Genomic DNA, 57671 nt, shown 5'->3' on the forward strand with positions numbered 1-57671 from the left:
CAATTGACCGAAAATGATCTAAAATAGCTGGAGTTTTTCCAGTTAGCTGATTCATTCGGATTCATCCAAATAAAGGACAGCCCTCAGGTAGAAGAATCTACTCAAAGGACTGTCCTTAATTAATTATCCGAGTACGACTCGGTCATCCGCTAGCTTATTGCCGCTGATATGTTCAAACTCACCGAGCAGCTGCGCTACGGTGAGGTTCTTCTTCCGTTCCTCGTTCACATCAAGAATGATGCGACCTTTATCCATCATGATCAGGCGATTGCCGAGACGAATCGCTTGCTCCATATTGTGCGTGACCATGAGTGTGGTCAGCTTCATTTCGCGCACGATTTCCTCTGTCAATCGTGTGATCAGTTCAGCCCGCGCGGGATCGAGCGCGGCTGTATGCTCATCGAGCAGCAGAATCTGCGGCTCGGTGAACGTTGCCATGAGCAAGCTGAGGGCTTGTCGCTCGCCGCCGGAGAGCAGACCGACCTTCGCGCGCAGGCGGCTTTCCAAGCCGATACCGAGGCGCTGCAGCTGTTCCAGGAACAACGCGCGCTTTCGCGCGTTGGTGCCGAAGCTGAGCCCGCGCTTCTTGCCGCGGGCATACGCCATGGCGAGATTCTCCTCGATGGTCATACGAGGAGCGGTCCCCGCCATGGGGTCTTGAAAGACGCGGCCGATCCAGCGGCTGCGCTTGTACTCAGGCAGATGGTGAATGACTTCACCATCTATGCGCACTTCGCCGGCGTCTGGCGTCATGACGCCGGAGATGATGTTCATCAGCGTCGATTTACCGGCGCCGTTACTGCCGATGACCGTGACGAAGTCACCGGGCTTCAGGGTTAGGTTAATGCCGATGAGCGCAATTTTCTCATCGGCAGAACCAGGGTTAAAGAGCTTGGAAACATTCGAGAGCTGCAGCATTAACGCCCACCTCCTTTGTTCATTTGCAGCGCGAGCTCGAGGAGCTCAGCAGAGCGCTTCTTCGCATTCGCTTTTTGTTTGATCGATCGCTGCACGGATGGCAGAACGAGCGCGATAATCACGATAATCGCGGTAATTAACTTCAAGTCGGACGCTTTCAGCCACTCAACTCGAAGTGCTAACGCGACAACAATTCGGTACACGATGGAACCGAGTACAGCAGCAAGTGTCGCTTGGAAAACGGAGCGAGCCCCAAAAATCGCTTCCCCAATAATAACGGAAGCTAGTCCCACCACGATCATCCCGATCCCCATCGAGATGTCCGCAAAGCCGGATTGCTGAGCAATAAGTGCACCGGATAAAGCTACTAATCCATTTGACAAGCTCAAGCCTAGAATCGTTGTTCGGTCCGTGTTGGCACCGAAGCTGCGAATCATGCGAGCGTTGTCCCCAGTTGCACGGAGAGCAAGACCCAGATCGGTATGCAGGAACGCATCAAGCAACAATTTGAATACAATCACAATGATCAATACTACGGTAATTGGTGACATGGAAGTAAACAAAGTATCTACACCAAGAAGCGAAATGTTCGGTTTGCCCATGATGCGCATATTAATCGAGTACAAGGCAATCATCATAAGAATTCCGGACAGAAGCCCATTAATTTTACCCTTCGTATGAAGCAGTCCTGTGCAAGCGCCAGCCACAAGTCCACCTGCAAAAGCGGCCAAACAAGCAAGAAGTGGCGAGTAGCCGTTTGCGATTAGAATCGCAGCAATGGCACCGCCTGTTGTAAAGCTGCCATCCACCGTTAGATCAGGGAAATCAAGAATACGAAACGTAATATAAACACCTAGCGCCATCAATGCATAGAGAAGTCCTAGCTCGACGGCACCAGTCATTGAATCCATCATCATTATTCCTCCTAACTTTGAAAAAAAGGGATGAACGAAAGTGACGTTCACCCCTTTAGTGTCTTTCTACTCACTGAATAATATTTTTCTCTTTATCTTTTACTGCGGCTTTCATCGCATCCGTTACTTCGATGCCTTGTGCTTTAGCTGCTTTTAGGTTTAGGATGAGATCCATTTTGTCAGGTACAGTTACTTTCATGTCTGCTGGTTTTTTACCATTCTTGAGGATGTCGACAGCCATTTGGCCTACTTGGTAGCCGTGATCAAAGTATTTGAAGCCAACTGTTGCGAAAGCTCCTTTTTCAACGGTATCACGGTCACTGGAGAAGAATGGGATCTTCTTATCGTTCGCGATTTGAATGATACCATCCACACCACTAACAACTGTGTTATCAAGCGTAATCAAGAATGCATCTGCACGACCAACAAGGGACTGTGCAGCTTGTTTAACTTCTGATGTGTTTGTAACTGGTGCTTTAATTAGCTTGATGCCATGCTTGGTTAAAGATTGTTCAGCATTTTTGGCCATAATGACAGCGTTTGGTTCTCCTTCATTCAGGACAAGACCAACAGTCTTAATCTTCGGCATGTTAGCTGCAACGAAATCCATCAATTGGGCAATGGCCATTGGATTCGTATCGGAAGCTCCGGATACATTGCCGCCTGGCTTATCCACATTGGTTACGATTTTGGCTGCAAGTGGGTCTGTAACCGCTGCGAAAAGAATCGGTGCTTTCTTCACTTGCTGTACCACTGCTTGTGCGGATGGTGTTGCAATTCCCAGTACAAGATCGTTGTCAGCGGAAGCAATTTTTTGAGCGATGGATAAGTTATTCGGTTGATCGCCTTGTGCATTATTGAAGTCAACCTTCAGGTTCGTGCCTTCTACGATGCCTGCATCTTTAAGTGCTGCAAGGAATCCCTGGCGTGTTGCATCTAACGATGGATGTTCAACAATTTGTGAAATCGCAATCTTATAAGTTTTGGATGCGGCTGCTGTAGCTGCCGGAGTAGTTGAGGCTGCACCACCTGCTGCAGGCGTTGGCTCCGCTTTTTGACCACAACCTGCGACTAACATAATAGCTGCTGATAATACGATGGATGTGAGTGCTTTCTTTTTCAACAAAATTACCCCTCTCTAAGTTCCCAGATGTTGCTTGGACGCATTGCTCTCCCACCACTTTAACGCTTTCGTTCAGCAAAGCGTGAGAGGCGAGGTGTCCAAGTACTTTTATAATTAACCATAGTTTAATTGGCTCATGGGGTTTCCGTCAATTGTTTTATCCGAATTTGTGATTATTTTGTGAATATTTGTCGGGAGGAAACGTGACATACGGAGGTAGAGATGGGGTTTGTACGCAAAAAAGAGGACAGCCTTTAGAAGCCAGATGAGATGACTTGGACTAGGGCTGCCCTTGTATGGGGGGAGTGTTTTGGTTGAGAAAGGTTCTTTCAAATTCGGCTTGAAGTTTCTGGGTTGTTGGACCAGGTACTCCTGAACCGATAGATTGTCCATCTATTTGAAGGATTGGTGTAATTTCTACCGTCGTACCTGTGATAAAAGCTTCATCCGCCTGTAGAAGTTGTTCCGTCGTGAAAGATTCTTCTTTGACTGGTATTTGTAAGGCATGCGCTATTCGGAGTACGACAGCACGCGTAATCCCATGCAGAATCAAGTGATTGGCGGGGTGCGTGTAGAGAACCTGATCTTTCACCATCATCAGATTGGAGGCACTGCATTCGGTTACCGTGCCTTCACGATGAAGCACGACTTCTTGTACACCATGATCTAATGCAGCTTGCTTGGCAAGTACATTTGGCAGCAAATTTAGGGTCTTGAGATCGCATCGTAACCAGCGAATATCAGGTTGTGTAACGGCGTTGATGCCATTCTGAATGGTGGCTAAAGGACGCTTCACCTCAGAACAATAGGCGAGTACAATGGGCACAGCCTGTGTCGGGAATGGATGCGCGCGAGGCGCCTCTCCACGAGTAATTTGCAAATAAACCGTGCCCTCGATGAGGTTGTTGTGCCCAATGAGCTTATTCAATATAGTTAGAATTTCATCACTTGTATGAGGTAAGGAGAGGCGTACTTCACTTGCTGTTCGTTCGAGCCGCTGCATATGTGCAGCACCTTCATAAATCTGACCATTGTAGACGCGAAACACTTCATAAATTCCATCACCAAAGTAATAGCCACGATCATCGGGTGAGATTTGGATGTCTTGTTTATGTACGAATTCGTTTTTATAAAAATACATGATTCATCTCTCCTATTTATAAAAAAAATAATAGAACATATGTTCTGTTTTGCTGAAAAATGTGATATACTATATCTAGGTTATCAAACATGGATAAGAACGTCAAAACTAGCACTTTGTTGATTTTTTTGCAATGGGTATTTAGACTTTGTCTCCGCTAGATGTTGTGTAGTATAATCAGTAAGGTATACCATATATTGTGAATTGGTGGTTTCTGGCACTTGTATTTATTATCTTAAATCGCAGCAATATTTGCGGCTACTTGGGAGGGATTTGAACGATGGGGAATGGTTACACCAGTAAGAAGTTAACGGGTTTAAGTGAAAAAATATTTCTGGATCGTTATGCGCTGAAGGATGCGGATACGAGTCATGCGAAAGTCGGAGACACCGTTCTCGTACTGACGAAGGATGATCCGAAATTCCCAGCCAAAGAAGTTGGTGAGATTGTTAGTCGTGCTGGAAGCAAAGTGAAGGTTCTGACACGCAGCGGTGAAACGGTTGAATCTGAGGTTGAGAAGTTGACATTAAATAGAGAAAAGACACCGGAAGAAATGTGGGATCGCTTGGCAGGAGCGATGGCTTCGGTTGAGAAGACAGCGGAGAAGCGTCAGGAATGGACGGAGAAATTCAGATACATTCTGAACGATTGGAAGCTTGTACCTGGGGGCCGGATTGCAGCAGGCGCGGATGCGAGTGATGAATTGACTTTGTTCAATTGCTACGTCATTCCTTCACCGAAGGATAGTCGCGGCGGGATTATGAACACGTTGACTGAAATGACTGAAATTATGTCACGCGGTGGTGGCGTTGGCATTAATTTGTCTTCACTTCGACCGAGACGTTCAGTGGTGAAAGGCGTTAATGGATCGTCCAGCGGCGCTGTCTCTTGGGGTGGATTGTTTAGTTATACGACAGGTTTGATCGAGCAAGGCGGTAGCCGTCGCGGGGCGTTAATGCTGATGATTAATGATTGGCATCCAGATCTGGAGGATTTCATTACGGTGAAGTCCACCATGGGGCAGATTACGAACGCGAACTTATCTGTTTGCGTAAGTAATGGCTTCATGAAAGCGGTGAAGGAGGATCTAGAATGGGAACTGGTGTTCCCGGATACCACAGATCCAGAGTACAATGAACTGTGGGACGGTAATTTAGATGCGTGGAAGAAATTAGGCAAAGCTGTTAAGCCTTATCGCACGGTTCGCGCGCGTGATGTTTGGCACTCGATTATTGAATCGGCATGGAAATCCGCTGAACCTGGCGTAGTATTCTTGGAATATTACAATCAGATGTCCAATAGCTGGTATTTTAATCCTATTATTTGTACGAATCCGTGTGGTAAGGTAGCCTAGTTTGCCTCACGTTAATCATCGCGGAATAAAGCGGGAAGGCTGAGAAGCTAATCCGAACCGAAGGCTGGAAGTAAAGAATCAGTCAGGGGCAGAGCATAGATGGTGAAACTGCACGAAAGCAGAATATAACCCATCCACGAGGCCGCGACACTAAGAATTCAAGCGTCTTATCCCCTTAAATGATTTTGATAAGAAGGAGGTGATTAATTTGAATAGAGGTTATAGTGGATATTATCGAGAAACTTACTTAAGAAGTTCATACGAATACGCATATGCTAAGTATTTGGATTACCTCGGAATTACATGGACCTATGAAGAAAGAACATTTAATTTAGGATACAAAACATATAAACCCGACTTTTTTATCTATGATAAGCAAAATAGCTTATTAAAAATTGTTGAAATAAAACATAGGGATCCCATTGTTCTTGCTAGAACGAAAGTAGATCTTGAGCTTACGACATCGTTATATCGCATCTCTGCGGAGATTATATCTTACGAAGAATTACTAAATTTGTATAAAGAACTTCCTATGTCGCTTACATCAACTTTAAATCAATGGATAGAATCGGAAAAAACTACAATTAATAAGAATTGGGAAGGTTCGCTTAATCCGCATTATAATCAAAAGCATAACGAAAATACTAAAAAGTATATTTCTGATAGAACAAAAGAGCGGTGGCAAGATCCTATTCTTCGAACTAAGATGTTAGCTGGATTCTTAAAAGGAGCAGAAGCGGTCAAAGCAAAAAAAGGGACATGGATTAAAGTCCCAAGGGTGAGTCGAGACTGCGAGCATTGTAAGAAACAATTCTGGAAGTTGGCTACGAGCGTCCAAAGATTTTGTAGTGATATTTGTGGTGGTAAATTTGGTTTTAAGTTAGCTAATGAGGTTTATAAAAAAAAACAGGCAGCAAGTTCATTGGAAAATAAAAAGTTATGTACTTGATTGGACCAAGAAGAATAGCAAGTACGTTGAAAATATTCCGTACAACAAAATAAAATCGAGCTTGCAACCTTTGCTTGATGAAATTGTTGATAAATATGGTGTGAATGATATTAGAGTCGTTACTAATGCTGTTTTAGGGGAACAGCTAGGACGGAAAGAACTTCTAAAGTTCTTAAAGACGCTTTGAATGATAAGTGAAAATATATGCCGACCTAACGGGAATCAAACCGTTAGAACTATTGGATAAAAAACCGATAGGATAACAAAATTGGAACAAGGCTTACCTGCTTGGGGTGTCTGTAATTTATCAGCCATCAATTTGTCGAAGTTCTATGATGCGGAGAAGCATGATGTGGATTGGGAAGAGCTTGCTACCGTCGTACGCTATTCAACGCGTTTTCTGGATAATGTCATTGACAAAACGCCTTATCATTTCGAAGAAAATCGAGCAAATCAGCAAAATGAGCGTCGCGTAGGGCTAGGTACGATGGGTCTGGCAGAGCTTATGATTCTTTTGAAAATACGGTACGGCAGCCCGGAATCTCTCGTGTTCTTGGACAAGATTTATGGGTTCATGGCGAGAGAAGCGTATCTGGCTTCATCTGAGATTGCAGGCGAGAAGGGATCCTTCCAAGCCTTTATCGAAGATAAATTCATGGAAAGCGGCTTTATGCGCAAAATGACAGAGGTATTTCCTGAGGTTGGTGAGGCCATTCATCAGAATGGTATGCGTAACGTGACGGTCATTACCCAGGCGCCAACGGGAAGTACGGGGACAATGGTTGGTACATCAACGGGGATTGAGCCTTACTTCGCATTTGAGTACTATCGTCAAAGTCGCCTAGGCTTCGATAAGCAGTATGTGCCGATTGCGCAGAATTGGAAAGATGCGAATCCAGATCAAGATCTGCCTGATTACTTCGTCACCTCGATGAGCTTGTCCGCTGAAGACCATATTCGGGCACAAGCAGCCATTCAGACTTGGGTGGATAGCTCGATTTCGAAGACAGCTAACTGTCCAGCTGATTTCACAGTTGAGGAAACGAAACGACTCTATGAATTGGCGTATGATCTAGGCTGTAAAGGCGTGACCATCTACCGCGATGGCAGCCGTGATGTCCAAGTATTGAGTACGAGTTCGGATAAGAAGGAAGAAGTGAAAGTGGAGGCTCAGCCCGAAGTAGCTCCAGTAGCTGTCGCGGCAGAGGCTGTTGTGGATGAGGAGAGCTTATCGCGTTTGTCTGGCAAGCTTGCGGTCAATGTGGATGCGAAGACGGAACAAGTCTTCGATAAGCAATACAAGCGTCGTCCGCAAATTTTGCGTGGCGCTACCTATAAGGTGAATACCCCATTCGGTATGGCGTATATCACGATCAATGATATGAATGGCACACCGAGCGAGATTTTCCTTAATGTAGGAAAAGCAGGGTCTGACGTGTTCGCGATGTCCGAAGCACTTGGCCGTGTGTGCTCCTTGTTCTTGCGCTATGGCGATCACGGAGACAAAGTGAAGCTGCTCGTGAAGCACTTGAAAGGCATTGGCGGCTCCGGCGCCATTGGATTCGGCAACAACCGCGTCGAGTCGATCGCAGACGCGGTTGCCAAAGCGCTCGAGCAGCACGACGAAGTGATGAGCGAGCCTGACGACGCGCGGAACTACGTGACCGCGACGAGTGAAGTTGTTGAGGCAGCGCCGGCGGCTGGCGTTGCAGGGGGTGGCGGGCACGCGGCTCCGAGCGTGACGAGTGTCGCGGCGATGGACCTGTGCACGTCCTGTGGTTCCGCTTCGCTGGTGAACAGCGAAGGGTGTAAGAATTGTATCAACTGCGGATATAGCAGATGTAATTAGTAGAGAATCCATGGCGGAGGCCCTGGATGTGTCAAATTCCAGAAATAATTAGAATTGTTCCATAAATCCTTAGACGGTTTGTTCCAGAATTCATAAGAAAATAGGATTTATGCGCGGGAATGTATAAATATACAAGGCAATGCCAAGGCTGATTTCAAATAGTCTTGGCATATTTTTTTAAGGTGGAGTATATTGATGAATCGCCCATTTTGTTACGAAGATGAGTCTGTTGAAGGTTATTTCTATAGGGTCTCAAAAGCAAACTATATTTCGATTAATCACTTAAATGACTTTATTAATCCTTATTACAAAAAAGGGATTGGCGATTTAGAGAGAGTAATGTTATGGATGAATGATGATAATATGCATATCTATAATAGAAATTCTATTCATTTTATTAATAACAATGGATTACAACAACATAATTTTCGACCAAAGCTTTATTCCAAATTCTGCCCCTCGTGTATTAATGAACAACCATATCATAGAGTTCATTGGTTAATTGCCCCTGTAATAATTTGTAGAAAACATAACTTAGATTTACTGCATCAATGTGAATGTTCTAACCCTGTGACTTATAAAGATGTAATCGAAGATCAATGCCCAAACTGTAAAATGGAGCTCTCTGCTTGTTCAGCTAGGCAAACTTACCTGGATGATGATAGTAAGAACTCAATGATGCTATTTGATAAGATTAGAGATGAAGGAGAGGTTTGGAATAACTTAACAATAATTGAGTATTATCAAGTGCTGAAAAGAATAAGATGGTTTCTGACTTATCATATGAAAGATGCAATTTCGATAAATGATAGAAAGTATGATCTAAAAAAAGATCGCAACAATTGGCATGTTGGAAATAACTTGGTTTTTTATTGGATGATAAAGAAATCGGTTTTAATGACGAGTGACTGGCCGGAAAATTTTGTGAAATTTTACTATGAAGTTTCTTCATCACTTAAGGCGAAATTTTATAGTCTTAGATACTATGTTGAAGTTAAAACGAAACAAGACTACATTTTCGAGAGATTTTTCACTAGATTAAAAAATATTAGGGACTCAAGAATGTAGGAATTGAAAAAAATAAAAAACTAACAAACGAATTTTGTGAGATCAGAAAATAAATTATGAATAAAAGGCGACCAATTTGGTCGCCTTTTATTCATACATTTCCAGTAGAATGTTCTTTACTTTCTTTACTTCACTGGACTTTAAAGAAAATAGTAGATTTAAAATTTGCTCTAAATCATCTGATTTATCTTTTGTTCGACTATTTAGTCTCGCATATTCAAATAGGTCATACAGACCAACATTTAAGGCAGTCGCGATTTTAGCAAGATTTAGAACGGAAATATTTTTTTCTGCACGTTCTACTCCACCAATATATGTATAGTGAAAATCAGCTAATTCTCCTAATTGTTCTTGTGAGAACCCTCTTTGCTTACGTAATTCACGTATTCGTTCACCAATTAATTTTAAATTAGGATCTGACATTGGCTAACACCTCTAATTGAAGTGTAGTCAAGATATAAGAAGTCAAACATGCGTTTAATCGTATTAAAATTTATAAAATACTATCTATTTGTATTAAAAATCTAGTTTTTGGTGATATTAATAGTAATAGATTAATAGGAGGTGTTAATTGTGGAAACATTGTATGATTTATTTCCACTGGAGAGAGCAGAGATAACTAACAAAGGGTTGTTTTTCAATGGATATTGGTATTCGTGCAGCATCGCAATTAAAGAACAATGGTTCATATTTAAAGAGGCAATGTCTAAAGAGACTCCTATTTATGTAGACAGAAATGATAATGAGTATATTTTAGTTTTGTTAACCGATGGTAGTCTTACAATTGCTTATAGAATATCTGATGAAATAGGTATGAGTGAGCAAAATATACTAAGTTATCAAGAAAAGATAAGAGATTTAAAGCGGCAGTTGAAAAATCGGAAAAGAGTAAGAAAATGATGGGGAATTCTATTCAAGTTAAGTATTTAAAAAACCAACTCGATATTTACCCTGATGAGAGTATTTCAGGTTTTCTTTTCAGATTGTCTCAGTGTAATCATTATCACAATGTTAATTATTTATCTAAATACCTTTGTTTATCATTTTACGAAGTGCAAAATAATCAATTCACTCATGAATCTCTAAGAAAACTTAATGACTTGAATGGGGGGCTTGTAAGTTTTGGGTTAAACAATGGATATGAATTAGAAGAACGTATTGGGTTAGATTTATATACTAAAATATTGATGAGAAATAAAGTGAAGTACTGCCCGCTGTGCATTCGGGATAAATATTATCACCGAACAATGTGGATGGTGGTACCTTGTCATTTATGTATTGAACATAAAGTGAAATTGGTGGATCAATGCCCTAAATGTGACTACGTTATAAGTATGGCGGCATTTTTTGATCAAAAATGTACCAAATGCTCCTTTGAATTCATTTATACAGAATCAATAGTAATAGAGAATAGAATTTTCGTAGAGTCACAAATACAATTATCCAATGGGTTTTGGAATGATAATTTCATGATAATGAAGAGTTGCAATTTTGTTGATTTTCTTAAATTAGCTTTCCATAGCTTTCATTTGCTTAATGGTGCCCCTGATTATATCTCTCTAACATTAGAGGATCTGTCAATATTTCATAATCGTTCCAATGGTGAAAAGAGTGGACTTATACTAGCTACTGCTATAGCAAATGTGTATTGGATGTATAATGAATTCCCAAATCATTTCTTTCTTGTTTTAGATAATTTCTTAACACGCAATCGTGGACAAGTAAATTATGAAAAATTAAAAGCATTTGATGATCTATTTGACGTTAAGGGTTTTTTATGGGTCCAAGAAGCTTACAACGCATTTTTCATTAATCAAATAGATAAAGGAAAAATAAGAAGGGATTTTTCAATTTTTAAGAAGAACCCAGATTTACTATTAAATAGAACGAATGTGCGGAGAGAAGAGGTTAGACAACTCACGGGAATAGCTTATGAAAAGCTCGATGAACTGAGTGATTATCAGAAGTTGAAGCTCGAAAAAATTTTATCTAATGGGATTTCAAGGTATTTAGTCGAAAAAGCAACTCTGGATAACTATTTAAACGAAAAGGAGTCACTAATTTCAAGAAAGGAAGTTGGATTAGTATTTGGGATAAATTCGTACTCAGTTAATAATGTGGTTAGTGCTGGCTATTTAACACCAATTCAAATTGCAAAGTCGCCGAATAGACAGTTTCAATTGGATGAAGTGAAAAAATTAATGGAGAGGTGTAGTGGTCAAATTGTAATAGAACTGGACCCTAATTTTATTAAATTTCATGATGTACTAATCAAATTTTCTACATGCTCGCTAACAATAGTTGATATCATTTCGTTTACGCTATCGGGACAACTCAAGCCTGTAAGAATTCTACCTACGGGGACTCTTGCAGACAATTATTATGAGGAAAATGAAATAAAAATCTGTCTGGAAATAGTTAAAAGAAGTAAACAAGAAGAAAATGGTTTTTATTTTCAAGATGTTATGAAAAAATTAAAAATTGGAGAAAAGAGGCTATGGAGAATAATAAAAGAAAATGACATTGCTGCTGATTTCACTTTACATATGAAAGATGGTAGAAAAAGATATTACTTCAAAGAAGATACGATTTCAAAAATTAAGCTTTTTATAAGCAACCAGGATAATGAAATAAAATTAAAAAGAAAGATTGGTGATAAATGAGACTAGAAGGAATAATTAAATATATCCAGGACGGTTCATATTTAAAGCTGAAGCAAGAGAAAGAAAAGTTATGTCTGTTAAAAACTATGATTAGAAATGAACAGGATGCACTTGATATAAAACGTTTGGTTTGGAAAAAGTATGGTGTAGTTGGTGAATTTGAAATCTGTAAGCAATACAGTTATAACCACTTGGATTTAAATGTATTACTTCTTGATCTTGGAATTTTTCATCAAAATACATACATAAAGGGTGAAGAATTATCGGAAGAAGAGAAAGAGCAATTAAAGTATCAAAACATCCCTAAAAAGTATTTTTTGAAGTATACAGCTAATAAGGATATGAGAGAACAGATCTCACAATCGCATTTTGATTCTAGTTATCCTAGTATAGATGATATTGGGTTAACTAGAAAAGTTGGATTATGGAGAGAAACATATAATAAGTATGAGAAATTAAATAGTTCTTGGGAAAAGGAAAAAGTGAGAACATTAACATCGTATGATTGGATGTTAGAGGAAAAAATTACTATTAGGGGCGGAATGCTATCAGTTGTTGAATCACCTATCAGATATAGAACAGATATGGTAATTGATATCCTAGGTCTAGAGGCAACTTTAAAAATGGCTAGAATTGATCCCAATAAATTAGTCGAGTTCACAGCTAGAGGCTTTTTGACAAAAAAAGATTTAAAAAATTTCAGGAAAATTATCGCAGTTAATAGAAGGTATCTATTAATGACAATTCAAAAAGAAATGAAAAAGAAAGAGTATTGGATCACAAAGATGACCCAAATATCAAACCTGGGTAAGTGACAATAGATCATGGGAAATAAAGTGCGTTAGTGAATGTTTACTAATGTAAAAAATTCGGGCCAGTAGTTTTGCTGGTACCAAACCCGCGATCCGCTAAATTAACGGGCAGAAGAGCGTGGAAAATAGACCCATTAAAAGTTGCACAAAATATGTTAGTATTGATCTGGGATTTAAATGACGAGTATATCCGAGGTGTACTAATGGACAATTGGGTTCCTTTATCAAATGAACTATATCGGCTAGTATGGGATAAATTTTATGAACATTTCAATTTTAAACCAAGTGTTCATAGTAACGATTGGCCTTCCTTTAGTTTACCATCGCCATATATTACTTATAAATTGACTAGTTATACGAATGACGACATAGACGATTTAGAGAGAAATTGCGTTGCATGCCTTAAATTAGTAACTGAACCTGATGAATATCTGTATGCCTTAGACTGGCAACACGAATCGTTTCAATATAATCCCCATTTGGGTCCACCGAGTACTATTTCCTTTTACCCAGATGGTGATTATTATCTATTTATTAATAAAGATTTCAAATGGGGATATTTAGGGCATCCATGGGAACAAACAATTAGTATCTTTGGCGAAGTTTTAATTCAACAGTTTGAAATTAATAAACCAAAATTATTTGGAGAAGTAGTACGAAGTAGTGACTAGCGGATTAAGCTATGGGGATACGATAGCGTGGGAGTTTCAGATGCGACTCCTGTTTGTTTATTGAATTTACAGGTAGCATAGATGATTTAAAGGTGGGAATAAGATGATAAAGTTAGATTTAGATCAAATTAAGGAAATCATATCTAAAAGATTTCCTGAATGGAATATTTACATTGACCCCTACGGGAAATGTATCTGGGTAAGTATGAACGATAAGTATTTGAATTTTTTTGAGCTCCAAATTACTGAAGATGAAGTTGGAATTTCTCGACGAAGAGAAAGTGAAGGATTAGATTTTTCAGGTCATGATGAAGCTTTTAAAGATCTTGATGAAACTTTCGAATATATCGATAAGAATTTGCTAACTAACGGATAACGAATCCTCGATAGTTAAAATTCGCGTGTAGTATGGGAGAGCTAGAGAAGAAATAATTTACTTTGGCTGCAGCAGTGGTTTTATGAACAATGTGACGGTGACTGGGAAAATATGCAGCAAATAAAGATTGATACGGTGGATAATCCGGGTTGGTTCATTAAAATAGATTTGGTTGAAACGAGTCTCGAAAACAAAACTTTCAATCACATTCAAATAGAACGTACAGAAACTGACTGGTTAATATGCAGAGTAGAGAACTACTCATTTATGGGAAGTGGAGGAGTGTTTAATCTGGATAGTAGAAAATGGGCAATTTCAGTTAAATGATGCCTACGGCGAACGATAGATAGTGGATTACAAATGGGAGGACGATGTCTTGAATGACATAGAGGCATTATTAAACCAGATAAAGAGGTTTCCTAATTGTAGAGTGACTCCGACAAACGGATTGCCACAGACGAATCAGCATAGCCTTCCTTCAGATCTTAAACGTTTTTATGAGATATGCGGTGGAGTAATTCTTTTTGAAAACAAGGATTATAGTTGTGAAATAGTCCGGACTGAAGAGTTTGTCTTTTCTAATCCAGTCATAGTTGGGGAACAAGTAGACGAGGATATATCTTCACATTGGTACATCATTGGCCATGATGGAAATGGCGACTACATTTCTATAGATCTTCATCCAGACCGATTTGGGAAATGTTACGATAGCTTCTGGGATAGACATGCAGTTTCAGGTAACTGTCCAGTAATTGCTAAATCATTCACGGATTTGCTTAATTTATTGGTTCAGAATAACGGTGAACGATGGTACTGGTTAAAAGAAGATTTTGAAACACTTGGAGATGCCTACGATTGCAATGAATCGTTGAGCTAACGAAAGAACTTTAGTTGAATAGCATCAGACAGGGGAAGATGTGCAGATGGAATACAAATTAGTATTGCGAAATGTATTACTTAACGCGGCTACTTTTTCTTGGGCAGCTGTCAAACTCTCATTAATTTTCTTTCTTTCAGTAATTAATATATTTATTGAGAACAAGTGGATACGGGGTCTCGGATTCAAACCTTGGGCTAACATTACAATAATAATTTTTTGTCCATTTATTGTTTATATAATTCAACCCCAATTAATTGCCTTAACAGCAATTGTGCAATTAAGTTCTTTAATTGTCTTGTTTAGAACTAAAAATAACATAAACTATATAATAAATCATTCTCTGAAAGGGACGATTATTACATTCATGAAACTTCCAAATAACATACTTTGATTATCTTTTATGGCTAGATATTATGTTGTTGCAAAAATGAACAAAAGATATTCTTAAGTGGGATGCTCTTACTTAAAAATCGAAATAGTTACTCCTAATTTAAAACTGTATCTAAATGCGTGGGAAAGGTATGTAAAGCTCTAAGTATGGGACGCTAGTTCTCACTAACACGGGCGTGCCACCAAGGATACCGCCGTGAAAAAACGGGTGACAAGAATATTATCTCATTAATCAAAGCAACATGAGAACATTCATTTTGTTTAATTCAATCGATGAGTTGTAATAGAGAGTCAATTTCACAATTCAAATTGAAAAATTGACTAGAGTTCTTGCGTGCCTAGGAATTCACTTTTTAAAAATTAAGCAGCAGTTACAACTTGTTCAAGCTGTTGGTTCCATTTGTCTAAGGCAAATATGCATACGGTATACGCGAGCGTACTCAACTGGAAATCAACTTCGGCTCTTGTCCCCCGGTGACGTGTGCGATGAAGACCGAAATATTCTTTCAAGTAGGCAAATACGCGCTCAACGGCGGTCCGCTTTTTATACAGTTGTTTGAAGCTCTCACTTCCTCTTGCAGGTACAGTATTTTTACGAATATCTTGATCTACCTTTATTTTATACACTTTCTGGCAGCCGCTATCTGCGAGGGGACAGTTACTACACTCTTTTGGACGTGTGAATTTAAGTGTTTTATAGGTCGAATCGTAGCTATCGTAGACGTAGGCTTTTCCTTTTTCGCAAATCGGGTGAAAGTCCTTATTAAATCCTTCAGGCGGCTCTGTGTGATGAATGAAATCAATGATTGGAAAAGCGCCTAGTGTGTAAATTAATTTATAAAGCGGGTGCGCGTCGTACCCTTTATCGGCCATAATATACTTGATGCGAAGCATAGGAAATTTCTTCTCTATTCCTTTTAACAACACGACTCCGCCACGTTGATCATTGATATTAGCCGAGCTTAAAAAGCCAGTTAGCACATATTGACTGTCCGCATCGACGATAACATTTGCTTTGTAGCCATACCAAGACGTTAGGAAGCCTTTGGCATTTTTCTTTGAACACCGCTCTGGTGCCCGAGGCAGTCCCTCCATCAGTTCTTCATAGGTGTAAGGCAACATGTCAGCCACTGGTTTTTCAAAAGTAGTCAGCGTTGCTTCATATGCCTTACGCTCCTCAGCACGACGGATCGCTTCTTCCTTCTTCGGACGGCCACGTCCATACTTTTGAGGCTTAAGGGGAGGAGCTGGTTCTTCTTTCACATCCTCTTCAATGGGGACTGAAAGTTGCTCGAGCTGCGGCGAAAGTGGCTTTTTCTTTTGACGTGATGCTTTGCGTTTAGCGGCTGCGTCTGGAAATACCGCGTTCCAAGCCTCTACCGCCGAAGAGTCGAACGCCAAGTGAATCCCAGGTAAAAAGCCTTCTGAGATCGCATCTAGCACTAGGCCGTCCTGAACTATTTCAAGGAGTTGGTGTTCATTCAAAGCGTGTATGAGACGAGAGTACGAAGCCTCGCTTGGCGTAGCGTCAGAGCCGGTAAAGCGGCATTGCATGCGGAATTCAACGCTCGTTTTTAGACGGCGAACAATATCTTTTACGAAGTCCATTCGTTCTATTTTGGCAATGAGAAGAGAATAGAGCATAGCTGGAAAGTTTAATGTCTGCGGCGGACCCAACGCGACTGTTTTCCAAGTCGTTGTAAAATTGAATTGAAATTTAGATGTTCAAGTATGGGAGCATACCGGTCATCGGGCTTAATTTCCAGTAATTGTTGGAAGGAAAACAACTCTTGCTGTTGAATAGAATACATAGGGAATACCTCTTTCTTCAACTCGGGTTGTTGGTTTCGACGCCTTTTACTTCGAGATTTGGGGAGGTAGTCCCTTTTTTTGTGTGAAAAAAACTAGGCTTGGTGCGGGTTTGAGATTGTGAAATTGTCTCATAGATGCATTATTTTAGTTGAAAACGTTGGGATCTCCTTCCCTTTAGACGTTAGAATGCATGCAGTAATATTGTCTTTATAAATGTCGATTCCGCAGCCCTTTCAATAACAACTCCCACCTTTAATACGTTCTCTCAACAGCTAAATTGGGCAAAGGGCTGGTGCAACAATCAGAGTGGGATTAATCCCCCATGAGTGCTTCCCGAAAGGGAGCGACAATCTGTGATGCACCTTGATCGTTGGAGTCAGACTAAGGGATGGGCTCAAAGGCACCATAACTTATCGACCTTCTATTAATTTTAAAAAGTTTATATCAATACAACACTGATAAATAAAGAATTAACTTGGTGATTTTATAAAGGCATCAATTTAGATATTTAATATTACTCATATATCTACATGATGAAAGGGTGCGAATACTGATGGGTAATTTTAATTTTCTTGCCGTTAAATGGCCTGTTCTTGCAAACTTGGGAGAAATCGCGGAAAAAAACTTACATAATGATCCAAATACAACCTTATTCAAATTACGGTTATTCGGTGAGCATTTAGTCAAGGTGATATTTGCTTATGAAAGAGCACAAGAACCCGCTGATGGAAAGCAAGTTACAAAAGTAAAAAAACTTTTCGATAACAATATTATCCCAGAAAAGATATATAATTTTTTAACTAAGATTAGGAAAAAAGGAAATGATGCGGCTCATGAAGGTTATGACTCAATTCAAGATGCAAATGACTTATTGAGAACTACATTACTTCTTTCTATTTGGTTTTTTCGTACTTATGAGGATGATCAATTTCAACCACGCTCTTATATAGAACCTCAGAAAGTAGATTCATCTATTGAACTAAAAAAGGAATTAGACGAATTAACGGCTGATTATAATTACCAATTAAGCACTCTAAAAATTGAACTCGATAAGCTACGTCTAAAAGAGGATTCTACAGAAGAGACTATCATTCGACGGGCCCGTTCAATGGTGGCATTATCAGCTATCCGAATGACAGAAGAAGATTCACAGAAATTAGTTGGCGAGCAATTAAGCAGACTTGGATGGTACTGTCCAACAGAAAATTATCAAGAAGGAGCACGTCCAAGGGAGGGAATAAATACTGCCATTTCAAAATGGCCACTAAATAAAAAGTATACAGCAGACTATGCTCTTTTCTTAGGAAATAAGTTAGTTGCTTACATTGATACAAAAAGCCAGGGGAGAGACCTGTATTCACAGTTGGGGAGAATCATTAGGAATGCTAAAAATGTAACTTACACTGGCATTGAGAGTTTCGTCTCTCAAAGTAATGAAATAAATATTCCATTTGTTTTTGCAGTTAATGCATTATTAAAAATGAACTCAGGAATATGGTTTCACGATCTCAGAAAGAACACGAATATTCCTAAATTAATAAAATCATGGTATACTCCACTCGGACTTAGAGAGTTGTTGAGAAAGGATTACGATTCAGCAGTAATGTTGCTTGAAAATGAGCCAATAGAATATTTAGGAGACACATTAGGATTAAGAGCCTATCAACTTGAAGCAATTAAAGCAGTAGAAAATACAATTCAAGATGGAGAAAATAACGTTCTTGTTAATATGGCTACTGGCACAGGCAAGACAAAAATGGCGATTGGTTTAATTTATCGTTTAATTAAGAGCGGCATTTTTAATAGAGTTCTTTTTCTTGTTGATCGCAGATCAGTTGGGGAGCAGGTGGCTTCGGAATTCAGAGAAGCTAGACTAGAGGGGAATTATACCTTTACTGATATTTATGAAATACAATCTTTAGATACTAAGAAGCCTAAAGTAACAACTAAGGTACATATTTCTACAATTCAAAATATAGTACAACAATTAAAAAACGATCTAGCTCTATCAGTAGATACTTATGACTGCATTGTAATAGACGGATTAAATTGGATAGGTGATTTTGAAAATGGATTTTCCTTTATTGACTCTATGTTTTTTAACACGTTGTTTGAAGAGAGTGATTCTCCAAGAATATATATGAGTGCATTTGAATACTTTGATGCCTCAAAAATAGTACTGACTTCTAATATTGATAATAATTTAAAATATTTATTTGGAGATCCAGTATATTTATATACTTATCAAGATGCAGTTAGAGATGGCTATCTACTCGATTTTAATATAATAAAGTTAGTTCCAGCAGGTATTGAATTTAATACTTATAATTTTAATGCTGAAACTGAAAATAGTGATAATGATGAATATATTAGAGCTGTTTTATGCGATTTAATAAAACAAATCAACCCTTTCTCAAATAAAAAAACAATTGTATTTGCAAGTACAGAAAACCAGGCTGAATTAATTGTTAGAGCCCTTAATGAACTTTATAGTAATCAATATGAATGTTTTGAAAAAGATGTTATAAGCAAAATAACTGCTTCAACGAAGAATGTTTCACTACAAATAAAACTTTTTAAAAACGAAAGATTCCCAAATATAGCAGTTACCGTAGATGTATTAGCCACTGGTATTGATGTTCCAGCGGTAAGTAATTTAGTTTTCTTTAGAAAAGTAAAATCGAGATCACTTTTGAGTCAAATGCTCGGACGTGGAAATAGACCGTGTAAAGAGCTAGAGAAGAAATATTTTAATGTTTATGATGCTGTTGGAGTTTTTGATGGTAATGACACAAAAGGCTTAACCTAACGAGAAACGGTAATTCAACGATAAAACGCATAGTATGGAGGGACTTATAATGTGTCGATATGCGATGTATGGGCCATATAAAGACATTTTCGCATGTTTTAATTTTGTAGGAAAGTATTTAAACAAGTATCAATCGTATCTATCAATCGTATCATTCCTGTGGATTGTCGAGTGACAAGAATATGTTCCGATTGCCGATCTAGGCCAAGAATATCGTCCGATTGCCGATGAAGTCAAAAAAAAAAAATGAAGTTGCATTACGCAACTTCATTTTTTTGTGTACATTATGACTTTTATTTATGATTACTTTGTTAGCGTCTTTTATCGCTGTTGCCGAGATGGTATTTATTACCCGCGGCAGCTCTTTAGAAGTTTTGTGAATATTGGGGATTCATAATAATGACTAGCAGGGAAGTCGCTATATACACCTTAAGCGATATAATTTTAACACGAAAAGGCGAGAAAAAGTAGCTGTAAACTAAACAGAGTATAATTAAGTATGGAAGCAAAATATAGCTAAATAAGGCGGCGTTTTGCTTTGTTTCAATTGGATGGGGGATAGAATAAATTTAGTAAATGTTAAATTGAAACCTTAAAGTAAACGTAGTCCCTATATTACTTGTATCTATCAGTAAAACTCTTGTATATGGTATTATTTTACTATATAAATTATTAGTTTGTTTATTACAATCAAGCTGCTGAGGAGTTGGATGGACACTATGTTCGAAATTGATCAACTAAAGCTAGACGAACTCGAGAAGTTTTCAATGGCTCATCCAAAATGTGAGTTAGTACTCAGTGAAATCGCACATCGTATGTACAATACCAAGGCTCCAAAGATTCCTCCTCTGTCAGCTGAAATATATAGTGAAGAGGTTACTTTAGCCATCCAAGTGAAAATTCTTGTCCAGACTCAAGAGTGCTTGTCATTCAAGGATTCTCAACATTTTGCATTTTTTTTGGCTAAGGCATTAATCTCGTCACGATTTAAAAGCATATGGGAGCAAAGGGATAGGTTCTGGGTTGAGCTAGTACAGCTGCAATTAGAGTATTTAGAATTTGATATAATGCGTCATACAGAAGTAATGCTTGTAATTATAATGAGTCGTCAACACGGGATAGAACTTTTAGAATCGATTGTTCCCATTTTAAAAACAGTAACGCAACGAGAACAATGGATACTACTCCAAGTGGTAGCTTTTGTTCTTCCCTATCTTAATCTGGAAAATAAAATAATCGTGAACTTTTTGGAAGATCTACATGGTGCCGAGATTTCTAATTTCAATAATAACAATTTGGCAAAAGCGTTGGAATTGCTTTCAAATATACGCCCGAAGGTTGGGGAAGAGCTGCTAGAAACATGGACAACAACTCCTACACTTAAGTCTTTTTGGCTTATAGTATCAGTTGCTATTGGTCTTGCCAAAAATATCGGAACTCGGAACGTACATACTAAAGCAATAGATCTTATAGAATCTCAAAATGAATCGCTTATTAATGCTGGCATTACCATTTGCGGACTTCTTTATTACGATGATACAACTGATGTTGATTTATTAAATAAAACCTTTGAGAAGCTCGATTTGTTGCTTCAAAATGAGTACAGAATACCTTTACGTCAAGTATTGGCTCAAGCTTATGGAAGCCTTGTCACGATATCCGAACAAGCCAAATTTGCTGTACTTACTATGTCAGCAGAGCCTGTTCCAGAGATTCAGTCTCAAATTGCAAGCATTTTACTTATGCATAGTAATAATTATCTAGATGAGGAGTGGTTCCACGAATCATTATTTTTGCAGACTAAGGTTAGTGTAGAACACAAGGAAATAATTAATAGTTTAGATTATACGTTATATTACCTGGTCTCAAATCACGTGGAGCTCGTTGAGAAGTTTTTGGAAAGATGGGTAGAGGAGCATGATGCTCCTCAAGAGAAGCAATCCATTGCAGATCTCTTTGATATGCTAATACAATCTTTCTTGAACAAACAGAAGCCGCGATTTGAGAAATTGCTTACATCATGGTTTATACGAGATGATGTACGTTTTCATCTGCATATCCAAGAAATGATCCAAAATCTAGCCATTAACAATATAACTTTTTGCCTTGATCAAGACACCGTTAGTCAATGGTCTTCTATTGACACCAAGTATGTGATTATGAAGATTATGGGTTTCGTCTCGGACAATAAAAATTTATGCCAACTTACTTTTTCAATCTTACGGAGAGAACCTGAGGAGCAACTGGTCAATATGTTGGTAAGAAATGCTTTCAAGGAGTATGTCGGATATAATTACCCTGGGGTGACACGTGAGTTGCTTTCTGAAAAGTTGGGGAATGGTACATGTACTGAAAAAAAGGTTGCAAGAGAAATCCTTGTAGATTTAGATTGCTACCAACAGGCATTAAGAGGATTACCGAAAATCAAAGAGTTTTATCCGCCTGAAGGAAGAGCGAACAAATATGAGAAAATGAAGTCCAAGCAGTTGAATCGTCAGATTGAAAAAAATACCGAAGAGAATTCAATTTTTCTGCAGATTGTCAATCGTGTCGTTTTAAAAGGGGGCAGGTCATCCTTTTCTAGAATACAAGGCAAACTCACTGAAAAAACAGAACTCTCAAGGATGTCGTTGGAAATGGAATTCCCCAGAGGTGAAAATATTGATCCAATAGGTCAAGCTATTAAAAGATTTAATTGGAGGCAATGCAGAAAGGAGGACATTAAATGAGACTTATTGTTCGAGAATATTTATCAATGCTTAGGGAATCAGAAGAATTAGATGCTCTACTTCCCGACCTACTAATTTCTATGGACATTCAGCCAATATATAAACCTCAAAGAGGAGTAAGGCAATATGGGGTTGATCAATCCGCTGTGGGTATTGACCCAGATGATGGGCAAGAGAAATTATTCCTCTTTGTCATAAAACAAAAAGATATCGATAGAAACAATTGGGATACAGGTCCACAGGCGGTTAGACCTACATTAAACGAGATTCTTGATGTTTACATGCGAATTATGTTGGATGAACGTCATAAAACTCTACCAAAGAAAATAATCGTGTGTACAAACGGTGACATGAAACAGGACGTATCAATAAATTGGGTTAATTACATCAATGAATTCAGAATAAAGGGAAATATAGAATTTGACTTTTGGGGAGGCGATGTTTTGTCTTCCTTAGTTGTTCGATATTTGTTAAATGAGTATGTTATGCCAGAGTTGATACAAAAACGGATGCGTAAGACGTTATCATTTCTAGATTTGGTTGAGTATGATCTTTCGCATTTTTTTGAAATGATAGAGGAAATATTATTTAATGATGCGCTTCAAGCAAAAAACAAACCATTAAAAGTATTGCGTTGCGTTCATTTATGCTTGAACTTGGTATACCATTGGTCTGCAGAATCAAACAATTTAAAGCACGCTATTATAGCTGCCGAACGAGTGATTTTACGCATGTGGGAATGGATCCACCAAGACGATCTGAATGCTGATAAACACATTTGGGGAATTTTTTATGCAATTGATGAAACTCGGCGCAGAATCAACAACGAATACCTCGAAAAAATATCACCACATTGCTTTGTACCTGATGGTCTTAGTGGATACGGATCCGATAAAATCGAATATCCATTACTTGCATTTGAACAAATAGGAATTATTGCTTCCATAGGTTTAGATTATATTTATGCTGAAGACTCACTTGATCACGACAAATCCAACTCTCACCTTCATAAATTAGCACAAAAAGCAGCTCGAGCTCTGCAAGAACTAATAAATAATAATAACGTTATTCGGTTTCCTTTCTATGATTCACATATTAATGATATTACAGCTGCACTTATTCTGTTATATCGAACCAATCGATTGCAGGTGATGAGAGAATGGATTGAAGAAATATTTTGGCATATTGCTCAAGGATTTCAACTACGAGGGAGATTTCCGCTTCTGAGTGATTCTTATGACGATTTAATTGATACGGAATTGGGATTAATAAGTCCTGAACCACCTACATCTTCTACATTATTACCGATGTTGATGGAATGGACAGTATTGTTAAAATCTCCAGAACAATATGAGGAAATGCGCAATATGCTCCATCAGCTTTTTAAAAATGTAAATCTTCAAATTTGGTTTCCAGACGAGCTCACTGAGAATTACTTATACCGGACGAATGCTCTGTACGACTCTGGGGCGATGCTGACAACCATTCAATTACCAGAAAGTTTTGAGCATTATAGTTCTATGATAGACGAGGATATAAAAGAAGGGACCATCGAACGAGATATCTCATTTATAGCGGAGTCATTTCCAATAATAGGGATCTTATCTTTTCGTCATTTCCGAACTCCTATTTTTCCTTCTTATTGGAGAGAAATGATACGATCTAAATATTAAATATGAATGGAATGGCAGCTTCTCTTCCAACAACCTTCCAGTTTAGAGTAAAAGAAATTTAAAGAGGATATCGGCAAGTTTCACAAGAACTTATAATTGAAATATCGAATATTGGTTTCACAGGAAGATAATTCTCAACTTTTAATTCAAATAGAGAGCTGTACTAACTTCTTCAAAAATACGTACGGGAGTTGTGGGGATGACCGAATTACTGGATGGTTTTTTCAATAGCTATACTACAATCGAGAATGAAGAAATAAAAATCCTTTTGAAAAAATTTCTGATTGGTGAAATAGATGATGACTGTTTTAGATCAGAATTTTTAGCCATATGCGAAACAGTTGCTGAAAATAAGGAGAATATAGTGGATGAAGATTAATTCCATTACAGTAGAGGGTTTTAGAGGACTCCTCGGAGTACATAAGTATGAGTTGGATGGAAAGTCACTTTTGCTATACGCCCAAAATGGGATGGGTAAGTCTAGCCTTATAGATGCAATTGACTATTTTAGAAATACCAACGTTAACGGTCAACTGGAACAATTGAAAGCTAGAGAATATGGAGGAATAAAAACCCTTAAACATTTGAATAAAGTTGGTGACGGTGAAGTTTCAATTTCCTTTACAGAAAACAAAAGTGGCACTAGAAAAGTTACTGACAAAGGAGCACAAGCTCCTTCACTAGCGAAAATAATTGAGCAAAGCACAGAATATGATTGGATTTTTCGACTGTCAGATATTATGAAAGTTCTGGATGCTACTCCAGGTCAAAGGTATGAGAGTATAGCAAATGCAGTTGGTATTCTACCTCTAATGAATATTTCAAAAAAGATGGACTCGGTAAAAAGATGGAGTCAAGATAATCCATATGGATATCAAATGAAATCACTGTTTCAGGAAATAACTAGTCTGCTTGGAACAAGCGTATTTAGTAAGGATGAGCCATTATTTATAGAAAAACTCTGTGAAAAGTATAAGATTGAATATGATTTGAAATTTATTAATAATTTTAATGAATTGAAGTCAAAAGTTAAAGAACACAAAAACGATATCAAAGATCAAACTGGAGTAAAGAATGCTGAAATAGCAATTTTTAACTTAGATGAAGTACTTGAAGAGATTGCAAAATTGAATAATCAACATAAAGATTTGGAAGAAACCGATCAGAAGCTAAAAGAACTTCAAATACAATCAAATGCCGCCTCACTATTTAAATTACTAGAGGCTTCTACAGAATATTTACATGATCATCAACCTGAAAACTGTCCAGTATGCGAATCTATCAAAATTGACTGGCAGAAGCAAAAAGACAGAATTAGAACTGATCTAATAAATAATAAGTCTTATATTACCCTCTCAAAAAGAATTGAAGAGATTAAGAGTGAAATTAATTCAAGTGAGAAATCCATTGGTATAACGCTTACAAAGGTGCAGACTAATTTTAAGAGTATTCTCAAGGAATCGAAGGAAAGCAAATTCGCCGCTACTGCTTTAGAGTTGAAAACAATGTCTTTGCTAGAATTGGATACTGCTATTAGAGAACTCAAACAATTGCTGGGGACTTTTGTGAGTAGTACTATATCAACAACAAACCTTGAAAGTTTAATAAATCTTGAGCGGGATATAGAGGAAATTGAAAAACATATTGGTGCTTATGAAGTACTTGCCTTGAAAAACGAGATACATGCTACCTTTGCATCACAAATAGCGGATACTGCTAAATCATTTTCAAAGTTCTGTATTGATGAAATGGATTCAAGATTTGCAGATGTAGTTGAAAGAGCGCAAGAGATTTTCTCAGAGATTGTTGATAATCCTATGCTTGAAACAGGGATCTCGGTTGCTCACTCTTTTAAGGTAGTTCCTATTAAAGCCAGAGAGATAACATTACTAATGAATTACCTCGGCAGGGAGAATGTTGCTCCAACAGGATATCTTAATGAATCTTGGATGCGAGCCTATGGATTAGGGTTAATTTTTTCATTAATTGAAAGAGGAAATAAAACATTTCCTGTACTCGTCTTGGATGATGTCTTTTCATCATTTGACTTCCCGAACCAAAGGCGGATCGCAAACTTCCTGGCCGAGAATTTCAAACATTTCCAACTAATTATCACAACACATGATGCCTATTTCAATAAATGTATGAAGGATGCAATAAAACGTAATAACAGTAACACTTGGAAAACCATAGAAGCTTATAATTATGATAGGAGACTTGGACAAGTTAGTTATAAAAACTCATTAACGGAAATTGAAGAAATTGATGAATTACTTATGACAGCTGTAAAAGCAACTGGTGTTGCAAACCCAATTAGAATCTTCTTCGAGGACTGGTGTCGTATCCACTGCGATCTATTATCAGTTTCATTGCCATTTAAAGGAGAAATTTCAACCAGTGGTTATGATTTAGGGGAACTTTGGCCTCCTCTTCAGAAGGCAATAAAACCTCATTTTTCTGGTCAACTCGGATCAATTAAGTTATTAGATGAAATTGAAAAAAATAGGTCGGATTTAAGTTTCGGAAGCCACGGACAAATTAACTTTAATGAGCATAGTCCAGTAGAAGAATATAGGACTTTATGGGAGAACATAAAACGTCTTAATAACTTATTATCCTGTCCCATATGTAAAGGAAAAGGTAAACATGGTTATATGAGAATCGTAAGGGGCGGCATTCTAGTTTGTCATGGGGTTAATGGTAAAAATCCAAAAGATAATTGTAACGGGACAAGCTATAATTTTCCGCTGTTTTAAAGAAAAAGTACAGTTTAAGAAAACAAAAGCAAAGCCCAACCCTCCTATTTGAGGATTGGGCTTTTAAGTTTTCAAAGTCCAAGCTATATCACACTAACCATGACTGCCACATAGGTTACCACTGCAAGAATCAAACCCATGCAGATGACAGCCATTGAAGCTTTTTGTCTTTTGACAAAAACAAAGAACATTGTAAAAACAAGTAGAGCAGCCAGCAACAGGAGAACAACACTCCATAAATTAGCTCCAATTTTAACCATGAAATCAACGAGTAGTTGATTAAACATTGTGAATAAACTTGCCTGGGAACTATAGCGCTATCAGTTTATGATACAGAATCACGGTAGTGAAATTTGTAATACTATCGAGTTGTATAACTATAATTGAGCTTCATATAGACCACTTTACATAATTATGTGTATAATAGTTTCGTTAATATTTTCCATCTTCTATGAAGGGGTTAATGAAATGAAAGAACTTTCAAAAAAGAAAGATGTTTGGGATCAAGCTAACCTTAAAATAGAGAAGTTTCTGGGAGTAAATTTAAACTCAAGCAACGAATCTTTTAATGTATCAACGGGGGAGGACTCCAAACTACTGGGTTTTGTTAGAAATTCAAGTACAATTATTATGCAAAGAAAGTTTGATACATTCTTAAATGGATTTATAAAAGATGGTGTTACAGTTGAAGATCAATTAGAAGAACTAATTGATTTTATTGATAATGAAGCAAAAGCAGAGTTTATTGCAGAAACATTCTCCAAAATTATATTATCTAAATCTACTCAAGCATGTTTGATCCTAGGCTCAATGCTAGGTACTTTAATAAAAAGCAAAGCAGATATTGAGTATAAGTACTTGGTTTGTGTTAATGTGCTAATGAATCTATATGATATTGATATTATAAACTTCAAGTTTGTTTATTTGTATATTAATAACTCATCAAGTCGAAGAAAGACTGCAATATTGGAAGGTAAAAAGTTTAATGTTTATTGTGATGCTAACGATTTGGAATTATCTAGCGTATTTTTAACAATCGATAAATGCGTTTCAAATCAAATTCTTAATAAATATAATGAGGTTAGCCTTAACATGGACTCAAATGATATTGATTCAAGTGATGCTGATGTCGATGAGTACTTTAAAATTACTTCGCCAGGTGAGTTGTTGTATGAACAAATTTGTAAGTGCAATCTTTAATTATTTATGTCATGCGGAGGCTAATTGAAATGGAATTGAAGTTGTTATTTAGTGGTATTTCAAAAAAAATGTCTTTAGATTTTTCTGAGATAACAGAACAGATTTCCCATATGGGTGATAGAGGTACTAATAGAGAAGAGAAAGTAAAAGAATTTCTTATAAAACATTTGCCAAACAAATATGGAATTGGAAATGGACAAGCAATTTCCACAGAGGGAGGAATTAGCAAACAACTTGATTGTGTTATATATGATAGTAATAGTTGTCCTCTCTGGTTTAACGAGAAGACTCAGATCTTCCCTGCAGAAAGTCTTTGTGCGACTGTTGAGATTAAATCAGTTCTTACCAAACATAAGATTTCTGAAAGCATTGAAAACATTGCTTCGGTAAAAAGGTTAAAGAAAGAAAGCGGTACGCGAGCTATTTTAATAGGTATTAGAGACGAAGAACAAGTGAACCCCGAAACACTCGGATGTGTATTTGCTTTCGAAGCTCAACAATCGTTAGAGTCAATAGCGAAAAATATAAATGAGGCAAATAAGAAAATACCTGCGAATGAACGCGTAAATCTTGTCTGCATTTTGAATAAAGGGGTATTAGTAACCGTTAACAAAGAGGGCAAAGTCAGACTAAATCCTCCGAATACTGAACCAACAACAATGGGGATAATGGAAGCTAAAGAAGATTCTTTATTATTGTTTTTTTTATTTCTTAACGCATATTTAAATGTGATAGAAGTAGTGCCTCCCTATTTGTTTAACTATGTTAATGACATATTTAATGGTTTCCCTATTTTATATAAAAAAATAGAGTAAGAGAATCATAAAGATCAAGAATATAACTGGTTTAGTCCTAAGGTACACTCTGCATGATTATGTATCACAATATGCCCTTGTTATTGCGGATGTTGTTAGCCGTGGATAATATTATGAGTACATTCGGCAAGCAACTCATTTTCAGAGGTTACGGACCCTAATGAATGATCGAGAATTCTGGGTTACCAATAGTGTCCGGATGCTACACTCAAAGAGTTCCTGTCTCCGTTGGATCTAAAAGGTCAATCTACGTCAGGAGTTTTTACAGGTTGGCGAAAATATATGAAAAGAGCTGGCGGCTCCACAGGTATTCAGAAGGCCGCTGAACTACTCTCTAAAGCGGTTCAAAGCGTGGGGGAGACCGTTGCGCTGGACGAGGCCAAACGGGATCTGCATCGTTTATTAGAAGAGTACGAGCGTATTGATGGTATATTGAACAAAATAGCACAAGAAATCGCAGCTTTACTTGGAGAGATCCCAATTGCTAGCCAGCTTCGCTCCGTTAAAGGTTTGGGCACAATCTATATTGCAGCAATTCTGGCAAGTACGGGTGATTTGAAGCAATACGCTCACGGTCGTCAGTTGTTACGGAAGGCCGGTTTAAATTTAGCGGAGAGCACGTCTGGAAAGCGTAAGGGCCAGATCATACTCTCCAAACGAGGAGACTCAACACTTTGAAAATATTTGTATCTAGCCACCTTAACATTAGTGGGAACAAATCCTGTATTTAAGCAATTACATGTGAATAATGTGCAAGTTAAACATATGAGTAAGCAGAAGTCGATATTTAAATTGCTTGGAAAACTGGCACGAATCTTAGTTGGCATGGTGCATTCCGAGGAGTCATTTACTCCTGAAAAAACGGTCATTCCGTATACTCAAGCTGCCTAACATCTTTGAACTAACGTAAATTGATTCATTCGCAGGACTTCAAACAAAGAAAGCACGGAGGACCGAGTTCGTTCTCCAAAAGGGCACAGACCCATCCGCTAAACGCTATCGGTCTCCACACCTTGGATAGGTGTAACGAAGGAATGTTAGGGCGACGACCCGTAGAGCCTTGGGATGGTCAATCTCCGAGGGAATTGTGGAGTATGCGTGCAGTAGAGTATGATATGGGGAAATATTCCATATGTTCCTCTGTTCCCGTATGCCTAAAAAGGGTAACTTACGGTCGTGATAACTTAATATCCTTATGGCCGCTATATTCCAAAGTGATGAAATCCTGCGAATGAGTGAGTTTACGTGAGATAAATCCTTAATACTGAGGGACTGGGAACGTTTGTTGAATACTCATATAGCGGCAGCTGGTCACCCGATCGGCTGCCGTTGTCTATTGAAGTAACGGGCAGTTTAACGCAACTTTGGTCTACTTCATGCGTTTTAACATATAGATAACCCAAAACACCCACTATCTGGAATATCTACTTATCGGAGGCTTGAGGATGACAAGTGAACAACACATGCCAAAGATAATAAAAAGGAGATAAAACAATGAGACGTTCCATTCTTATCTTTTTGATATTGTTCATTACCTTTTTAACAAGCTGTTCACCGAAAGCAGATAATCGCTTTAATGATAATGATATTAAGATTAGTTTGTTAAATCAGGAGATAAATGATGAATATAGAACTTATTTAATTGAAGTAAAGAATACAGGTATATTAGAGATTAAATATTTAAATTTTTATTTGTATTATCCTATAATCTTGGCAAACGGCTCAAAAGGAAGTCCTTTTAAAATTGAAGGAAAGACTGACATTAGTAAACCAATAAAACTTAAATCAGGAGAGAAAATTACATACACTATTTTTGCACCGATAAAAGAGGTGTTTGGAAATTCCACTTTATTAGATTTTGATAATCCAAGTGTTGAGCTGAATGGATTAGTACAACAAGGGAAAGAGGAAATTCCATTTGGAATGAGTGGAGGATATTTAAATATGAAGTAATATTGTTCTTAACTCAAAAGGAGTGAGAATTATGTAAAACTCCGTATTCAAGAATCAGGTCCATTCGGCTCATTTATTGAGCTAACGCGAAACGATACTGAAACGGCTGCCGCGAAGCAGCCGTTATTACGTTACGTGCAGATCGTCCTATAAAATAGGGATTATATGGTAGACGACTATTACTTCAATGATAATGGGTGATAAACAATGAAAAGAATTGTATTAATGATTACTGTTATGTTGATTTTCACAGGTTGCGATCAGTCAAGAGCGGTTAAGCCATTTAATACACCAAAGATTACAGATGATACACCACTCATACTCCCCTTGCCCGAACCTATCTCAACTGTAGTTCCACTACCTGGCATTATCTATATCGATGATAAACAATATTCGGACCCTACTCAAAATGATGCAGTTAAAATCATTAACGAAAATACAATGGCCATCAATAGTCGCGATAAAACTAAGTTTCTTGCAACCTTTGCTTCTAGTTCAAGTGGCGATGAATCACGCCTAGAGAGCAATTACAATTATATTACTGAGTTTCAAAATGAGTATATTCTCAACATGGAGAGTATTAAATTTAATCAAGATGCTAATGGGAGTGGCCCCAACGAATACGGAGTTACTCTAGTGAGAACGATCTATTTAAAAAGCAAAAATGAAACAAAGCAAGAAACATCAACTTATTACTTTAAAGAAGTTAACAATCAATTGAAGCTATTCGCGATAGATTAGAACAAAAAATATAATTTGCAGTGTCCAAGAGAATTCCAAGACGGACTCTATATTATAAGTGATATAGGAAATGACGTTTCAAGGCTTAAGCCAGAAAAATGTTCCGCTAACGGCGAACGATAGCGCAAAAACAAGGGATAGATCGCCGCGTCTGGCAGCTGTCCCTTGTTTCATTGAAGGGCACTTTTACACAACTTTTAATGTATTTCCAGCGTCCTAATATATGGGATTATCTATTATCACTGGAGACGGCATGTTGATTTTTTACGCTTATGGAAGAAGGGGCTGACAGACGAATAAAACATGGAAAGGAAGCGGAATACAATGGCAAGAGAAATTAGATGGCATATTGGACGGTTCGTTCCAATTGAAAGGATAAGAGAGTTTGAAAGTAGGTGGAATATAAAATTTCCGGAAGCATACGTAAATATCATTACACAACATGATGGCGCTCTAGCTAAAGTAAAAAATGACAATAATGAGTGGGAAACGGGTGAAATAGAAATTCCAAGGTGGCATGGTAAACGTTCTGTGTTAGCCTTGCTAAGGTATATGAATACTGACACTGTAGAAAGAACAGCAATTTTTGCTGCATACTATTCTTTCAAAGAATGTTTGCCTGCGCCCGATAAAATCTTTCCCTTTGCAGATAATGGAGGAGGGGACATGTTTTTTTTCGACTACAGACAAAACGAAAGTGAACCTGCGATTGTGTTCTTGGCTCATGAAGAAGTCGTACTTGAGGACGAGATTGCAGAAGAGGATTTAGCCAAAAAAACGGCAATTGAATGGATGGATGATAGCCTCTACCGTGTTTGCAACTCTTTCTCTGAATTGCTTGATTTGATAAAACTACCTTAAACTTCTAGTTTACATTATACATGCAAACAAACAAGAGGATTTTTCATACCAAGACAGTTACTTTATCGTTTATCATGGTGTTTTTGAGGATTCGCCTAAGCTTGCTATTATGTTTTGGATAATACTAGTGATTATTGTGTCGATTACTATCGTAGGAATTGCTAAATTTTTATGGCTTAGATATAAATGAATAAGCTACTTCGTTCAACTAACGAGGAACGTTACTTAAATAGGGATCGTCGGCTGCCGCGCAGTCTGGACGGTTCCTATTTTTATTGATGTAAGGGCAGGTTAACATGGTGGGGGATTATTGGGTATATTCAGTAAGCTAATTGAAGGTGATCGGGTTGTAATGGAGAATATTTCTTTTTAAAACAAATATCTGAGGAAGTGGTCTTTATGAGTTATGATCTTCATATTACCAAGGCTGATCATTGGGTATCTAGCGAGCAAAATCCAATAACAAAAGATGATATAAAAAAGGTCGCTGATCTTTTCAATACCTATAGGAGGATACCATTTTTGTTTCAAGGAGGCAGAATTACTCTATGCGGCGCTGATAAAATGGCAATCGGTCTAATGATTACTATTGCAAATAGAATCGGAGCTCGAGTTCAAGGCGATGAAGGCGAATATTATGAAAATACCAATAATTCATATCCGGAACCGCCCGAGGATCTGCGCATGGAGCCAGTAGTAAATATCTATGAGTCTGATATCAAAATTCTCGATGAGCAGTTACAATTTATTGAATCTCTTACGGTCGAAGATGAAATCCAACATGATAAATTTGGAACAGGTAAAATTCTTGAAATTACTGGCGAGGGGAACGATACAGAATTCATAGTAAAATTCATGGATGGAATAGGTACTAAAAGAGTACTAGCTTGTTTTGCACCAATTAGACCTTGTAAACAGGATTAATTTGTTGAGCTAACTAGGAACGTTTGTTGAATAACATGTAGCGGCAGCCGGTTACCCGATGGGCTGCCGTTCTCTATTGAAGTAGCTGACAGGAATATGTGATCACTTTGCAGAATATTTAGAGTATGGATAATCTGCGAAGTACTTAAATAAGACGAATATAGTAATTTGTCGTAAATATCCCATACTCAATTGAAAAGGATTTTATATTATGAGCGATTTGAAGATTCCATTCAAGATTACTGGGCTAATCATTAGTTTAATAAGGTCGATTATTTTGGGTTTACTTGGTGTGTTTTTGCTAGTAAAGGTCTCGAATAATGATTGGATAATATTAATAATGGTATTGTTTTTAATGTTACTAGCTTTAATTGGTCCACAGCAACTCCTCTATAGAATAACAGGAGTTCCCGCACTTATTCTAACAGATTATGGGTTAACAAATGGTAAGGGAAAGTTATTAGTGAAATGGGATGAGATTGAATCCTTTACTTTTGAAAACATTAAATTTTCGGAATATCTTATGGTCAAAGTTCAAGATGTCGATTCGTTAATAAATCGAAGTAAGGGTATTGGTAAATACATTTATATATTAAATAAAAGAATTGGTCGATCTCGAAAATTTACTATTATTAGCATAGGCAGTTTGGGAATATCTAAATTGAAACTAACTGAAGAACTTAACAGAAGATTACTTATCGAATGATAATGTAAGTATTTCTGGAAGACTCTCTAACGGGAAACGGTACTTGAATAAACTACAAAATGAGGCTGTCACCGCGAAAACGGGTGACAGCCTCATTAAGCTATCGGGCAGTTTAGCGTAACTCCAATACAATATCAGGGCAGTCTTTTGGAAGGAATTTCACAAATTAGGAAGATACACTCAAAAGCGAAAGGGCAGCTAAAAACATAAGCAAACACAACTTATATCAAAAAAACGATATTCTTTTCTTTTATAATGAGTACAGGAGGGGGCATATGAACAATACAATGCAGGAGATTATTGACTGGATTGAAGATCATCTATTTGAAGATTTTTCATTAGAACGTTTAGGTAACGATATGGGATATTCTCCATATTATTGTTCCTTCAAATTTCATCAAATAACTGGTATCACCATTAAGCGATATATGGCACTTAGAAAGGTATATCTTGCTGCCATCGAACTGAAAGAAACCAAACAAAGAACGATTGATATTGCATTTAAACATGGATTTTTATCTCAAGAAGCTTTCTCAAGAGCATTTAAAGGGACATTCGGTGTTAATCCTAGTGTCTTTAGAAGGAAACCACAACCATTGCAGACCTTTGTTAAATTTAATATTAATAGCATAAAGGATGGTTTTTCGATGGACATTTCACAGAAATTAAAGATCGGGACTTTGCAAAATAGAATTCAAGATCAATTTGATCGGGATATTTTGAATATCTTGAATGGACAAATGATGTATGAGGAGTTTCATAATCATCAGTTAATGGAAAAAAGCGACTACGTTCCGTTTAATGAAGCGATGTGTTCGAATGAAACTACGTATCCGATCTTTAGTGATGAATTTAATAAAATAAGAGCTTCCGGACATCAGGTGACTTTACATGATTATGAGAGGATTACCTTGACTCCGTTGAAACCGCTGATGGAAAAACAATACCAATGTATGGTTTTATGGTTTGGTGACGACATGTTCTGCCAAATGAATATGCTGACCCTACTGGCCCATCTAGAGCAAGAGGGATATGAAGGAAAAGTGTATTTCCATATGGTAAAAGAATTGACTTATGATGTGGAAGAAACGGATATTCTGCTAGGAGGCTACAAAGAAATTTATGAACAAGTTTTGATTCATCATCGTTTACCTGAAGCGAATTTGATGCCTGTGATGTACCAGGGAATTAGTTTGTATCTCGAATATCTAAAGGACGATAATGAAATCACCGCATTTATCAGAAAGAATTTAGGCAAGCCTCAGGATGAACTATTGCAGCAATTATTTCGTCTATTTCCTCACTACGGACTAGGAGATCTGCAATATATAAAGATGATTAAAGCTGTAAAAGAGGCTTAAGATTGTAAAATGCGTGACATGAAAAGATCGGCGGCTTTTTTGTTTTGGAGGCTGGAGTATGGCCGTTGTTGGCGAATCCTTACAGCAAGAAAGTAGATTAGTTACAAATCATCTATTACAGGAGTGCTTGTAATGAACGATACCAAGCTGAATGAATACCGAATGCTACACCAGCTCGCATATTGCAATGATATCAATGTTAAACAAAAATGCACTTAGAACGTATCCCTAAGGAATTCGAAGTCATAACATTAAAATTTCCGGTTGAACTAACGAGGAACTTTAGTTCGTTGATCCAGAAGGAGGAGCTAAATGGAATCTCTAGAAATAGGACTAAAACTATTTCTGATTATTATTGGTATTTAACTATTCTTTGCTTTGGTAGGGTTTCTAGTCAAAAAATATCTAAGGGACTTCATTGATAAAATACTTGCTTCAATCCAACAATTTTTCAGAAAAACGGAATGACCAGGTTGAAGGAGTTTTGACGATAATGGTATCAAAATCGCAAACAAATATTTCCTTAGAGGCTATAGTTCGAATCTCAAGAGTTTGATAAGAACCAATTGATTGTTAAGCTATCTGGTAACGATAGCTTCATACACAACCAGGAAGAGGCTGCCCACAATCGGCAGCCTCTTTAGATTACAGTTTAGTTGGGAAAGTGTAAAAAGCGGTTGACAAAATAAATATATTTCAGTAATTTGTAATTAGATGTACATCTAATTAGATGGAGGATAAATTTGTCTGGATACTCTTATCGAAAGCAGTATATTTAGCCATAATATTATAAGCCTTTACAGCTCCAACAATTTGTGGACTAGATTGGGGGAATCATGTTAACGGTAGGAATCTTAGGAGTAGTTCATGACAATGAATTGCGGAAGAGGTACCATTTAACTTTGGAATTAATAAAAGAGTTAATTCTAGAATTTAATCCAGATGTAATATGCGGTGAAGTACTTCCCGACAGTTGGGAGAAATACAAAACTGATTCCACACATCGAGGATATTGGGGCGAACCCGCAAGCGAGTACTGGGATCTAATTTTTCCATTATGCGAAGAATTGAAATGTGATTTTGTACCTATTGATTGGGTGGAACTTGATGTTTGGATGGATTTTGACCCATTCAAGAATCACAGTGAGTTACAACGAAGTGCGTTGATTAGTGAATCAGAGCGATGGTTTCAGAGGCAACTTTCCACTTGGAATTCCAGTGCTATTCCTTTCAACTCATCAGAATATGACAATATAACGAAACAAAAATACAAATGGTTAGAGCAAATTAACCCTGAGGCACATGTATTTCGATGGGATTGTAGACATCTAATAATGATTCAAAGAATAAATAACGCAATTATTAAACATCCAGGAAAACGAATCTTGTGTATCGTAGGTGCAGACCATAATCATGCGATATACGAAGGTTTGGTTAAAAATAAGGATATACAACTTGTATACCCTTTAAAATAGTAAGGGAAAAGGATCTTATATTTGCTGAACTAACGAAGGAACGAGAGCAAAATACTGAGACAAATGAGGTTGCCACGAGATTGACCAGGCAGCCTCATTAAGCTATCGGGTAGATTACATCCAAGTTATGGTAATATAGTGATAACAACTAAATAAATCTAGTGGGTGACGACATGAACCTTGCAAACAAAATAACAGTCGTAAGAATTGGGATGATTCCTTTTTTCATGCTGGCACTTCAAAATTACCCATCTTGGTTGGTGGAGCAGTTTGGCTTTTTGAATTACATAAATCAGTACGGACTGTATTGGGCAATTGCAATATTTATCATTGCGTCAGCAACAGACAAGTTAGATGGTTATATAGCACGCAAATATAATCAGATAACGAATTTCGGTAAGCTTGCAGACCCGCTAGCTGATAAACTTTTAATATCGGCTGCGTTGGTAATGATGGTTCAACAGAACATGATTCCTTCTTGGATAGCAATTGTGATTATTGGTCGGGAAGTAATGGTGTCTGGCATTCGTACTATTGCAGCGGCAAAGGGAGTAGCACTTGCAGCAGATAAACATGGGAAAATGAAGATGGTGCTACAGGTTGTTGCAATCGCTGCAGTTTTATTAGGGAATTTTCCGTTTTACTATTTTACAAATTACTCAATTGATTTTCTGATCATGATATTAGCTGTTGGTTTGACGGTTTATTCTGGATACATGTACATGAAAAACAATTATCGTAAACTGCAATTGGACAACTTATGACATTCATCAACGAACCGATAAACCGTTGAACTAACGAGTAACGTTAGTTAAATAACAACTATAGTTCAACAATTTGTAATATGCATGTAGTGTAATGCAAAAATTATTTTTGTCCCTACCGAAGTATCTAGTTAAATAAAAGGCCAACTTTCTTGTGCATAAAAAGTTGCGATACGAAGTCGCTCTTACTCTTTACTACGATTGAGAGGAGGGTAACAAATGGATTGGCTTATGTGAATGAATAGGGCATTGGATTATATCGAAATGAATATATCTGGAGAAATATACCTTGCGGAGGTAGCAAATCAAGCTTGTTGTTCGTCGCATCAGTTTCAAAGAATGTTTTCTTTCATTACCGATGTGTCATTGGCCGAATATATACGACATGCGATTGATTTATTGAATAGTGATGCTAAAATGATAGATATTGCCCTTAAGTACGGTTATGATTCAACGATTTCTTTCGCAAGAGCTTTTCAATCGATGCATGGCGTCAGGGGCGTTTATTCTTTTACTCGTTTCCTTGAAATATCAGAAAGTCGAAACACAGCAGGCTAGAGAAGAGTTTCAGTTATCGATGGCTGAATTGCATGAGGTGTTAACATTACATGGAATTAAGTTATTAGTTTCAATTAACAATCAAAATCCCAAAAACTCCTACTTTCGATATTCGAAAGAGGAGTTTTTTCATTTGTAAAAGTGGAATTGAGGTATTCATTACATTTGCAATAGTATTTAGTAGTAGTTTTTCATTTTAGAGTTCCATTTTTTGTATTTTGAGTATACATTTGCGATTTTAATGATTTACATCAATATGTATTGTTATGTAGTATCTTTGTTGGGGTCATGTTCTGCGAAGATTACAGGTGGTATATAACCAGAACTCCATTTCAGGTCTGTCGTTTTCAACATTAAGGGTTGATCGATTCTTCCCAGTAGTGAGCTATCTTATCTGCAAAATAATTGATGAAACTTGTCAAACGAAATTAGGTGAGAAACGAGTAAATAAATCTATTAAAGATTAGGCAATTTGAGAAAATAGGATGGTTACTAAGAATGTGGGCGATTCAGCAAATAATGATAATTACTTCATACCATTACAATTACTGAGCTCGATAGAATGACATGAAGTTTTATTTAGAAATTTTATGAAATCGCTTTCGAAATAATAATGAAAAAGAATGTTGACGGGAGAAATTTGGGAATTCAACTTGTGATCGGCTCTTATGCCAATGAATCCTGTTGGTATTTCGATATTCGTTTTTGAGCAAAGAATGAGATAGAGGTAATAAAGTACGGTAAGTCGTTCATTATATTATTAACTTTCTAGATAAAAAACACGCTCTTCCATGCAATACATATTCAGGGAGGTTAGGAAATGAAAGAAAAATATACAATGCAAGCAATGGTTTCGATGCTGATAATAATTGTACTACTTGCTGGTATACTGCCAGGGGGAAATTCCTACGCAAGTTATTTACCTTCAATAGATATGCCATCAGATGTTAGAAATAATAATAACACTACTTTTGTAAGGCAAGTAACTAATAACATTGATAAAGAAATAAAAATTGATAGCAACCGTGGTATCAACCCAGCAGAAATGTCTCTAGTAGACCCGAATACGGAAGAAGTAATAACTAGCAGAAATTCAAGAGTTAATGAGATAGTTGGGAAACGAGAAAAAAATAGTAAAGTTTTTATTGATAGTACTGGAAAGGAAAGTGTGGTCTCCTCTGTATATTCTCTGCATTACAATGAGGGAGGTAAATGGGCTAATATTGATACTCGATTAATTGAAGACCGATCCAATAAAAGATATACGCATAAAATGAAGGCAAATAATTTTGAAGTTGATGTTAGCGACAAAGCAAGAGAGCAACGCGTTACATTTTCTGTTAAAGAAAATTCAATTACTTACCAAGCTAAAAATATGAACAGCGTAACAGGACAGGTATATGGAAATTCAATTATCTATAGAGATGCTTGGACAAGTACTGATATGTTGTATCAAATTGAAAATGATCAAATGAAATTGGAATTACTCCTTAAGGATAAAAAGGCTCCAAAGGAATTTCAGTTTGATGTAGAAATGACAGAGCTGAAATATAAGCTAAATGTGGATGGTTCTATTCTATTTTTCGATGACAACAATCAGTTGCAATTTAAGATTCCAAGTCCTTGGGTGAAAGATTCTTCCAGTGAAGTATTGAGACACGACAAATTGCGAGTTGAAGTTAAAGAAAATCACAATACTATTACTATTAGTTACATTTTGGATGACAGTAACTTGCAATATCCTGTGGTCATTGACCCTACAACAAGAGTGGTGCTTCCTGTTAAACCGATGATCTCGATAGGATATGATTACATGTTGGCAGTAAGAGATGATGCCACAATATGGGGATGGGGTTATAACGATGATACATTTTTAGATCAATCCAACTCACCTACTCCCATATTATCTCCTATTCAGTTAAACATTTTGCCTGAATTAACTTGGGTAAGCCAAGTAGCGGCGGGTGCAAATCATAGCGTTGCACTAAGACAGGATGGAACGGTATGGGCATGGGGATACGATGTTTTTTGTCAAATTGGAACTCGAGATGAATGGGGACAGATCCAAGGCTTAACGGACATTGTTGAAATATCCACAAAAGGTAATTATAACTTAGCAGTCAAGGATGACGGAACGGTGTGGGAATGGGGGTATAACTTCGAGGATATTGGTACATGTGATCCAACCCAAGTGAATAACTTATCCGGAATAGTTTCAGTATCAGCGGGATGGAACCACTCACTAGCAGTTAAGAATGATGGGTCTTTGTGGGCATGGGGCCATAACACTTATGGACAGTTAGGAGATGGCACAACTACCACCCGTCTGACACCCGTACAAATAATAGCTAGTGGTATACTTTCAGCAGCAGCAGGCTATAATCATTCAGTTGCAGCTATAACGAGTGGAGGGGTTCTTACATGGGGGGATAACAGTTTCGGTCAACTAGGAGATGGTACAAAAATCGGTAAATTACGGCCGATCGAGGTTAAATTTAATGGTTATTATAATAATTATGGCCCCAAAGTACAAGTTGCAGCAGGAGACAATCACACCTTAGCTGCGTTTAATGAGGATGGGGAAGTATTCTCGTGGGGGGCAAACAATAAACATCAACTCGGCAACAGTCTCAATCAAGATTATCAGCTTTCTCCAATGGAATTGGATGAAACTATATACAACGGATATCTGACAGCAGGAGTTGATAATAGTGCTTATGTCAAATGGGGATGGCCATATAATAATTATGTGGTTAGTGGAAGCAATGAACAAGGCCAACTTGCGAACGGAACAACAGAAGAGACTTGGGAATGGAACTTAATAACATTTCCTAATTATCAACCCAACGTCCCGATAGATACAATCAATCCTACAAGTCCAGCTAACTTGAGATTGGATAGCTCGCCTACTGAGATTATCCTTAATTGGACACCTTCACGCGATAATGTGAAGGTAGTTAAGTACGAAATCTACAAGAATGGGAACCTGGCTGGTAGTGTGAATGGAGAGACAACCACATTTAGAATTGCTGGATTGGATGGAGGTGTCCAGTACACTTTTTCTGTTAAAGCCTTTGATGCAATAGGGAACCAATCACTTGAGAGCGAACACGTCTCAGGAGAATTAAGTCCCCACTTGCCAATCAAACCAATGATTACTAGTACAACAACAGGTTCAACTTTTGCTATTAAGAAAGATGGGACGCTGTGGGCTTGGGGGAAAAACACGCTTGGAATACTAGGGGATGGTACTACAACAGACCGAAAAGAGCCTGTACAAGTAAAGAATTTAACAGGTATAAGTCAAGTATCCGCAGGAGATAAACATATCATTGCATTAAAAAACGATGGAACAGTCTGGGCCTGGGGTAAAAATGACTATTGCCAATTGGGTAACTCAAATTGTAGCTTAGGTCAACTTATACCTGTGCAAATACCAAATCTTAATGGTGTCGTTTCGATTAGTGCAAGAGGATTGCATTCGATAGCTGTAAAGAGTGATGGTACTGTTTGGACTTGGGGAATAGATTATAGAAAAGATGATTACGAGTTTCAGTATATGAAACAATCATCTCCCACCCAGGTTCCTCAATTATCTGGTGTAGTTGAAGCTTCGGCAGGTGGTTTAGATTTCAAAGTACTCAAAAATAATGGAACAGTTTGGATTTGGGGAGCCGATATTAGTATACTACCTATTCTTGTAAACGGTTTAGATGGTATTGTGGCTCTGGCGGGAGATGATTCTTATTATGCTTTTGCTATAAAAAGTGATGGAACATTATGGAAATTTAAGAGACTCAGTTCAACTCAAGGTTTCCAAACAGTTCAAGTAGTAGGTTTAAACGACATTGTTTCTGCACATATTGGCCAAAGTAGTTCGCTAGCTGTGAGTCGAGATGGTTCGATTTGGTCATGGGGAACTAATGCTTATGGTGAATTGGGGAATGGAACCCAAAGCGATCATCTAAAACCAGTTAAAATTACAAGCGCAAACTCAGCTTTTTATATAGGAGTTAACAAATCCTACACATACAGCAGTTATGCCGTTGATGAAAATGGTCAGTACTATGCTTGGGGGAGAAATACAGAAGGTCAATTAGGAAATGGTACACTAATAAACTCATCATATCCGATTATGGTAATTGGTCCAAATGTAAATCCTCAAGATATCCAAGCTCCTTCAGCTCCATCCAATCTAACGTTGATTACGAATGGATTATTTAATGTAGACCTATATTGGACGAATTCTATAGATAATGTTGGAGTCGCTGAATATTATATATACGACGAAGACACGCTTATTGCAGTAGTTGATGCTACTAAAACCACTTATTCGGCAAGAGATTTAATAGGAAATGCAACACATACGTTTACAGTAGTAGCAAAAGACAGTTCAGGTAATTTCTCGACCGCTAGCAATTCGATATCTAAAAGGATCCCATTACATCTCCGATACTACTATGATGTTTCGGGAAGAATAGATTATATAAAGTTAAATACAGGGAAAATTCTAAAGTATAACTATGATGCTAATGGAAATTTACTAAATATTCAAAATCAATAGAGAAAGAGTTACTATGCAAAATATACGATTTGAAGGAGAAGTTCAATAAATAGGTACACAGGATGTGTAGATGGAATTATGAAAACCCTACGATTAAGTTGTGCGTGTTCTTTCTATGATGAATGAAAGATAGCTAAGTAAAGGGTTAAAATCTAACACAATCTGTCGTATAACTACAACGCACACGGAAGACTGAAATCAATCACAAATTAAATACATTAAGAATTTCCTGAGACTTTATAAAGAATAGAAGAGAGATGAGAATGAATGAAGAAACGAATTATTGCGGTTCTATTATCAATTGTATGCTTGTTTAACAGTTTCGGTATTTCTGTATCTGCAAACGAACGTGACTTGGATAGCGAATTATCCCCGATAATTCAGCCACTGAACAAGAAAGAAATAAAGTCAAATGAGGAACTGATAAAGATCTGGGACGAAGCAACTAAACTAAAAGGTGAATCAGCTATCGACCAACCTATAAAAGTGAACCCAATATATGAGGATTTTTGGGATGCTCAGAATACAGTCAATCCCAAATTTAAAGGATCAGAAAAAGAGATTGCAGAACAATCAAAGCTATTTAGTCGTTATATTGAAATAGGTCGTGGCGAAGATTTAGATTTGCTGGGAGCAGAGAAATTACGACTTGAACGCGCTAGACTTGATAAGGAGCGCCAGATTAAAAGTGATCTTGAAGCGCTAAAGGAGGATTATACAAAGCTTACAATTGATGATCTTGTGACCGAGTTCGGTGTTGAGACGACTTGGGTGGGGAAGCAACTAGACAAAGGGTTTACATTACCAAGTTTATTTACTTTATTATGGGAAGCTCCCAAGCAAGATTCTTCCAGTGGGAAAATATCAAAGACAGGAATAGCTGAAATTGAAAGTAAAGAGAAGCCTAAAGAGTCATTAAATATTTCTCAGACTAAAGAACTTAAAAAGGGTAGAGAGTCTGAGTTAATGACTACTGAAGATGAGGTCTCAGTTCCAAATATTGAATATGAAGCCCTGGATATTAGAACAATTAAAGAGGGAACTCCAGTTACGGATGAAAATGCTAATACGCTTAAAGTAAAAACTGAGGCAGTTAACTTATCTGTTCCTGAACCAAAAACTATTGAAATTCCTACAATGAAAAACAGTAAGGCACCATATGAAATTAGTTTACATGGAGAGAATGTTTCATTACTCACCGGGGGATTATCCGTTGCAGAATCCGATCTAACACTACCAGGCAGAAATGGGTTATCATTCACCCTTCAACGTACGTATGATTCTAATAATGCTCAGAAATATGATATGGACGTAGGTTATTCATATTCATATGGTTATTACTTTGATTACCTATCTAAAATTAGAACTAGAGATGTTTATTTTAGCGTTACGCAAACATACAATGTATCCGTCGACAAGTATCTTTGCGTCAATGGAGTAAAAACGGGTGGTGTTGTATGGACAGGTTCAACAGGTTCTTATGAGGTTTACACACAGTCCCCAATTTACTCAAGGGCAGCAGCTGATCAAACATCCCTAAATCCTCCAGGGAAATCAAATGTGGTTGCACATGGATGTGGCACATATGGAGATCCTTCTAATTATATTTATGAATACAGATATACTCCAATCGGAATTGGAACAATTAATGTGAGCTACCAACCTTGGACATCCTATTCTACGCAGTTACAGTCTTCTGATATTTTTGGGAGTTTTTGGGATGCATCCGATGATCAAGCTAAATTGAATAGAGGGGATTATAACTCTAGCGGGACCCGCGGATCTTATACTGGAGGTCATTATGAATACGAATTAGTTTACACTAGTTTATCGGATATTTACAGTATTGTGACTAGTCAAACGAATTATAATCAAGTGAAAAATGATCTAATAGATAATAAATTCCCAATTGGTAAGGGATGGCGCTGGAATATTCCTTACATAAAATTCGAGAATGGGAAGAAATATATTAGCATTCAAGATGGTATGTATGAAGTAAGTGGGACATCTTTACTCAATTATCCGTGGTCAGATTTAAGCTTTCAAACTGATGCATCTGTTTCTTACAGTGGCAGACAATCTGTATATAAATTGTCTTCTGTGTTTGGGATGGATCAATTTTTTGATGCTCAAGGAAATATTATTCAAATTCGTGATAATTATAATAATACTATTCAGTTTGCGTATAGCAATAATAGCACATATGGTACTGTACTCAGTTCGATTACAGACGTATTGGGTAATACGCTCTCAATTAGTTATACTGGATCCCAGGTAATTGTTACACAAGGAAATCGAACAGTTTTATATAATAAAACTACATTAGACGGCAAAGAAGTTCTAAGCAGTGTAATTGATCCTATGGGTCGAACAACCACATATGACTATACGGTAAAGTCTGCAAACTTTAATCTAACAGGTTCAAATCCAGTAAGTAATCCCTATTACTTATTAGACGAAGTTATTCATCCAACTGGTGCTAAGAGTGCATTTTCGTATGAGACTAACCCTGTATCACGCTGGATCGGCAATAATCAATATAATCAGGCGTACCGGTTGAGTTCGAGAGAAGACATCCAAGTGAATACAGATTTAAGCACAAATGTATTTAATCATTCATCATTTGTGTATACGGGAGATATGGCCAGCTCTTTTGCTGGAGAATACACATTTTCAACAACATTGTTTGATGGAATGTTAGAGACAAAAACATCTTACGAGAAAGATTATATTGATAATGCACAAGGATCTATGTACTACAATAAGCAAACACGAACAACAAATAACACTATAACTCATGTTAGTGATATGAGCTACGATACTCTGAAGCGTAGAACAAATCCTATTTCAACTTCTTCTTTTATGAAGAACGAATTAACTGGCCAGACGACTGTACCAGTTACAAATACAGTAAGCTACGATGATTATAAAAATATTACTAGTCTAAAGAACCCATTTAACCTCACGAGTACATACTTATTTGATAATGGAACAAAACGTCTTATTTCTTCTACAGAACCTATAGATGGAAGTCAAGTGCTATATACCGAGATTACATCCCGTAATTCTAAAGGGGATATCACAGAAATTAGAGTAAGGGAATCTTCGGCAAACGGTGGCATCCTTCAGAACACACAATATATTTATGATGACTATGGAAATATGACCATGATTAGACAATTAGATACTGATCATAATCGGGAAACTCAAATCGAGTATAGTGAAGCTTACAATTATGGATATCCAACGAAGATTACTCGACCATATACTCAATTAAAAGCACCCAATTATACATGGAATACAGGTATTGCAAAGACTCAAATTATTGAAGGCGTATATAATTTGGCAACAGGTCAAATTGAAGAGTATAAAGACGGAAATGGCAAGACAACCACCTTTGCATATGATAAATTAGGACGTTTAACGAAACAAACAAATCCAGATGGAACGAATGTAGAAAAAACATTTAATGACTTAAGTAATGAGTCTACTATAGAAGATGAAATGCATCGCAAGACATATGTAAAGTGGAATTCACTTGGCTGGGAAGTTGAGCAAGGAATTTTAAATGGTACAGCTAAGCAGATGAAAAGCAAAATGGAGTACGATAACAAGGGGCGAGTAGACTTTGTTAGAGATGCAAATCATGTTCAAACAAATTTTACTTACGATGATTGGGATAGGAAGTTTAAAACGTATATAAGTGGTAGTCCTATTCTCACTGAGATGAATTATGATGATATTCTATTTACTAATACAGTGACTTCAAAATCATCAGTGACTACAGTTCAAGATGATGTAACTCGAGAGATTTCAGATAGTTTTGGACGAATCATTCGAAGAGAGCAAAAAATAAATGGTCTCTTTGAAGTGATTTGGAGAGGGTTTTACGATAATGCTAATCGCCTTACTCAAAACTTGGATGGCGAGAATAATCTCACAGATTACGAGTATGACACATTAGGTCGTTTAATCCGGGTTAAAGGCGCAGATAACAGTGTATATAAGTATTCATACAACCGCGCAGGGATGCAAACTAGTGTGACATACCCTTTAAATTTAGGAACTTCACCAACTAGTTTTAAATATTACGATGAATTAGGTCAACTTGTAAAAACAGTCGATCCAAAACTGAAAAGTGAATACTTGATGTATGACAATAATGGCAATAAAACGAATTATGTAGATAGGAAAGGTCAGCAGTATACTTATACGTATAACAGTCGTAATTTTCTTATGAAGAAGTCAAGTCCTACTGATTTTATCTCCTATATGTATAATGATGATGGGACAAGGTCTAGTATGACTGACAATGGTGATCGAACCACTTCGTATGAGTATAACACTGTAACAGGTACTCTCGATAAAGTTATCTACCCTGATGATAGGAGTTTGATTTATCAATATAATGATATAAGTCAGCGCGAAGAAATGAAAATGCCATTTCTAGATACAGTAAATTATTCATATGACAATCAGAATCAGCTTGAAAACATTAGCTGGAACCAGAACGAAATTTCGTCTTTTACCTATAATGGCAAGGGGCAGAAACACGAATTAACATTATCTAATGGGTTGAAATCTACATATCTAATTGAAAATAACCGACTCAATAATGTGAAGAATACGCATTTGAATAGTACGTTAAGCGATTATTCATATACGTATGACCTGAATGGAAATGCACTTACAAGATTACAGTCAACGAATGGACAATGGGTTAATGATGTTTTCACTTATGATGAGATGAATCGAATAAAAACAGCATCGCCTTCTAATGAATTATATAGTTATGATGAGAGAGGCAACTTAGAAACCTTGACTTCTGAACATTCTAAAGAAGTTGGTAATACTTCAAGTTATGCCTATGATTCATGGAATCGTTTGAAAAAAATAACTAAAGCCGATGGCAGCGAGATCTCATATCTCTATAATGGAGATGATTTACTAACAGAACGAACAGAGGCAGGAGTGACTACTCGGTTTTACTATGATGATCAAGAAATGATAGCAGAGGGTATCGTTCTAGGCGATGGCAACACTCGAGAAAAAGTTAGTTACGTGCATGCAGGCGGGCCGTTAATGTTAGAAGATGCTGATGGTGTAAAAGGATTTTATTCAAAAAATATTCATGGCGATATTGTAGGAGTTTATGGTCAGAATGGGGAACCGCTGAACAAGTATGACTATGATATTTGGGGAAATCCCATAGATACACAAGAAACCGTGAAGCAACCATTTCGCTACAGCGGCGAGTATTGGGATGAAAGCACGGGTCTTCAATACCTGAGGGCTAGATGGTATGATCCAAGTGTAGGACGATTTATTAATGAGGATACGTATGAGGGGGATATTACGAATCCGCTAACGTTGAATCTTTATACGTATGTGGGAAATAATCCATTGACAAACTGGGATCCGACTGGTCATGCCACCAATGAACAATTAAATAATGCATTATTAAGATATGTTAGTGACGGCAATACAGGAAAAGTGGTGAATTCAATTCTGTATGGAATGGGTAATAGTGATCAAGCAAGATACCTTGCTTTTCACCAAATTACACAAGTTATCGCGGGAGCGGAAATCCATAAACTATATGGAACTAATTTAACTTTAGAGTTCAATTTACAACAAAAACAATGGTTGGGTGAAACCATAAATTGGTATGTCGATATTGTTTCTGGTGATAACCAAATATGGGAAGTAAAGCCTCTTAGAGAGACAGATATGAGAAGAGGAGTGGATGGTTACATGCAAGATGCAGAGTTGCAATTGAGAAGGTATCAATCATTAAATAGTGATTTTGTTAGAGGAGCGATGCTTAACAGGATTGAGGGAATTTCAATTGTAAAAGATCTAAAAATGGATATTGAATTTACGGATTTAGGTAAAATACAATATGAGTTTTCTGTTGGAAATAGTGCTTATACAACGAGTGAAGCAGAGGATTATGTTGAAGTGTACGGTAATTACCCAATTAATATTCCAGATGTAGTTAAAGACATAATCACAAAATCAGGTAAGAAAAAGTGAGGACTCAATATGATACGTTTAGTGTATGTGTTTTTATTGATTTTGACGCTGACTGTATCTGGATGTTCAATGAAGGAGGATTCAACAATGAGGGTGAAAAAAAGCGAATTTAAGAAGGTTTCACTTGAAATTGTTCAGGTTTTTGAATTAAGTATTGAATATGTGGGATTTCCATTCTCCGAAAGGGAGAAAATTAATGCATTTTATGAGAGCAAGTTTGATGAGGATGGAGAACGAATAAAAAAACGTATTATGAATGTGGAATACGATTTTTTTGGCGGTACAAACTTTAAAGATAGTAACGATCCCCAAAATAGGGTACTATTTGAGAAACTATCCTCAGAGTTGGAAGGTATTAAAGAAGAACTAGGAAACTATCCTCAGAAGAGGAAATAGTTAAAGAGAGTAAGGCAGTAAACCTAAATGAGTGTTCTAACCACCTTGCGACTACCATCGTAGGGTGGTTTTCTTTTTTGTCCGCCGCTGTATCGCTAACAACACAAATAACCGCTCAGAGAGTATGATCGGCGACAACTCAAGAATGAAATTGAAGCCCAACTATGAAGACTTATTCATCATCCCTATTTACTAAATCCATAATTTCACGAATATCAGTTATATCAAGCGATTCAGCGATTTGCTCAATGTGCTGAAAGTTAATGTTTTGCCGTTTGGCGTTAGATAATTCACTTAGGGCAGCATGCCGTATGTCAGTTAATCGAGAAAGCTCACGCAAAGGGATGCCGTGTTTCTTTATTAAAACAGGTATTTTGAGGAAAAGTAACTAATTATAAGACATATTACACTCAGTACAGTCCAACAAACCCAAATACATTTTTTTACCGTGGATTACGTTATGATGGTATTGGAGACAGTCATTATAACAAAGTTACAGGTATGGATATTGCTACACCGCATTTTAATGACCCAACAGCTCCAGGTAAAGTAAGACCAGCAGAGCCGTGGGAGATACCTTAAAGGAGGATTTATAGATGAATGTATTAAAATGGTTGGAAAACTGGTATATAGGTAATTGTGATGGAGATTGGGAGCATGGTTACGGAGTTAAAATTACAACTCTTGATAACCCAGGATGGGCAATTGACATCAGAGTGGAAGATACAGAACTAGAGGATAGCATGTTCGATAACTTGATTATCGAACGATCTGAAACTGATTGGGTTCACTGTAAAGTTATTGATAATGTATTTAAGGGGAGAGGCGGAAGTAATAACTTAGAAGAAATGATTATTATTTTTCAAAAATGGCATGACTCAAGAGAAAACAATTGATGAATTTCTAAATTATTATTCACGTTATTATTGTTGTACTGTTCTATTTGTACCTGTTAGTTATTTAAGATTATTTAAGAACTGTTAATCATCATAGTAATGCGAATATTTAGCATCAGCCACCTTGCGACTATCCATCGCAGGGTGGTTTTCTTTTTTGTCCGCCGCAGTATCGCAAACAACACAAATATCCGCTCAGAGAGTATGAGCGGCGGTTAGTCAAAAGACTCCCAACCAGGCCGAATGAAGCTATCATATATCAATCAACACACATAACCCGTGTAATACTGCTATAAAGTTAATTCGGTTGTACGCACATCACGCTTGAATTTTATACTCTAAATAACGCTTTAGCGTTAACGATACTTTGCCGAATTTAAAGTAATTTTTTGCAGATGCACGTGGAGGGCAAAGCAGACCTTAATGGGGCCGAGATTGGCTTATAGAGATGGCCGCGCTGCTATCTCCTTCATTGAAACAAGACAAACGGCACAGGAAAGAATTGATGGTGGGGGGGGCATATCTTCACGATCCAGGTCAGTGGAACCGATGCCTAATGGAATTCATATCCATGTCAACCCGGGTACGAACCGATACAAGGAATACTCTGCAGCGCATATTAATCTCGAAGCGTTCGGCGATACCCATCATAATATCGGGAATGAGTTGGCTCTCGGTTTGATCGGCGGCATATCTTAATGTGTGAAATCAGTTCTGTTGGAATACATACGGAGTCGAAGATAAGGTGTGTCTTACCTGCGGTTAATCCCCGTATTTTATTGCTGGAACTATAGAAGAAAGCAACGCTTACTTTATCTCAAGTGGGTTTCATAGCGGACAAGCAGATGTATACGCGTGTGTATCGTTTGCCAGATCCATTACGGAATATTAGGGATACCGAAATTCAAAACTTTGTTCATTCAGCGTCGGCATACTGGAAGTGTTTAGATAATCTATTGTTTTTTTGTATATAAAAGGTTACTGTATACTTAGATGAATATGAACGAAACCCGAGAAGAACTCGTTGACGGATAGGCCGTTGACGGGTTTTTTCTGTCGTTTTCGTTCAATTCAAAACAAAATGACAAAGGAGAATTGTCATGAAAGGTAGAGTAATGAAATTTAAAGCATTCATGAGAAAGGTAATATCTAATTTTTACAATCCTATCAAAGTACATCAAGATAGCAAAATACTAATTTCAATAATTATCATGGTAACTACCTATCCACTTGTGTTAAGTATGTTTGTTGAAACATTTACAGAATTAAAGATGGCTCTAATTGTATATACGATTTTGTTTCTTTTAGTCATTTGGAGATACGGTCAACACCGGTTAGAAGCTAATATTTTTATTGAGATGGCATTAGATGTGGCTAGCGTTTTTTATGTCCCGACAAATCCTGTTGCATGGGTGAAGATGGCATATACAATTATTAATAAAGGCAAACTTTTCATTAAGACTAAAACCGATATTGTAGATTTGTAGGTTACAGTAGGAATTTCTCAACTAAGAGGGCTTATAACAACTAGACGTGTTAGAAAAATATCTGGTCCAGAAGATGCAACAGTTAAAATTGCGATTTGGTCATTGACTACCATCACTCCTTCAGCTGTCAATTATCGAATGCCGGCAAACGAACTGTATTTCGATTGTTATACAGATGCTTCTGTAGAATGGGAAGACCTTCTGCGAATTGAAATATATTTACCAGATGATTCTGAATATCACATTGGTGGTACATACTTACTTCAACAATATACCGAGAATGAACCTGATGTTAGACCAGCGCGCCCAGCTCCCGTTGATAAACCTGATCCACCTGAGAGGCCGGGGGGACCAGGTTCTAGAGGTCCCAGATAAATGTGGGTTAGTGAAATATATAGATCCCTTTCTACAAGAAAAACAAACACTCCGTCTAACACTTAGTTTTCGTGTTTTGACGGGTGTTTTTTTTGTTTTTAATGGTTGTCTGAAACCTACTATTAAAGACAGGTTTCATTACTCCAGTCAGGTCTTGGATTACGCCCACGACCAATTACATAACGAATGCGCTCCGATTGATTATCTCCTGCCTGTTGATCGATCCAGTCCCAAGTGTCATTGGCAAGTGTTAGTGATACTTTTTTAGTAGTTCCTAGAGGAGGGCGCCCAGGTTTTCTTCCCGATGATCTGGTTGCTCCGCCTAAGCGTCCACCTGGCTGCCTTCCTATTCCGCGAGTGGCGCCGCCGCTTGGACTGATAATATGCAAATTGAGTTGTTAGTCGCAAGATTATTAATCTTACTAGTGTTGAGTTCTGGTGTATTGTTGATTATGATCTACCCCCTGTTGAGAAGTAAGAATGAGAACAAATTTGGTATTGCAAGCCTAGTAATCGGAATAATTGTTCTTTTATTTCTTTTTTACACTTGTTTAATAAGTCCATTTGCTAAGAACTTATTCTTCATATATAAAGTTTCGAATTGGAAACAAATAAAAACACGTGTCTTAGGCGTTAGAACCTGCGACACGTGTTTTTATTTTTCCTTATAAGTAAAATTGCTACCTATAAGGAGAAGCATCAGGGATATCGACTTTTTCGGGTCTGTATATAATCCCAAGGCGCTTCGATTATGTTCCATGTGTTAAAACAAAATAAACCGTTAGACTGAAAAATAAAGTATTAGACTCGGTTAATTGTAGTAACGTAAATAGAGGATGGTTAGTTCATTATATGAGCTAATCTCCTCTATTTTTTTGTTTAATAGAAATATTAACTTTGGCTTTAAATCTTAGTATAAATTATTTAATATATTGAGGATAAAGGCTTTCGTTGGGGGTGTTGTTGTGAGAGTACAAGAAGTAATTCTTAATGATAATAAAAAGAGATATTTACTGTTGGATGAGGTAGGTGTTCCAGTTGTTCCTGTGATGAAGTATTTAAAATACCTGGATCAGACTGGTAAAAGTAACAACACACTTAAGACTTATTGCTATGCATTAAAACAGTATTTTACTTATCTTGAAGAGCAGAAGTTAGATTATAAAGAAGTAGGTGTTAAGGATCTTGCTAGCTTTGTAGGTTGGTTGCGTAATCCGTTTGAAAGCGGGAAAGTTACTCCTTTACATCAGATTGAAGCCAAAAGAACAGAAAAATCAGTGAATCTTATAATCACAGTGGTAACAAACCTATATGATTACTTTTTCCGTATTCAAGAGATTCAAAACGATATGGTAGATAAACTGGTAAGACAGGTATTTAGAGGTGGTCATAGTAAATATAAAGGATTCCTGCATCATGTCAATGAAGGAAAACCGACTAGTAAGAACGTTTTAAAGCTGAAAGAACCAAGAAGAAAACCTAGGGCTTTGCTTAAGGAGGAAGTCGAACACATCTACGAGTCCACAACGAACATTCGTGATCGATTGTTGATTCAGCTGTTGTTTGAAACGGGACTACGTATCGGGGAAGCATTATCACTCTTCATGGAAGACTTCGTATTCAATCACAAGAATGGCCATCGAATACGTTTAACGGACCGCGGTGAATTGGAGAACGGTGCTAAACTCAAGACGGGTGAACGGGAATTGTTTGTTTCGCAGGGACTAATGGATTTATATGACGACTACCTATACAACGTGATTGATGATCTCGAAATCGATACGAATTTTGTATTTGTTAAACTACGTGGAAACCGAGTTGGACAACCGATGAATGACCGCGATGTACGCGCCTTATTTAAAGTACTATGTAAGAAAACAGGGATGCACATTCACCCTCACTTGCTACGGCACACGCATGCAACAATATACTACCGTCAAACGAAGGACATCAAACAAGTACAGGAACGATTAGGACACGCCAATATTCAAACAACTATGAACATGTATGTCCATCCATCGCAAGAAGATATTCGTGAGAATTGGGAGAAAGCTCAGCATGCATTTCAGCTTGGTAATATACAATCAGAGGAGATAACTGACAGTGGTATTACAGAATAAAAAATATGTGAATGCGAATAGATTCCATTATAACCAGCTTAAACAAGAGATTTCCAGTTATCAAGAACGGTTAGTTCATAATGATAGTTCTGTGTCGTTTCGCAAAATTGAGAACCCCTATTTCATGACTGAGAATACTTGGACTGTAGAAATAATTGGTTCAATAGCTAATTTTCATGATCAACGAAACAAATATAATCGATCTAATAAAAACATTCGGTTCGAATTTAATAATCCGTTTGTTAATCTTGAAATGAAGTATGTTGTGTTCCACAAGTTATTTAGTGATGAATGGTCATTTTCAAGCTTATTCGGAACTAATTTCACAAACATAAACCGGCTCACAAGATTTCTTAATGAAAAACATCCTCGACTAGAATCTTTGCTAGATTTGAACATTGATAAGGCGGACCAGGAGTGGTTGTTCTGGTTGGAGAATCAAAATATTCTTACAAAAACCATAAAGAACCATGACGTGTATGGTGAACAAATAGTCAAATGTCCAATTACCAACTTTTTAAGACATATGCATTTTACTATATCTAAACTTAGTGATACTCGCGAGGAATGGGATAAAGAACGCTGGGACATCCGTACTTTGCATGCTACATATGGGATTAATTATATTAAGTCACAATCTCAACATTTTGTTGACTTCTCAAAAATAAGGAACCCCTCAATACGGAGTAATGTTAAAGGATATTTTAAACTACGTCTTTTAAACAAAAACAGTTTCTCTTGGTCTACTGCAGTAATTTATATGAATGTTATTCCTGGATTCTTAAACTTCATTTGCAACTTAGAGCCTTTATGGAATGACTTAAAAGATCTTCAAAGAAGCCATATTTTAAAATATATTGAATCGCTTCACCAAAGTGCAAAAAAGCTTACAAGACGTAATTCAAACCCTGAATCATACATTAAATACAATCTATCAGCTGTAAGTAAGTTTTTGGATGACATTCAGCGTTATGAATATGACATCGCTCCTAAAACAAATACAAGACAGCTGCTTTTTCCCGAAGACAGACCAAAACGTAAAAAGAAACCTTACGATCAAATTGATTACATACCGGAATATGTTTTAGAACAACTTTTTGCTAACTTAAATTATTTGCATCCAGAGGTCCAACCTTTGGTATGGATAGCATTCAAGACTGGTTTGCGCATTTCAGATGTTTTGGGATTAACACAAGATTGTTTAGTAAGAATCAATGGAAAATACTACATTGAAACTGATATTGAAAAGACATATGTGAAAGGCCATCGCATCCCAATTGATGATGAATTAGCTAATATGGTGGCGGCTTTAATAAAAAAATCAATTGAGAACAGCAATGAGGACAACAATCCGGATAAATACGTCTTCATTCGATTTCGTGGTTCCAGAAAAGGCAGACCATATTCTCAATTTTGGGTTGGAGAGAAATTGAACTGCCTGGCAAGAAATGCGAATATCACTGATGAAAGCGGAAACGTATTCTACTTTAAAACTCATCAATTTCGTCACACCTATGCTATTAAGATGCTCAACGGCGGAGCAGATATATTAATCGTTCAGGAGTTATTGGCGCATGCTTCTCCTGAGATGACAATGCGCTATGCCAAACTTTTAGAGAATACTAAGCGCAAGGCATTTGAAACAGTTGTCAAACAAGGCGTATTTAGCTTTGATATGAATGGGAAAATCCATGAGATCCATAAGGATGAAGAAATCCCATACGATATTCTGGAAACGCTCTGGCGTGATCAGAAGCTAAATGCGATCGATAATCCCTACGGCTCCTGTCGGGCCCGTGTAAATGGTAATTGCCCATACGCGGAAGAACCCCCTTGTTTAACTTGTAACGGCGGCAGCCCTTGTAAAGACTTAGCTGTAGGTCTATCTGACATGGACGTACCTAAGTACGAAATTCATATTCAATCCACCTCAAAAATGATAGAAGTTGCCAAACAATACGGCCGCGACGAAATTGCGGAGAAAAACCAAAAGAATCTTGATCGTCTAACCAGCATCTATGAGACGATCAGGAAAGGTAATATTGTTTTTGGACGGTTAGAACGTATCAAAGGAAAGCAAGGTGCAAAACATGTCTAATTACGATCGTAGAGAGCATCTAAAGCAGGTTCATGAGGCTCGCAAAGCAAAGACCATACAAAGAGTGGATGAGTCGATTAGACGGCTTGTAAAAGCCAAGGAAGGCATCAATTTTAATAGTGTAGCAACTGATTCTGGCGTAAGCAAAGCAACGCTCTATAACCATCTTGAGATACGCGTGCGTATTGAATCGCTTCGTCAGCAGCAAGCTCAAGTGCCGACTCCAAAACAAATCAAGCAAGAGATGGATGAAAACAATAAGGACGCAATCATTGCTTCGCTAAAACGTAAGATGAAGAAGCTCGAAGAAGAAAATAGTAAGTTGCGAGAACAACTTAAGTTTTCCTATGCGGAGGTCTATCAAAGGATTTGAGGAAATGTTGTTCCTCTTCTTCTGCAAGCAACTAAATGAGAAGTAAAGATTAACTAATCTGTATATGATGAAGATAAAAAATTGTTGCAACTTTTACCTTCCAAATTCGTCCAATATTAGGTAATACTTGATGTGGAGGAGGAGTGGAAATGAAGAAAATATGGGCTGTATTCGCACTGATCGGATTTCTGAGTTTGCCTATGCTTGCCCATACGGGGAAGGCGCACGCCAATGTGCCGGATGTGAGGGTGACGATTCCAGGATATAAGGTAAAACTAAATGGACACTTGGTGGATAACGCGTATCGCGAGTACCCCCTGTTGGTGTATAAGGAGATCACATACTTCCCAATGACATGGTACGATTCTCGGCTGCTGGGGCTGGAAGCCCGCTGGTCCAAGCAGGAGGGGCTCCAGATTTACCAAGGGCAGGTGGCTTCGACCTATGCCTCTTACAAGTCGGATCACCGTAATGCGGCATCCTATCACGCGGAGGTGCCAGCGTCGGCCATTACCGTGAACGGTCAGGTCATCGACAACGCTAAGGAGGAGTATCCCCTCCTCAGCTTCCGGGACGTGACGTACTTCCCCCTTACCTGGAGGTTCGCGCATGACCAGTTTAGCTGGGACTACATTTGGGATACGGTGGACGGTCTTAGCATCACGTCCCATAACCCGCAGATACAAATGGCCGAGTTGCCCGTGTATGCCGAGGAGAACGATGTCGCCCTGTACAATGGGTATTATTATTTTGTAGAAACGACAGGTACGACGAACCATGTATATCGTGCTCCCGTGAAGCAACCGTCCGACAAGGAAGAGATTTATTTCTATAATATCGATACCGCATATGGACTGCAAAAGAATTTATCCTTTCAAATCCGTAACAACACGCTTTGGTTTACCTATCACCTCGGCGGAGCTATCATGGGACACGATGAGTTCGTGAAAATCGGTGACGACGGGAAAGCGGATCTGATACACAAAGGATACTTGGACTTCCGTGACACGTCTTACGGAACGTTGGTTACTCTTCTCGGTGCTTCGGCGTTCGAAGGTGGCAACTTGTATTTGTTACCACC

At 37.5% G+C, this 57671-nt stretch carries 42 protein-coding genes and 3 pseudogenes (1 of these 45 cut by a window edge); 38 read left to right on the forward strand and 7 right to left on the reverse strand.

Annotation, left to right across the window (positions count from 1 at the left end):
- Positions 1 to 123: 123 nt before the first annotated feature.
- The 4 genes from GC096_RS26040 to dat form a co-directional block, all read right to left on the reverse strand.
- Positions 124 to 918, reverse strand: coding sequence for an ABC transporter ATP-binding protein (locus GC096_RS26040; protein ID WP_171634229.1), 795 nt, complete (start codon positions 916 to 918; stop codon positions 124 to 126).
- A complete protein-coding gene (locus GC096_RS26045; RefSeq protein ID WP_171634345.1) occupies positions 918 to 1832 on the reverse strand; it encodes an ABC transporter permease in 915 nt (304 codons plus the stop codon). Before GC096_RS26045 ends, GC096_RS26040 begins: the two co-directional genes overlap by 1 nt.
- A 70-nt stretch (positions 1833 to 1902) precedes the next feature.
- Positions 1903 to 2955, reverse strand: coding sequence for an ABC transporter substrate-binding protein (locus tag GC096_RS26050; RefSeq protein ID WP_171634231.1), 1053 nt, complete (start codon positions 2953 to 2955; stop codon positions 1903 to 1905).
- A 280-nt stretch (positions 2956 to 3235) separates the two neighbouring features.
- Positions 3236 to 4096 carry a D-amino-acid transaminase gene (gene dat, locus GC096_RS26055; protein WP_171634232.1) on the reverse strand — a complete coding sequence of 287 codons (861 nt, stop codon included), beginning with the start codon at positions 4094 to 4096 and terminating at the stop codon, positions 3236 to 3238.
- A 280-nt stretch (positions 4097 to 4376) separates the two neighbouring features.
- On the opposite strand from dat, the pseudogene GC096_RS26060 reads away from it, so the two are divergent.
- The 4 genes and pseudogenes from GC096_RS26060 to GC096_RS26075 form a co-directional block, all read left to right on the forward strand.
- Positions 4377 to 5441: pseudogene (locus GC096_RS26060) on the forward strand (ribonucleotide reductase barrel domain-containing protein); the annotation flags it as partial.
- Between the two features lie 217 nt (positions 5442 to 5658).
- Positions 5659 to 6399 (forward strand): PDDEXK family nuclease, encoded by a 741-nt coding sequence (locus GC096_RS26065; RefSeq protein WP_171634234.1) that lies wholly within the window; start codon positions 5659 to 5661, stop codon positions 6397 to 6399.
- Positions 6400 to 6670: 271 nt separating this feature from the next.
- Positions 6671 to 8248, forward strand: a pseudogene (locus GC096_RS26070) (ribonucleotide reductase barrel domain-containing protein); the annotation flags it as partial.
- Positions 8249 to 8443: 195 nt separating this feature from the next.
- Positions 8444 to 9316 (forward strand): TniQ family protein, encoded by an 873-nt coding sequence (locus GC096_RS26075; RefSeq protein ID WP_171634235.1) that lies wholly within the window; start codon positions 8444 to 8446, stop codon positions 9314 to 9316.
- Between the two features lie 87 nt (positions 9317 to 9403).
- Here the strand turns inward: GC096_RS26075 and GC096_RS26080 are convergent, their stop codons facing one another.
- Positions 9404 to 9739 (reverse strand): helix-turn-helix domain-containing protein, encoded by a 336-nt coding sequence (locus GC096_RS26080; RefSeq protein WP_171634236.1) that lies wholly within the window; start codon positions 9737 to 9739, stop codon positions 9404 to 9406.
- 150 nt (positions 9740 to 9889) lie between these two features.
- Between GC096_RS26080 and GC096_RS26085 the strand changes: the two genes are divergently transcribed.
- The 7 genes from GC096_RS26085 to GC096_RS26115 all read left to right on the forward strand — a co-directional run bounded on the left by GC096_RS26085 (position 9890) and on the right by GC096_RS26115 (position 14715).
- Entirely contained in the window at positions 9890 to 10216 is a 327-nt protein-coding gene (locus tag GC096_RS26085; RefSeq protein ID WP_171634237.1) for a hypothetical protein, read from the forward strand.
- Complete coding sequence (locus tag GC096_RS26090) at positions 10213 to 11979, forward strand: TniQ family protein (protein WP_171634239.1); 1767 nt, start codon at positions 10213 to 10215, stop codon at positions 11977 to 11979. Before GC096_RS26085 ends, GC096_RS26090 begins: the two co-directional genes overlap by 4 nt.
- Positions 11976 to 12794 (forward strand): hypothetical protein, encoded by an 819-nt coding sequence (locus tag GC096_RS26095; protein ID WP_171634240.1) that lies wholly within the window; start codon positions 11976 to 11978, stop codon positions 12792 to 12794. Before GC096_RS26090 ends, GC096_RS26095 begins: the two co-directional genes overlap by 4 nt.
- Positions 12795 to 12994: 200 nt before the next feature.
- Positions 12995 to 13462, forward strand: a complete 468-nt coding sequence (locus GC096_RS26100; protein ID WP_171634242.1) for a DUF2716 domain-containing protein — start codon at positions 12995 to 12997, stop codon at positions 13460 to 13462.
- Positions 13463 to 13565: 103 nt separating this feature from the next.
- Positions 13566 to 13838, forward strand: a complete 273-nt coding sequence (locus tag GC096_RS26105) for a hypothetical protein (protein WP_171634243.1) — start codon at positions 13566 to 13568, stop codon at positions 13836 to 13838.
- 66 nt (positions 13839 to 13904) lie between these two features.
- Positions 13905 to 14165: an immunity 53 family protein gene (locus GC096_RS26110; RefSeq protein WP_171634346.1), complete on the forward strand. Its 261-nt coding sequence runs from the start codon at positions 13905 to 13907 to the stop codon at positions 14163 to 14165.
- A gap of 49 nt (positions 14166 to 14214) precedes the next feature.
- Positions 14215 to 14715 carry an SMI1/KNR4 family protein gene (locus GC096_RS26115; protein WP_171634245.1) on the forward strand — a complete coding sequence of 167 codons (501 nt, stop codon included), beginning with the start codon at positions 14215 to 14217 and terminating at the stop codon, positions 14713 to 14715.
- 753 nt (positions 14716 to 15468) lie between these two features.
- Here GC096_RS26115 and GC096_RS26120 read toward each other — a convergent pair.
- Positions 15469 to 16785 (reverse strand): transposase, encoded by a 1317-nt coding sequence (locus GC096_RS26120; protein ID WP_171634246.1) that lies wholly within the window; start codon positions 16783 to 16785, stop codon positions 15469 to 15471.
- Positions 16786 to 17473: 688 nt separating this feature from the next.
- Here GC096_RS26120 and GC096_RS26125 point away from each other — a divergent pair.
- From GC096_RS26125 to GC096_RS26220, 20 genes and pseudogenes are all read left to right on the forward strand, one after another.
- Positions 17474 to 19729 carry a DEAD/DEAH box helicase family protein gene (locus tag GC096_RS26125; protein ID WP_171634249.1) on the forward strand — a complete coding sequence of 752 codons (2256 nt, stop codon included), beginning with the start codon at positions 17474 to 17476 and terminating at the stop codon, positions 19727 to 19729.
- A 719-nt stretch (positions 19730 to 20448) separates the two neighbouring features.
- Positions 20449 to 22458: a hypothetical protein gene (locus GC096_RS26130; protein WP_171634250.1), complete on the forward strand. Its 2010-nt coding sequence runs from the start codon at positions 20449 to 20451 to the stop codon at positions 22456 to 22458.
- Positions 22455 to 24131 (forward strand): hypothetical protein, encoded by a 1677-nt coding sequence (locus tag GC096_RS26135; protein ID WP_171634251.1) that lies wholly within the window; start codon positions 22455 to 22457, stop codon positions 24129 to 24131. Before GC096_RS26130 ends, GC096_RS26135 begins: the two co-directional genes overlap by 4 nt.
- A 199-nt stretch (positions 24132 to 24330) precedes the next feature.
- On the forward strand, positions 24331 to 24510 hold the full coding sequence (locus GC096_RS26140) for a hypothetical protein (protein WP_171634253.1): 180 nt from the start codon (positions 24331 to 24333) through the stop codon (positions 24508 to 24510).
- Positions 24500 to 26887, forward strand: a complete 2388-nt coding sequence (locus tag GC096_RS26145; protein ID WP_171634254.1) for a hypothetical protein — start codon at positions 24500 to 24502, stop codon at positions 26885 to 26887. Before GC096_RS26140 ends, GC096_RS26145 begins: the two co-directional genes overlap by 11 nt.
- Positions 26888 to 27355: 468 nt before the next feature.
- On the forward strand, positions 27356 to 28087 hold the full coding sequence (locus GC096_RS26150) for a hypothetical protein (RefSeq protein ID WP_171634256.1): 732 nt from the start codon (positions 27356 to 27358) through the stop codon (positions 28085 to 28087).
- 29 nt (positions 28088 to 28116) lie between these two features.
- Positions 28117 to 28902 (forward strand): DUF6602 domain-containing protein, encoded by a 786-nt coding sequence (locus GC096_RS26155; protein WP_171634258.1) that lies wholly within the window; start codon positions 28117 to 28119, stop codon positions 28900 to 28902.
- A 282-nt stretch (positions 28903 to 29184) separates the two neighbouring features.
- Positions 29185 to 29580, forward strand: a complete 396-nt coding sequence (locus GC096_RS38870) for a transposase (protein ID WP_246302943.1) — start codon at positions 29185 to 29187, stop codon at positions 29578 to 29580.
- 816 nt (positions 29581 to 30396) lie between these two features.
- Complete coding sequence (locus GC096_RS26165; RefSeq protein WP_171634259.1) at positions 30397 to 30855, forward strand: hypothetical protein; 459 nt, start codon at positions 30397 to 30399, stop codon at positions 30853 to 30855.
- Between the two features lie 207 nt (positions 30856 to 31062).
- Entirely contained in the window at positions 31063 to 31596 is a 534-nt protein-coding gene (locus tag GC096_RS26170; RefSeq protein ID WP_171634260.1) for a hypothetical protein, read from the forward strand.
- 324 nt (positions 31597 to 31920) lie between these two features.
- Positions 31921 to 32457, forward strand: a complete 537-nt coding sequence (locus GC096_RS26175; RefSeq protein ID WP_171634262.1) for an SMI1/KNR4 family protein — start codon at positions 31921 to 31923, stop codon at positions 32455 to 32457.
- A 399-nt stretch (positions 32458 to 32856) separates the two neighbouring features.
- Entirely contained in the window at positions 32857 to 33381 is a 525-nt protein-coding gene (locus tag GC096_RS26180) for a hypothetical protein (RefSeq protein ID WP_171634264.1), read from the forward strand.
- A gap of 211 nt (positions 33382 to 33592) precedes the next feature.
- Positions 33593 to 34087, forward strand: coding sequence for an STM3941 family protein (locus GC096_RS26185; RefSeq protein WP_171634265.1), 495 nt, complete (start codon positions 33593 to 33595; stop codon positions 34085 to 34087).
- Between the two features lie 275 nt (positions 34088 to 34362).
- Positions 34363 to 35448 carry a helix-turn-helix transcriptional regulator gene (locus GC096_RS26190; RefSeq protein WP_171634266.1) on the forward strand — a complete coding sequence of 362 codons (1086 nt, stop codon included), beginning with the start codon at positions 34363 to 34365 and terminating at the stop codon, positions 35446 to 35448.
- 836 nt (positions 35449 to 36284) lie between these two features.
- Entirely contained in the window at positions 36285 to 36923 is a 639-nt protein-coding gene (locus GC096_RS26195; RefSeq protein ID WP_171634267.1) for a hypothetical protein, read from the forward strand.
- Between the two features lie 173 nt (positions 36924 to 37096).
- On the forward strand, positions 37097 to 37687 hold the full coding sequence (gene pgsA / locus GC096_RS26200; RefSeq protein ID WP_171634269.1) for a CDP-diacylglycerol--glycerol-3-phosphate 3-phosphatidyltransferase: 591 nt from the start codon (positions 37097 to 37099) through the stop codon (positions 37685 to 37687).
- Positions 37688 to 37924: 237 nt separating this feature from the next.
- Positions 37925 to 38182 (forward strand): annotated as a pseudogene (locus tag GC096_RS26205) (helix-turn-helix domain-containing protein); the annotation flags it as partial.
- A gap of 883 nt (positions 38183 to 39065) precedes the next feature.
- On the forward strand, positions 39066 to 42809 hold the full coding sequence (locus GC096_RS26210; RefSeq protein WP_171634270.1) for a fibronectin type III domain-containing protein: 3744 nt from the start codon (positions 39066 to 39068) through the stop codon (positions 42807 to 42809).
- 267 nt (positions 42810 to 43076) lie between these two features.
- The gene (locus GC096_RS26215) at positions 43077 to 48845 is read left to right on the forward strand and encodes an RHS repeat-associated core domain-containing protein (RefSeq protein WP_171634272.1); all 5769 of its coding nucleotides are present in this window, start codon (positions 43077 to 43079) and stop codon (positions 48843 to 48845) included.
- 87 nt (positions 48846 to 48932) lie between these two features.
- A complete protein-coding gene (locus tag GC096_RS26220) occupies positions 48933 to 49241 on the forward strand; it encodes a hypothetical protein (RefSeq protein ID WP_171634273.1) in 309 nt (102 codons plus the stop codon).
- A gap of 172 nt (positions 49242 to 49413) precedes the next feature.
- Here the strand turns inward: GC096_RS26220 and GC096_RS26225 are convergent, their stop codons facing one another.
- A complete protein-coding gene (locus GC096_RS26225; protein WP_171634347.1) occupies positions 49414 to 49614 on the reverse strand; it encodes a helix-turn-helix domain-containing protein in 201 nt (66 codons plus the stop codon).
- 223 nt (positions 49615 to 49837) lie between these two features.
- On the opposite strand from GC096_RS26225, the gene GC096_RS26230 reads away from it, so the two are divergent.
- From GC096_RS26230 to GC096_RS26260, 7 genes are all read left to right on the forward strand, one after another.
- Positions 49838 to 50137: an immunity 53 family protein gene (locus GC096_RS26230; RefSeq protein WP_171634274.1), complete on the forward strand. Its 300-nt coding sequence runs from the start codon at positions 49838 to 49840 to the stop codon at positions 50135 to 50137.
- Positions 50138 to 50572: 435 nt separating this feature from the next.
- A complete protein-coding gene (locus tag GC096_RS26235; protein WP_171634276.1) occupies positions 50573 to 50836 on the forward strand; it encodes a hypothetical protein in 264 nt (87 codons plus the stop codon).
- A gap of 401 nt (positions 50837 to 51237) precedes the next feature.
- A complete protein-coding gene (locus tag GC096_RS26240) occupies positions 51238 to 51624 on the forward strand; it encodes a hypothetical protein (protein WP_171634278.1) in 387 nt (128 codons plus the stop codon).
- Positions 51625 to 52964: 1340 nt separating this feature from the next.
- Positions 52965 to 54119: a tyrosine-type recombinase/integrase gene (locus GC096_RS26245; protein WP_171634279.1), complete on the forward strand. Its 1155-nt coding sequence runs from the start codon at positions 52965 to 52967 to the stop codon at positions 54117 to 54119.
- Positions 54120 to 54243: 124 nt separating this feature from the next.
- Entirely contained in the window at positions 54244 to 56217 is a 1974-nt protein-coding gene (locus tag GC096_RS26250; protein ID WP_246302978.1) for a tyrosine-type recombinase/integrase, read from the forward strand.
- A complete protein-coding gene (locus tag GC096_RS26255; RefSeq protein WP_171634281.1) occupies positions 56210 to 56590 on the forward strand; it encodes a DUF6262 family protein in 381 nt (126 codons plus the stop codon). Before GC096_RS26250 ends, GC096_RS26255 begins: the two co-directional genes overlap by 8 nt.
- 149 nt (positions 56591 to 56739) lie before the next feature.
- Positions 56740 to 57671, forward strand: partial view of a DUF5050 domain-containing protein gene (locus GC096_RS26260; protein WP_171634283.1) — the 5' portion only. The gene runs 664 nt beyond the window's last position; the window shows 932 of its 1596 coding nt (coding positions 1-932); it begins with the start codon at positions 56740 to 56742; the stop codon falls past the right edge of the window.

The sequence above is a fragment of the Paenibacillus plantarum genome, from assembly GCF_013141695.1.
GTDB classification, from domain to species: domain Bacteria; phylum Bacillota; class Bacilli; order Paenibacillales; family NBRC-103111; genus Paenibacillus_E; species Paenibacillus_E plantarum.

What these genes read in the sequence shown, in the direction of transcription:
- GC096_RS26090 (WP_171634239.1), top strand. Translation starts at nt 10,213, where the DNA reads ATGATGGGGAATTCTATTCAAGTTAAGTATTTAAAAAACCAACTCGAT.
- GC096_RS38870 (WP_246302943.1), top strand. Translation starts at nt 29,185, where the DNA reads ATGAAAAGAGCTGGCGGCTCCACAGGTATTCAGAAGGCCGCTGAACTA.
- GC096_RS26240 (WP_171634278.1), top strand. Translation starts at nt 51,238, where the DNA reads ATGAAAGGTAGAGTAATGAAATTTAAAGCATTCATGAGAAAGGTAATA.
- GC096_RS26170 (WP_171634260.1), top strand. Translation starts at nt 31,063, where the DNA reads ATGAAAAGAATTGTATTAATGATTACTGTTATGTTGATTTTCACAGGT.
- GC096_RS26080 (WP_171634236.1), bottom strand. Translation starts at nt 9,739, where the DNA reads ATGTCAGATCCTAATTTAAAATTAATTGGTGAACGAATACGTGAATTA.
- GC096_RS26045 (WP_171634345.1), bottom strand. Translation starts at nt 1,832, where the DNA reads ATGATGGATTCAATGACTGGTGCCGTCGAGCTAGGACTTCTCTATGCA.
- GC096_RS26145 (WP_171634254.1), top strand. Translation starts at nt 24,500, where the DNA reads ATGAAGATTAATTCCATTACAGTAGAGGGTTTTAGAGGACTCCTCGGA.
- GC096_RS26140 (WP_171634253.1), top strand. Translation starts at nt 24,331, where the DNA reads ATGACCGAATTACTGGATGGTTTTTTCAATAGCTATACTACAATCGAG.
- GC096_RS26190 (WP_171634266.1), top strand. Translation starts at nt 34,363, where the DNA reads ATGAACAATACAATGCAGGAGATTATTGACTGGATTGAAGATCATCTA.
- GC096_RS26100 (WP_171634242.1), top strand. Translation starts at nt 12,995, where the DNA reads ATGGACAATTGGGTTCCTTTATCAAATGAACTATATCGGCTAGTATGG.
- GC096_RS26175 (WP_171634262.1), top strand. Translation starts at nt 31,921, where the DNA reads ATGGCAAGAGAAATTAGATGGCATATTGGACGGTTCGTTCCAATTGAA.
- GC096_RS26135 (WP_171634251.1), top strand. Translation starts at nt 22,455, where the DNA reads ATGAGACTTATTGTTCGAGAATATTTATCAATGCTTAGGGAATCAGAA.
- GC096_RS26155 (WP_171634258.1), top strand. Translation starts at nt 28,117, where the DNA reads ATGGAATTGAAGTTGTTATTTAGTGGTATTTCAAAAAAAATGTCTTTA.
- GC096_RS26125 (WP_171634249.1), top strand. Translation starts at nt 17,474, where the DNA reads ATGGGTAATTTTAATTTTCTTGCCGTTAAATGGCCTGTTCTTGCAAAC.
- GC096_RS26210 (WP_171634270.1), top strand. Translation starts at nt 39,066, where the DNA reads ATGAAAGAAAAATATACAATGCAAGCAATGGTTTCGATGCTGATAATA.
- pgsA (WP_171634269.1), top strand. Translation starts at nt 37,097, where the DNA reads ATGAACCTTGCAAACAAAATAACAGTCGTAAGAATTGGGATGATTCCT.
- GC096_RS26105 (WP_171634243.1), top strand. Translation starts at nt 13,566, where the DNA reads ATGATAAAGTTAGATTTAGATCAAATTAAGGAAATCATATCTAAAAGA.
- GC096_RS26040 (WP_171634229.1), bottom strand. Translation starts at nt 918, where the DNA reads ATGCTGCAGCTCTCGAATGTTTCCAAGCTCTTTAACCCTGGTTCTGCC.
- GC096_RS26230 (WP_171634274.1), top strand. Translation starts at nt 49,838, where the DNA reads ATGAATGTATTAAAATGGTTGGAAAACTGGTATATAGGTAATTGTGAT.
- GC096_RS26220 (WP_171634273.1), top strand. Translation starts at nt 48,933, where the DNA reads ATGAGGGTGAAAAAAAGCGAATTTAAGAAGGTTTCACTTGAAATTGTT.
- GC096_RS26250 (WP_246302978.1), top strand. Translation starts at nt 54,244, where the DNA reads ATGACTGAGAATACTTGGACTGTAGAAATAATTGGTTCAATAGCTAAT.
- GC096_RS26075 (WP_171634235.1), top strand. Translation starts at nt 8,444, where the DNA reads ATGAATCGCCCATTTTGTTACGAAGATGAGTCTGTTGAAGGTTATTTC.
- GC096_RS26180 (WP_171634264.1), top strand. Translation starts at nt 32,857, where the DNA reads ATGAGTTATGATCTTCATATTACCAAGGCTGATCATTGGGTATCTAGC.
- GC096_RS26130 (WP_171634250.1), top strand. Translation starts at nt 20,449, where the DNA reads ATGTTCGAAATTGATCAACTAAAGCTAGACGAACTCGAGAAGTTTTCA.
- dat (WP_171634232.1), bottom strand. Translation starts at nt 4,096, where the DNA reads ATGTATTTTTATAAAAACGAATTCGTACATAAACAAGACATCCAAATC.
- GC096_RS26185 (WP_171634265.1), top strand. Translation starts at nt 33,593, where the DNA reads ATGAGCGATTTGAAGATTCCATTCAAGATTACTGGGCTAATCATTAGT.
- GC096_RS26150 (WP_171634256.1), top strand. Translation starts at nt 27,356, where the DNA reads ATGAAAGAACTTTCAAAAAAGAAAGATGTTTGGGATCAAGCTAACCTT.
- GC096_RS26215 (WP_171634272.1), top strand. Translation starts at nt 43,077, where the DNA reads ATGAAGAAACGAATTATTGCGGTTCTATTATCAATTGTATGCTTGTTT.
- GC096_RS26165 (WP_171634259.1), top strand. Translation starts at nt 30,397, where the DNA reads ATGAGACGTTCCATTCTTATCTTTTTGATATTGTTCATTACCTTTTTA.
- GC096_RS26255 (WP_171634281.1), top strand. Translation starts at nt 56,210, where the DNA reads ATGTCTAATTACGATCGTAGAGAGCATCTAAAGCAGGTTCATGAGGCT.
- GC096_RS26195 (WP_171634267.1), top strand. Translation starts at nt 36,285, where the DNA reads ATGTTAACGGTAGGAATCTTAGGAGTAGTTCATGACAATGAATTGCGG.
- GC096_RS26095 (WP_171634240.1), top strand. Translation starts at nt 11,976, where the DNA reads ATGAGACTAGAAGGAATAATTAAATATATCCAGGACGGTTCATATTTA.